Raw genomic sequence first — 51,952 nt, 5'->3', positions numbered from 1 at the left:
GTGGCCTTCCTGGTAGGTGTTGCCGACCGAATCCTCGGTGAAGGCGCCGGCGGTGATCAGGCCCTGCTTGGTGCCGGTGATGGACATATAGGCGGGGGTTGCCATGGATGCATTCCTTGTCAGTGGTAGCCGGGACGACATGTCCTGGTGCGGCAGCTACCCAACAAGCTTCGTGCCAATAAAATATTTATCTTTTAAATCAAATTCTTGAAGAATCTCCCGGCCCGCACGAACACTTTCCCCTGGGTTTACCCCGAAAAAGTGAGCAAGTTGTTGCACAGTGCTATGCAAGAACTTGCTCACTTCATCGAAGACCCCGTCAGGCCTTGGCCCCAGCGTGGTATCCACAGCTTTTCCCGAAGTTATCCAGCAAAAAGTTGCACACCTGCCGAGTGCCTCAGAGCCAGTTCTTGAACTTGAACCAGAGGTACGGAAGGATCGCCGATACCACCATCATCCCCAGCGCCATCGGATAGCCGATGGACCAGTCCAGCTCGGGCATGTCCTTGAAGTTCATGCCGTAGACGGTGCCCACCAGGGTCGGCGGCAGGAACAGTACGGCGGCGATGGAGAACACCTTGATAATGCTGTTCTGCTCGATGTTGATCAGGCCAAGGGTCGCGTCGAGGAGGAAGTTGATCTCGGTGGACATCTTCGCCAGGTACTCGTCCAGCGAGCGCACATCGCGCTCCACGGTCTTCGCCAGCACCTTGGCCGGCTCGGAAAGCCAGCCGTTGCAACCCTGGCGGAAATAGCTGTTCATCCGATTGATGCTGAGCAGGCTGTCGTTGAGCTTGGACAGCAGCGAGCTGCTGCGCCCGAGGTGCTTGATGATCTGCTGCAGGTCGGTCTTCGGCTTGCGGGTCTGGGCGGTGGACTCGGCGAAGATCTCCCGCGACATGCTGCTCAGTTGCCCCTGTACGGCCTCCAACACGTCGGCGATGCGGTCCACCAGGCTGTCCATCATCAGGGCGAACAACTGGGTGCTGCTGCGGTTGGCGTCGAGCTGGCGGATGCAGCGGTTCTCGAACTCGCGGAACGAACGCAGGTCGGCGTAGCGCACGGTAATCAGCCATTTCTCGCTGAGGACGAAGGTCACTTCCTCTGTGCTCGGCCGGTGCTCGGTGATCCCGCCGACCACCGAAGTGGTCATGTAGAGGACGTTGCCGTCCTCGTAGAAGCGCGACGAATCCTCGATCTCGGCCATCTCCTCGCGGGTCGGGATGTTCACCTGCAGGTGGGATTCGAGCAGGCGCTCCTCTTCGGGGGTCGGGTGATGCAGGTCGATCCACAGGGTGCCCGGCGGCAACCCCCGCTGGGCATCGTCGTGCTGGCGTCGCTCCAGGCGGTCGCCGGAAAGGATGTAATAGGTGATCATGTCGGGTATCGCTACCTTCGCGGCCATCCGTTGGCCAAGCAGGGTGGACAACTTCCCGCCGCCGCACAAGCGGTACTTTGCGCCAGAACGAGGAACGCCCGATGAGCGAACAGGACGACAACCAGGAAGACGGCTTCGCCGAGGAAAAACTGATCCAGGCCATCGAGAACCAGATCGAAAGCGAGAATCCGCCGGCGGCGCGCGCCGTGTTCAACAAGCTGACCCTGGTCGGCTACGAGCGCGACGAGGCGCTGGGCATGATGGCCTACGTGCTGGCCCACGAGATCAACGCCATGCTCGCCGCCGACCGCGCTTTCGACAGCGCCGGCTACGAGCATGCGCTGCGTGCCCTGCCGACGTTGCCGGACGACGAATGAGCGGAGCCGGGCCGACTGGTGCCGGCGAATGCCCCTCGTATCCATGCGGTTTTGTTTCGCCAAACGCCTGCCGCTCTGGTAGAAAGGTGGCGCCCACTCTCCGTGCCACCTGCTTTCGCGGAGCGATACCGGATGCGATCCTGGTTCCACTTCCTGCCCATCTGCCTGCTGCTGGCCCTTTCCGGCCCGGCAGCGGCCGTCCCGACAGAACCCCTGGTGCTCGGCGCCGAAGACGACTGGTATCCCTATACTGCCTACAAGGACGGCCGCATCCAGGGCATGAGCGCGGACATCGTGCGGGCCGCCTTCAGGGCTGCGGACACGCCGGTCCAGCTCAATCCCTACCCCTACTCCCGCTGCATGAAGCTGGCCCTGAAAGGCTTGATCGCCGGCTGCTTCAATACCTCGCCGAACCCGCACATCCTCGCCGACTACCGTCTGCCCCGGCATCCGTTGTTCCGCGCGGAGATCCAGCTCTGGGCGCGACGCGACGAAGCGCGGCCGGTGAATGCGGAGCAGGCGCTGAGCGGACGGAAAGTCGCGGTGACCCTCGGCTATGAATACGGCGACGGCTTCGATCGCCGCCACGACCTGGTGCGCATCCCGGTGCGCAAGGACTACTACGGTTTCCTCATGCTCCAGCGCGGCCGCGTCGACTACGCCCTGGCCTACCGCAATACGGCTCGCCAGTTGTTCAGCGAACATCCCGAACTGGAAGGCCAGTTCCAGCCGGTGGCCACGGTCCACCGCCCGGAGCTGTACCTGTCGTTCTCGCGCCGCCACCCGCAGGCCGAGCATCTGCTCGAACGCTTCGACCTCGGCATGCAGCGCATCCTCGCCAGCGGCGAGTACCAGAAGATCCTCGACGGCTGGAGCCAGGCCGCCGACGCTACGCCCTAGTCCAACTACACTCACCGGTGCTCAACACCGCAAGGAGCCGACATGGCCTTCACTCCCGAGCTGATCGACGAACTGGAACTGCTGGCGCTCTTCAACCTGAACAACACCCAGGAAGGACTCAAGGTCCATCACACCGCCGACGGCAAGGCCGTCGCCGCCGCCCGACGCCTGCACGACAAGGGGCTGATCGACCAGCCCGACGGCGGCTACCTGACCAGTCTGGGGCTGGACGCCGCGGAGCAGGCACAGGGCCTGCTGACCATCCTCAAGGGTTGACGGAAGCGGCCATCGCGACCTGCTCCCGACAGGCCGCGACGGTTGCCCCGGTTCGCGGTGCGGTGCTCAAGCCGCCGCGCTTCCGGGCGATACAATGGCATGACCGGAGCCAGGCACGGCGCCTGGCCTTGCCTGTGCCCGGACGCCCATGAACCGACACCCCGCACTCAGCCTCGATCTCGACGATGGCATCGACCGCAAGGTCCTCGGCCAGTTGCGCCAACGCTTCCTGGCGGTCAATGCCGGTCGCCTGCAACGCGCCCGGCAGGCGTTGTCCAGCCGCCAGGAGCGGGTCCTGCGCCTGCTACCGCTGCTGTTCCACATCAACCATCCGCTGCTGCCGGGCTACCTGTCGGCCAGCACGCCAGCGGGCCTGAGCGGTTTCGAAGCGGACGACGAAGTACTCGCCGAAGCCCAGCGCCTGGCCCGTTCGTTTGTCTACAAGCCACGCAGGCAGGAACCCGCACAGCAGCCGATCCACGGCCTGTTCCTGATGGGCAGCCTGGGGAGCCTGGCCCAGGAGGAACAGAGCGATCTCGACCTCTGGGTCTGCCATGCCCCAGAACTGGAGCCCGGCGCGCGCCAGGAGCTGCGCCGCAAGTGCGCGTTGATCGAGGACTGGGCGCGCAGCCAGGGCAGCGAGGTGCACTGTTTCCTGATCGACGTCGCCCGTTTCGGCCAGGACGAACGCAAAGACTGGAAAGAGTCCGGCGGCGACGGCAATACCCAGCACTTCCTGCTGCTCGACGAGTTCTACCGTAGCGCGATCTGGCTCGGCGGACGCACCCCTCTATGGTGGCTGGTGCCGCCGGCCCATGAACGGCGCTACGACGAATACTGCCGGACCCTGCTCGGCAAACGCTTCATCCGCGCCGAAGAGGTGCTCGACCTCGGCCACCTGGCGCACATCCCCGCCCGGGAGTTCATCGGCGCCGGCCTCTGGCAGTTGTCCAAGGCCATCGATTCGCCCTACAAGTCGCTGCTCAAGCTGCTGCTCACCGAAGCCTACGCCAGCGAGCACCCGCGGGTCCGCTGCGTCGCCCTGCGCTTCAAGGAGCAGGTATTCGCCGGCCAACTCGATCTCGACGAACTGGACCCCTACGTCCTGGTCTATCGCCATCTCGAACGCTACCTGCGGGAACAGCAGGCGCCGGAACGCCTGGAACTCGTGCGGCGCTGCCTGTACCTCAAGGTCGGGCGCAAGCTCGGCGGTCGCCAGCGCCAGGCGCAGAAGGGCTGGCAGCACCTGTCGATGGAGCGGCTCGTCGCGGAATGGCAATGGGAGCCTCGCCGCTTGGCCCTGCTCGACAGCCGCAGCCAGTGGAAGATGCGCCAGGTGATGGAAGAGCGTCGCACGGTGGTCAACGAACTGACCTACAGCTACCGCCTGCTGTTCCAGATCGCCCGCCAGCAAGGCGCTGACAGCGGCATCGACAGCCGCGACCTGGGCCTGCTCGGCCGCCGCCTGTATGCCGCCTTCGAGCGCAAGGCAGGCAAGGTGGAGAACATCAACCCAGGGATCGCCCCGGATCTCGGCGAAGACGTCCTGACCCTGGTCCAGCTGCCCGCCGACGACGACCGCGAGCAGGCGCAGTGGGCGATCTTCCCCGGTGCCCTGGGCGCTCACCAGTGGCCTGACTACGCGCCGCTGAAACGCAGCCTCAGGCTGGTCGAGCTGCTCGCCTGGTGCCATCGCAACGGCGTCATCGACAGCGCCACCCGGCTGTCCCTGCATCCCGGCCAGAGCGACCTCGGCGATGCCGAACTGGACAATCTCCTGGGCAGCCTGCGGCAGTTCCTGCCGGTCCCCCTGGCGACCGTGGACGACGCCGACCTGCTGCAACCGCGTCGGCTCAAGAGCGTCCTGCTGCTGGTCAACGTCGGTGTCGACCCGCTGCGCCACCACAGCCAGATGAACCTGCACATGGCTACCGGGCGTACCGACGTGCTTGGTTATGCCGGGGTGCGCGACAACCTGGTGCTGACCCTCGACCAGCTCAGCCTCAACAGCTGGAACGAACTGACGGTGCGCCATTACGCAGGCCCCCAGGCGCTGCCCGAGTGCCTTGCCGAGTTCCTCGACGCCGTCCGCGAAAAGCCCGGAAGCCCGCCGCAGCCGCCTGAACTGATGGTGCGCTGCTTCTGTCGCAACCGGGCCGCCGCCATCGCCGTGCGGGTCGAAGAGCTGTTCCGCGAGACCTACGGGCAACTGCTTGGCGGCCAGCCAAGCCGCTACCTGCTGCAGATCCGCCAGCAGTACCACCTGCTGGAAATGTCGCCGGAAGCGGTCAGCCACGAGAGCCTGCCCGACCTGCCGAGCCTGCTCCAGCACCTGGGCCGCGAGCGAGATGGCTACAGCGCCCTGAAGCTGGATCGCCACGCCCTGGAGGGCGAGGACCTCGGGCTGATCCTGTCCATGGGGCGGCCGGACTGCATCCAGGTGTTCTACCGGCGCGACTTCGACAGCGCCGAGATCAGCCTGCTCGACGAACGCAACGCCCTCTGGCGCCAGCGCCAGGCATTGCGTGACGAACGCAGCCTGCTCGCACCGCTGCAGCGCTTCCTGCAATCGCTGCTGTACCGGCGCAACGCCCTGTCGCTGGCGGAACAGGTGCCGGCCGCGCTGGATATCCGCTACTACGAGTTGCTCTCCAACGACGGCAGAGTGCATGTCGAGCCTCGCGAGGCGCCGGAGGCCCTGGCCGGGCCCGCGCTGTACGAGCTACAGGCGCTACTCGAGCGCGGCGAACGCAAGCGCGTGCAGGTCACCCTGTACTGCGACCACCAGGAGTTTTCCGAACTGGAGTACGGCGTCGGCCTGTTCAAGGCGGTCGCCCGGCATATCCTGGCGCATCGCGCAGAAAGCGAACCCTACCCCTGCTACCTGACCGACCTCGACCTGTCGCGGCTGTTCGCCGACGAACAGCCGCAAACGCTGCACTATCTGCGTTATAAAAGCGTCCTGGAAACGGCGCTGAACCAGGCGCTGCTGGAACAATGACCCAGCGCCGCACCGCGCGGGGCTCGACAAGGACGTACGGATGGCACTCCTCGGTATTACCCTGCTCGCTGGCGCCGCATTCGTGGGCGGCTATCTCTACCGCCGCGGCCTGGATCGCCGGCGCTACCGCTTCATCCAGCAATTCCGCCTGCCGCCGCGGGTCACCCAGGCGGTCCGCGAGCGCTATCCGCAGCTCAGCGAGGAACAGGTCCAACGGGTGCTCGGCGGCCTACGCGAATACCTGCTGCTATGCCGCGCCGCCGGCAAGCGGATGGTCGCGATGCCGTCCCAGGTGGTGGATGTCGCCTGGCACGAACTGATCCTGCATACCCGGCTCTACCAGCACGTCTGCCGCAAGGGACTCGGGCGCTTCCTCCACCATACGCCGGCCCAGGCGATGCGCAGCCCCCGACAGGCCCAGGAGGGCATCCAGCGCGCCTGGAAGCTGGCCTGCCGCCGCGAGGGCATCGACCCACTGAATCCCACGCGCCTACCGCTGCTGTTCGCCCTCGACACGGAACTGGCGATCGCCGACGGCTTCCGCTACGCCCTGAACTGCGCGCAGCGGCAAGACGGCGGCGCAGCGGTGTATTGCGCCAGCCATATCGGTTGCAGCAGCGGCTGCGCCAGCGATAGCGGCAGTACCTTCGGTTCGGACGGACAGGATTCGCGCCACGGCTGCGGCGGCGATAGCGGCGGAGACGGCGGCAGCGGTTGCGGGGGTGGAGGATGCGGGGGCGGTGGGGGCGACTGAGGGTCGCGAAGCCCGTCGCCGAATGGCGACGGGCGAAAACCGATCAGCACGCGTAGTCGCCGGCGGCTTCCGGCTGGTATTCGATTTCCAGCAGGGTCAGCTTCAGCGTCTTCCCGCTCGGCGCCGGCCAGTCGATGGTCTGGCCGATGGTCAGGCCCAGCAGCGCGGTGCCCACCGGCGCGAGGATCGAGACCTTGCCTTCGCCGGCGACGTCTTCGGGATAGACCAGGGTCAGGGTGTACTCCTTGCCGCTGCTTTCCTCGCGGCAGCGCACGGTGGAGTTCATGGTCACGACGCCCGGCGGAATCTCGTCATGCCCCACCACCTGGGCGCGCGACAGTTCGGCCTCCAGCGCCTCGGCGGCGGGTCCGAATTCGTCCAGGCCATCCAGCAGGCGCTCCAGGCGCTGCAGGTCCAGACGAGTGATGGTGATCGGCGGCGTGCTCATGATCGCAGGCGTGCTCCTTGGTCCGGTTCGGTTGATCGATGAAAAGCAGGAATCGCAAAAAAGCAAAAACCCCGCCCGAAGGCGGGGTTTTCCCGGACACTAACACAGTCGCAGGAATTAGCAACATCCCCCCTATCAGGAGAGACGGCCCGCCAGCGACTGGCGTCGAGCGGCCTGTGACCTGATCTGCAAGCGGCGGGAATCGTCGGCCTTGCCCCACTCGCGGATTTCCGCCAGGGAACGTCCGCAGCCGACGCAAACGTCCGCATCGTCGAGGCAGCACAGGCGCCGGCAGGGCGAGGCCACCGCCGGCGGCGAAGCCTCAGAGGCCGGGGAACTCGACATCCTCGCCCCCCTGCTCCAGGGTCGCCCGGTTGAGCAGCGCGCCCAGCGGTTCCTGGCTGCCATCGTGGCGCCAGAGGCCGCTGGCCTCGTCGTAATCGAAGTGGAAGCCGCCCGACTTCGCCGCCACCCACAGCTGGCGCAACGGCGCCTGGCGGCTGAGGATCAGCTGCGAGCCGTTCTCGAAGCGTACGGTGAGCACGCCGCCGGCGTTCTCCAGGTCGAGGTCCAGGTCGCTGTCATCGAAGGCGTCTTCCACCTGCTGCTGGAGCGCATCGACCAGGTCGTGGAAACGCGCTTCATTCATCGTACTCATGCATTGCCTCGGCATTCGCTAACGGGAAAAAAGGCGGACGACTACCTTCGTCTTGCCCTATTCCGACAATTCTACGCTGGTATTGCCGTAGTCCGCGCTGTTTTGCCGCGACGCTCGCGGAAAACGCCGGCATCCCCTCTGCCGCAGGCCATTCCCCTGCAAGCCCCGGCACACCTGATCCGGCTCGCATAGGCAAGGCGCCGGGGGGTCGGTATACTCCGGAACAATTCACGTTTTCTACAAGGATTCCGTCATGAAGCGGCTGTTCCTGTCCTTCGTCGCGCTCGCCCTCCTCGCCGGCTCCATCGCCGCCTGCGGCCAGAAAGGCCCGCTGTACCTGCCGGACGACGAAAAAGCCAAGAAAGAACACAGCAAAGACCGCTACGGTTTCTGAGAGAGCGCCCATGGACACATTCAGTTACCGCGACGGTGAGCTGTTCGCGGAAGGGGTGGCGCTTTCCCGCATCGCCGAGCGTTTCGGCACGCCCACCTACGTCTATTCCCGCGCACACATCGAGGCCCAGTACCGCGCCTATGCCGATGCCCTCGCCGGCATGCCGCATCTGGTCTGCTTCGCGGTCAAGGCCAACTCCAACCTCGGGGTGCTGAATGTGCTGGCGCGCCTCGGCGCCGGTTTCGACATCGTTTCCCGCGGTGAGCTGGAGCGTGTCCTGGCCGCCGGCGGCGATCCGGCCAAGGTGGTGTTCTCCGGCGTCGGCAAGACCCGCGACGACATGCGCCGCGCCCTGGAAGTCGGCGTGCACTGCTTCAACGTCGAGTCCGGCGAAGAGCTGGAGCGCCTGCAACGGGTAGCTGCGGAACTCGGCGTGAAAGCGCCGGTATCGCTGCGGGTCAACCCGGACGTGGACGCCCAGACCCACCCCTATATCTCCACCGGCCTGAAAGAGAACAAGTTCGGCATCGCCATCGACGAGGCCGAGGCGGTCTACGCCCGCGCCGCCGAGCTTGACCACCTGGAGGTGATCGGCGTCGACTGCCACATCGGCTCGCAGTTGACCCAGCTGGAGCCCTTCCTCGACGCCCTCGAGCGCCTGCTCGGGCTGGTCGACCGCCTGGCCGGCAAAGGCATCGGCATTCGCCACCTGGACCTCGGTGGTGGCCTCGGGGTGCGCTACCGCGACGAACAGCCGCCGCTGGCCGGCGACTACATCCGCGCCATCCGCGAGCGCCTGCACGGCCGCGACCTGACCCTGGTGTTCGAGCCGGGCCGGTCCATCGTCGCCAACGCCGGCGTGCTGCTGACCCGTGTCGAGTACCTCAAGCACACCGAGCACAAGGATTTCGCCATCGTCGACGCGGCGATGAACGACCTGATCCGCCCGGCTCTCTACCAGGCCTGGATGGACGTGCAGGCGGTACGCCCGCGCGACGCCGCGCCGCGCCGCTACGACCTGGTCGGGCCGATCTGCGAGACCGGTGACTTCCTCGCCAAGGATCGCGACCTGGCGCTCGCCGAAGGCGACCTCCTGGCGGTGCGCTCGGCCGGCGCCTACGGCTTCGTCATGAGCTCGAACTACAACACCCGCGGCCGCGCCGCCGAGGTGCTGGTGGATGGCGAGCAGACCCACGAGGTCCGTCGCCGCGAGACCGTCCAAGAGCTCTACGCCGGCGAAAGCCTGCTGCCGCAGTGAGGCCCAGACCATGCTTTTGCGCTTCACCAAGATGCATGGCCTGGGCAACGACTTCATGGTCCTCGACCTGGTCAGCCAGCACGCCCATGTGCAGCCCAAGCACGTCAAGCTCTGGGGCGACCGCAACACCGGAATCGGCTTCGACCAGTTGCTGATCGTCGAAGCCCCGAGCAGCCCCGACGTCGACTTCCGCTACCGGATCTTCAACGCCGACGGCTCCGAGGTCGAGCAGTGCGGCAACGGCGCTCGCTGCTTCGCCCGCTTCGTTCAGGACAAGCGCCTGACGGTGAAGAAGAGCATCCGCGTAGAAACCAAGGGCGGCATCATCGAGCTGAATATCCGCCCGGACGGCCAGGTCACGGTGGACATGGGTCCGCCGCGCCTGGCCCCGGCCGAGATACCGTTCCAGGCCGAGCGCGAAGCCTTGTCCTATGAGATAGAGGTGAATGGCCAGCGCGTCGAACTGGCCGCGGTATCCATGGGCAATCCCCATGGCGTGCTGCGCGTCGAGAACGTCGACAGCGCACCGGTACACAGCCTCGGTCCGCAACTGGAAGTCCATCCGCGCTTCCCGAAGAAGGCCAACATCGGCTTCCTCCAGGTGCTCGATCCGCACCATGCGCGCCTGCGCGTCTGGGAGCGCGGCGTCGGCGAGACCCAAGCCTGCGGCACCGGCGCCTGCGCCGCGGCGGTTGCCGGGATTCGCCAGGGCTGGCTGCAATCGCCGGTGCAGATCGACCTCCCCGGCGGCCGCCTGCACATCGAGTGGGCAGGTCCCGGCCAGCCCGTTATGATGACCGGGCCTGCCGTCCGCGTGTATGAAGGCCAGGTCCGCCTGTAAGGGCCGTCGCCCGCGAGAACCGAGACGCTTATGACCGAGAAAAGCCAGGAACCGACAGCAGCGCTGGACGCCGAGCAGGTGGCCGCCTATCTGAGCCAGCACCCGGAGTTCTTCGTCGAGCATGACGAGCTGATCCCCGAGTTGCGCATCCCACACCAGCCCGGCGACGCAGTGTCGCTGGTGGAGCGCCAGGTACGCCTGCTGCGCGAGCGCAACATCGAGATGCGCCACCGGCTCTCGCAACTGATGGACGTGGCCCGCGAGAACGACCGCCTGTTCGACAAGACCCGCCGCCTGGTCCTCGACCTGCTCGACGCCACCAGCCTGGAAGACGTGGTCAGTACCGTCGAGGACAGCCTGCGCCACGAGTTCCAGGTGCCCTACGTGAGCCTGATCCTGTTCAGCGACAGTAGCGTCTCGGTGGGCCGCTCGGTGAGCAGCGCGGAGGCGCACCAGGCCATCGGCGGCCTGCTCTCCGGCGGCAAGACCGTCTGCGGCGTGCTGCGTCCGCACGAACTGGCGTTCCTCTTCGGCGAGAGCGACCGCGACGAGATCGGCTCCGCAGCGGTGGTCTCCCTGAGTTTCCAGGGCCTGCACGGCGTGCTCGCCATCGGCAGTCCCGATCCGCAGCATTACAAGAGTTCCCTCGGCACCCTGTTCCTCGGCTACGTCGCCGAGGTCCTGGCCCGCGTGCTGCCGCGTTTCTCCTCGCCGCTGCGCTCGGTCCGCTGAGCGCGGCGGGCGGTCCGAGATGCGCGCCGACCTGGATGCCTTCCTCGAACATCTGCGCAGCGAGCGCCAGGTCTCCGCGCACACCCTCGACGGCTACCGCCGCGACCTGCTGAAGATCCTCGCCCTCGCCGAAAAGGCCGGGCTCTCCGACTGGAACGCCCTCGACACCCGCAGCCTGCGCACCTTCGTCGCCCGCCTGCACCAGCAGGGCCAGTCCAGCCGCAGCCTGGCACGGCTGCTCTCGGCGACGCGCGGCCTCTACCAGTACCTGCTACGCGAAGGGCGCTGCCGGCACGACCCTGCCAACGGCCTGAGCGCGCCGAAGAGTCCGCGCAAGCTGCCCAGGACCCTCGACGCCGACCGCGCCCTGCAATTGCTCGACGGTGCCGTGGAGGATGACTTCATCGCCCGCCGCGACCAGGCCCTGCTGGAGCTGTTCTATTCCTCCGGGCTGCGCCTCTCGGAACTGGTCGGCCTCGATCTCGAATGGCTGGACCTCAAGGAAGGCCTGGTGCGAGTGCGCGGCAAGGGCAACAAGGTCCGCGAGCTGCCGGTCGGCAAGGCCGCGCGCCAGGCGCTCGAAGCCTGGCTGCCGCTGCGCGCCCAGGCCGCTCCGGAAGACGGTGCGGTGTTCATCGGTCGCGGCGGCAAGCGCCTGACGCCGCGGGCGATCCAGCTGCGGGTGCGCCAGGCCGGCGTCCGCGAGCTGGGCCAGCACCTGCACCCGCACATGCTGCGGCACTCCTTCGCCAGCCATCTGCTGGAGTCGTCCGGCGACCTGCGCGCCGTGCAGGAACTGCTCGGCCACGCCGACATCGCCACGACCCAGATCTATACCCACCTGGACTTCCAGCACCTGGCCTCGGTCTACGACCGCGCCCATCCCCGCGCCAAGCGCAAGGGCAACGCCGATGGAGGCAACGACCCATGAGCAGCCTGCGACTGATCACCTTCGACCTCGACGACACCCTGTGGGACGTCGCCCCGGTGATGAACAACGCCGAGGCCCTGCTCCGCGAATGGCTGGCGAGCAACGCGGCGCGCCTGGGTCCGGTACCCATCGAGCACTTGTGGGCGATCCGCACCCGCCTGCTGGATCGCGAGCCGATGCTGCGCCACCGTCTCAGCGAGCTGCGCCGGCGCATCCTGTTCCATGCCCTGCTCGACGCCGGTTATCCACAGGCGGAGGCGGAAAGCCTGGCCGAGGCCGGTTTCCAGGTATTCCTCGAAGCGCGCCACCGGGTCACCCTGTTTCCCGAGGTCCACCCGACCCTGGAGATCCTCGCCGACCGCTTCACCCTCGGCGTGCTCACCAACGGCAACGCCGACGTGCGCCGCCTGGGCCTGGCCGACTACTTCCGGTTCGCCCTCTGCGCCGAGGAACTGGGCGTCGGCAAGCCCGACCCGACGCCATTCCGCGAAGCCCTGAAGCGCGCCGGCGTCGAGGCCTCGGCAGCGGTACACATCGGCGACCACCCCAGCGACGACATCGCCGGAGCGCGCCGCGCCGGCATGCGTGCCATCTGGTTCAACCCAAGCGGCAAGCCCTGGGCCGGGGAGGAAGAGCCGAGCGCGGAGATCCGCAGCCTCGCCGAGCTGCCGGCCCTGCTCGCCCGCCTGCAATGACGGACCGGGCCCCCGGTCGCGGGTAGCGCCTAGGCACGCGAAGCGCTGGCCTTTAAGCGCCCGACCCCGCGCAAGATGGAAAACGCCACCGCAACGGCAGCCAACGTCAGCGACACGCCGAAAAGCAGCAACGCCGTCGACGCACCGAAGCGATCCGCGATCAACCCGGTGAAGATCACCGGCAGGCTGAAGCCGAGGTAGGCCAACAGGAAGTAGCCCGCGCTGGCCCGCGGCTTTTCCGCACCGGCCAGGACATTCACCGCCGACAGCCCGCCCAGGTAGGTGAAGCCGTAGCAGGAACTGCTCGCGCCCAGCGCACCGAACAGCACCGCAGCCAGTGAGCCGTGGATCGCGCCCCAGGCCAGCAGGGCATAGCTCGGCGGCAGGATCACCAGCCCCAGGCAGGTCGCCGAGGCCGGCGCCATCCGCCGCGCCAGCGGCTGGAACAGCAGGCCGCAGCTGATCACGGTGAAGGTCGAGAAGCCCGACCAGCGCGCCAGCCCGTGGGCCGCCAGCAGCGAAGGCAGGACCGCGATGACCAGACCCACAGTGGCCCATGCCAGCAGGATCGAGAGGCCGTACGGCAGGCTGCCGGCGGGAAAGAACGGCAGCCGCAGCATCGGCGTATCGCGCCCGCGCGGCGCCTCGTCCGGCAGGCCCGCCACCGCCGCCAGGGCCACGCAGGCCAGTCCCAGCTGGACCCAGAAGCTGCCGGGCACCAGGCTCTCCCGGAACAGCAGGAACAGACTGGTCAGTGCCGCGCCGAGGCCGAAGCCGAGCGAGGTGCTGGCGGTCACCCAGTTGGCCGAGGTGCGAGAATCCCCGCCCGCGATCAGTTCGCTCATGTAGGCCGTCCCGGTGGCCGATGCCAGGGCCGTGCCGACGCCGAGCAACAGGCGCGCCACGCCGAGCGCCTCCAGGCGCGGCCAGAGCGCCATCACCAGGGTGGCCACCATCGACAGCAGCAGCGCGACGACGATCGGCGGCTTGCGCCCGATCCGATCGGACAACCCGCCGAGTACCAGCAGCACCGGCAGTACGCCGAGCACATAGCCGGAGAAAGCGCTGGCGGTAGCTGCCGCGCCGTAGCCGGAAAGCTCCGCGTAGGCGGTGTACAGCGGCGCCTGGAGGTTCACCGCCAAGGTGATCAGGCACAGGCCGAAGGCCAGGCATGCGGCGTGGCGACGGGTATTGCTCATGCGTTTCTCCGTTCAAGGGCCTGCCGCGGCAGAGCGGTGGGCATTGGCTAGCCCGCGAGAAGAGGCGTCGACTATCCGGCGCGGCGGCGCTACGGAACAAGTAACAGCTGTTCGGATTTGTGCTTAACTGTTCGCCCCAAAAGACCAAACAGTGAGTCAGGCATGCACCTCCGGATCGACCGCAATGCCAGCGAGCCGCTGGTGCAGCAGATCGTCGCAGGGGTCAGCGGCTGGATCCGCGGCAATCGCGTCCGCGCCGGCACGCGGATTCCGTCGATACGCCAGTTGGCCAGGGAAAACCAGCTCAGCCAGTCCAGCGTGATCGAGGCCTACGACCGCCTGGTCGCCCTGGGGATGCTGGAATCGCGGCACGGCTCGGGGTTCTTCGTCGCCGAGGCGCCCGCCGCCACTACCGACCTCGACAGCGAATGGCACGAAGGCGCGGAAAACGCATGGGGCCAGTTCAGCGGCAGCTCGACGAAACTCAAGCTCGGCTGCGGCTGGATTCCGGACAGTTGGCGGGAAGTCGAGGAACTCAGCTACGCGATCCGCCAGGTCGCCCGCAGCGAACTCGCCGGGCTGTTCGACTACAGCACTCCGCTGGGCCTGCCGGCGCTGCGCCAGCACATCCAGAAACGCCTGCGGCTGATCGATATCCATGTCGACCCGGAGCAGATCCTCACCACCACCGGCGCCAGCCATGCCCTCGACCTGTTGGTACGCACGCTGCTCAAGCCGGGCGACGTGGTGGTGGTGGAGAACCCCGGCTACTACAACCTGTTCAACCTGCTGAAGTTCCACGGGGTGAAGATGCTCGGCGTGCCGCGCACCCGCCACGGCCCGGACACCGCCGCGCTGGAGACGATCCTCCGCGCGCACAAGCCGAAGTTCCTTTTCACCAACAGCATGTACCACAACCCCACCGGCACCAGCCTCAGCCCCTCAGTGGCCCACCGCGTGCTGCAACTGGCCGAGCAGCATGATTTCCACATCGTCGAGGATGACATCTACGCCGACTTCCAGAACGGCCCCAGCACCCGCCTGGCAACCCTCGATTCGCTGCGCCGGGTGATCTACCTGGCGAGCTTTTCGAAGACCCTCAGTTGCTCGCTACGGGTCGGCTACCTGATCGCCGGCCCCGAGCTGATCCGGCGCCTGGCGGATGTGAAGATGTACACCAGCATCGGCAGCCAGCGCTTCGCCGAATGCGTGGTCTCGACCATGCTCGCCAACGGCAGTTACCGCAAGCTGGTGCAACGCCTGCGCCAGCGCCTGACCCGGCAGATGGCGGCGACCCTGCGGGTGCTTGGGGACAACGGCTGGGAGGTGTTCGCCGAACCGGTCGGCGGGATGTTCGTCTGGGCCCGTATCGGCGACTACCCGTTCGCCGAATTGCAGGCCGTGGCGACACGCCTGGACGTGCTGCTGTCGCCGGGCAGCGGCTTCAGCCCGGAAGGCGAGGAGAGCGACTGGCTGCGTATCAACATCGCCTATGCCAGCGACCCGCGGGCCCTGGCGTTCTTCGAAGCGTTCGGGTGAGGCGCGCTCTTGCCCTCCCCTGCCTCACTGGTAGTCGAGCAGGATCACCATCGCGGCCAGGACCGAGCCGGGCGTGATTTTCTCGGCGGTCTGCACATAGGACGCTTTCATCGGGATCCAGTAAGCCCCGCCGGTGTTCTTGTCGTACGCGGTCACCGGCAACGAGAGTCCCATCCGTAGCGGCACGCCGGCCTCGTCGGTGACCCGGATCGATACGCCGGTCGCGGTGCTGCCCGCCAGGCGCGGCAATACACCCGAGCCTTCGGCCACCGCGCCCCCCACCGCTTGAAGGCTGTAGCCGACGCGGTTGTACCCGCGAGGACAGCCGGCCACTACCAGATTGAACGGGGTAACGGCCGCGTAGGTGCCGACGCCGTTCAGCCGGGCGGCAGCGATCGACTGCAGCTTCACGGTCTGGTCGGCGACCTGGCAGGTCGCATTGATCGTGGTGACGCTCCCGGTCAACCTGATGGAGGAGGTGCCAGACGCGATAAGCCCGTCCTTGTAGGTAATGAGGAAGTACGAGTTGAAGGCTCCGCTCGCGAACTGGCCGTCGGAGAGCGGCGTCGAGTTGCGGAACAACTGGATCTCCGCGATTTGCGAGAAAGTGCCCTTGAAACGGCTGCTCGCCGGTATGCCATCCAGCAGCAGGCGCACCGAGAGGCCCGGCACGTTGGTATTCAGGTCCGGACCATCGACCGGGTCCCAGACACTTCCCTTGTTGTACAGAGAGACGCCGATGAGATCGCAGCTGGGCTTGCCGCACAGTTGCATGGGAGTGAACGTGTAGCGCGACATGACACTTCCCTCGGGAAGGATCGAGGGCACGGCGATATCGCGGCCGCCGAAAGCGTACAGATTGGCAGCCATGCTGGTGCCGGCGGGAACGAACAGGACTGCCGCGAGCAGCAGGGTTCGACGGAACGTCTTGAACTCCATGGGATGACAACCGATGTGTCCGGCATGTCCGGGAAAATCCGCCGGAACCGGAGTGAACTTGATGGGTGGCTAATCTTTTCAGAACACCTGGAAAGGAGCCATAAGACAGGACCTACACGGCTCCGCGAATCCGCCTAAGAATCGCTAGGAAAATTCTTAAGCAAGCTCTACAGCTCGCTCTCCGGCAACCCCGGACGCCGCTTGGAGCGCCTGGATGGCAAGCAGCTTCGGTTGACGATGTGGAACGGTAGCGCTGCCACCGGAAAGGAAAAGGCCTTGGCCCGTCGCCAGCCGTGCCTGAACAGGCGAAAGATCGGCTCGCCAACCGGGATGCGGCGGGGCGAGATGCCCGTCAAAGTGACCGGCGCCATAGCACAAGGCCCGCCATCCCTTGCGGGAGGCGGGCCTTGGGATGGCGCGAAATCAGATGGGGCGGCTGCCGTACTTGCTGTCCGGCTTCTTCGGCGGATCGGCCACCACGTTGGGTTCGATCTCCTGCACCTTTCCACCGCGGGAAAGGAACTCCTCCATCGCCTTGGCGAGGGCGTCACGCTCTTTCTGCTTGGCTTCGACCGAGGGCAGCTCCTCTTCCACCACGGCGGCTTTCGCCTTCTTCCCGGGGGCGGGGGCCTCGTCGCCGTCGCCGCTGTCCGCTTCGCCGTCGTCGGCCGCGGCCAGCTCTTCGCCGTCGTCCTCGTCAGCGCCGTCCAGCTCGTCCTGTTCCAGTTCTTCTTCGCTCATGGTCAACCTCTCGGTGCTGCAAAAGCAGGTTAGTTATAGCCCAGCCGCGCGTTTTGATGAGCGCCGCCGGAAAAAATTCATACTGACTCGCCCTGCCAGGTGGCGAGCACGCGCCGTGCCCCGCCCCTGTCCCGGTGTTCACCGAGATAGATCCCCTGCCAGGTGCCCAGTGCCAACCCTCCCGACTGTATCGGCAGGGTCAGTTGGCAGCCCAGCAGGCTGGCCTTGAAATGCGCCGGAAGGTCGTCCGGACCTTCGTCGTTGTGTTCATAGCCGACTTCGCCGCGTGGCGCCAGCCGCTCGAAAAAACGCTCGAAATCCCGGCGTACGGCAGGATCGGCATTTTCATTCAGGGTCAGTGAAGCCGACGTATGTTGCAAAAGCAGGTGCAGCAGGCCGACCCGGCACCGCCGAAGCTCCGGCAAGGCGTCGAGTATCTCCTCGGTGACGAGGTGAAAGCCCCGCGGACGCGGGCGCAAGGTGATCAGGGTCTGCTGCCACATGCTGCTGTTCCAAATCGGCTCCGATCCGTCGCGCCGCGCATTCTAGCGCGGCATTTGAAAAAGCAAAGAGCGTAAGAGGCAGACCTGTGAAAGCTGATGGTGGCGCAGTCCGCTGGCAGTCACTGAAAGACCGGTTGCGGAAAGGTGGTGGCAGTCGCGGGAAGCGCCCAGGACTTTCGACGCACAAGGGCATGGCGTTCGGCGAAGGCGAGCGCGGGAGGCAAACCGACGCCCGGCGGAAAGCCGGGCGCCGGCAGGTATTACAGGTTGTAGCCGCGCTCGTTGTGCAGCGCCAGGTCGAGGCCGACCGCTTCCTCTTCCTCGGTGACCCGCAGGCCCATGACCAGGTCCAGCACCTTGAGGATCACGAAGGTCACCACGGCGGTGTAGACCACGGTGAAGGCCACGCCCTTGAACTGCACGAAGAACTGCGCGCCGATGTCCTCCACGCTGCCGAAGCCGCCCAGCGACGGCGCCGCGAAGATCCCGGTGAGCAGCGCGCCGACGATACCGCCGACCGCATGTACGCCGAAGGCGTCGAGGGAATCGTCGTATTTCAGCGCGCGCTTGAGACTGGTGGCGGCGAAGAAACAGATCACCCCGGAGGCCAGGCCGATCACCAGCGCGCCCATCGGACCGGCGGTGCCGGCGGCCGGGGTGATGGCCACCAGACCGGCGACCACGCCGGACGCGATGCCCAGGGCGCTCGGCTTGCCGTGGGTGATCCACTCGGCGAACATCCAGGCCAGGGCCGCGGCGGCGGTGGCGATCTGGGTCACCAGCATGGCCATCCCGGCGGTGCCGTTGGCGGCGGCGGCGGAACCGGCGTTGAAACCGAACCAGCCGATCCACAGCATGGCCGCCCCGACCAAGGTGTAGCCGAGGTTGTGCGGCGCCATCGGCGTGGTCGGGTAGCCCTTGCGCTTGCCCAGCACCAGGCAGGCGACCAGACCGGCGATACCGGCGTTGATGTGCACCACGGTGCCGCCGGCGAAGTCCAGCACGCCCCAGTCCCACATCAGGGCGCCGTCACCGCTCCAGACCATGTGCGCGATCGGCGCGTAGACCACGGTGAACCAGACCGCCATGAAGATCAGCATCGCCGAGAACTTCATGCGCTCGGCGAAGGCGCCGACGATCAGCGCCGGAGTGATGATCGCGAAGGTCATCTGGAAGGTGATGAACACGCTTTCCGGGAACAGCGCGGTGGCGGAAGTCAGGCCGTCGGCGGTGAGACCGCTGAGGAAGGCCTTGTCCAGTCCGCCGACGAAGGAATTGAAGTTGAGGACGCCCTTCTCCATCCCGGCGGTATCGAACGCCAGGCTGTAGCCATAGACCACCCAGAGAATGGTGATCAGGCCGGTGATGGCGAAGCACTGCATCATGATCGACAGCACGTTCTTCGCTCGCACCATGCCGCCGTAGAACAGCGCCAGGCCGGGGATGGTCATGAGCAGGACGAGCGCAGTGGAGATCAGCATCCAGGCGGTGTCGCCGCTGTTCAGGACGGGCTCCTCGGCGGCCAGGGCGACGCCCGGCAAAGCGAGGGACAATAGGGCTCCTAGCCCTGCGATCTTACGCAGAGTCATGTTGGTATTCTCCTGGGGCTTTTGGGGGTTCGGTTGGGCTTAGATCGCGTCGGTATCGGTTTCGCCGGTACGGATGCGGATGGCCTGTTCCAGGTTCACCACGAAGATCTTGCCGTCACCGATCTTGCCGGTATTGGCCGCCTTGGTGATCGCCTCGATGACGCGGTCCAGCTGGTCGTCGGCGATCGCCACGTCGATCTTCACCTTGGGCAGGAAGTCGACGACGTACTCGGCGCCGCGATACAGCTCGGTGTGGCCCTTTTGCCGGCCGAAACCCTTGACCTCGGTCACCGTGATGCCCTGCACACCGATCTCGGACAACGACTCGCGGACGTCGTCCAACTTGAACGGCTTGATGATGGCAGTGACTAGCTTCATGAAACTCTCTCCCGTGTTTGGTGGACTCGCCCCAGGAAAACGAACCCGAGGACAGTCTAAGCGCAGTGTCTGGCTTTGTAACGCGCCGGTCCCTCTGGGAAGCATGATCGGGACCCTCCGCCCCGACCTGGCCCTGCTGCGGCCGTTCGATGCCGCAACCTGCCGGCCTCCCGCAACCGCCTCATCTGCCGCACCGGTACTGCTTCAGTGCACGCCTCACACCGGCCAAAGCAGAAAGCTTGCCAGCTCCGGCAAATCCGCCGGATTTCAAGCCCTTAGCCGCCAACCCGGGGATAGTGCGGAACGCCGGCCTCCGGGCGGCGCACCAAATAGGCGCAGACGCGCTCCGACAGTTGCGCAAAAAGTGTGCAATGGCCCTCCCGCGAGCGCCGCCGACATCGTGCTAGACTGCCGCCCACTCGTTACCGGAACCCTCGCCATGCTGCCGCCCAAAGCCGTCTTCGAAGCCCTCAGCCAACAAGCCAGCCGCCTGTTCGCCGGCGAATCGCCGTTGCCCAAGGCCGAGCTGGAGTCGCAGTTCCGCGCCCTGATGCAGAGCGCTTTCAGCAAGCTCGACCTGGTCAGCCGCGAGGAATTCGACAGCCAGATGCTGGTCCTCGCCCGCACCCGCGCACGGCTGGAAGCCCTGGAGGCCAAGGTGGCGGAACTCGAAAGCAAGCTGACGCCGCCCGCCGACTGATCCTCCCCCCTGCGAGCGGCGTGAGATCAAGGAGCGATCCATGTCCCTGGCGATTGTCCACAGCCGAGCCCAGGTCGGCGTCGAAGCCCCCTGCGTCAGCGTCGAGGCGCACCTGGCCAACGGCCTGCCTTCGCTGACCCTGGTCGGCCTGCCGGAAACCGCGGTGCGCGAGAGCAAGGACCGCGTGCGCAGCGCCCTGCTCAATGCCGGTTTCGACTTCCCCGCGCGGCGCATCACCCTCAACCTCGCCCCCGCCGACCTACCCAAGGACGGCGGTCGCTTCGACCTGGCCATCGCACTCGGCATCCTCGCCGCCAGCGGCCAGTTGCCCGGCACCGCCCTCGACGGCCTGGAGTGCCTCGGCGAACTGGCCCTGTCCGGGGCGATCCGGCCAGTGCGAGGCGTATTGCCGGCCGCGCTGGCGGCGCGCGACGCAAGGCGCGTTCTGGTGGTACCGAAGGAAAATGCCGAAGAGGCCAGCCTGGCCAGCGGGCTGACGGTGTTCGCCGTGGACCACCTGCTGGAGATCGCCGGACACCTCTCCGGCCAGGCCCCGCTGCCGCCCTACCAGGCCCGCGGCCTGCTCCGCGCGCCCTTCCCTTATCCAGACCTGGCCGAGGTCCAGGGCCAGGCCGCCGCCAAGCGCGCCCTGCTGGTGGCCGCCGCCGGCGCGCACAACCTGTTGCTCAGCGGCCCGCCGGGCACCGGCAAGACCCTCCTGGCCAGCCGCCTGCCCGGCCTGCTGCCGGCGCTCGACGAGGACGAAGCCCTGGAGGTCGCGGCGATCCATTCGGTGGCCAGCCACGTCCCCCTCAGGCACTGGCCGCAGCGACCGTTCCGCCAGCCGCACCACTCCGCCTCCGCGCCGGCCCTGGTCGGCGGCGGCAGCCGCCCGCAGCCGGGCGAGATCACCCTGGCGCACCAGGGCGTGCTGTTCCTCGACGAACTGCCGGAGTTCGAGCGCAAGGTCCTGGAGGTCCTGCGCGAGCCGCTGGAAAGCGGCGAGATCGTCATTGCCCGGGCCAACGGCCGGGTACGTTTCCCGGCGCGCTTCCAACTGGTGGCGGCGATGAATCCCTGTCCCTGTGGCTACCTCGGCGATCCCAGTGGCCGCTGCCGCTGCACCCCGGAACAGGTCCAGCGCTACCGGGGCAAGCTGTCCGGACCGCTGCTCGATCGCATCGACCTGCACGTCAGCGTGCTCCGCGAAAGCACCAGCCTGCAGCCAGGACACGGCGAAACCGCTACCGCCGAGGTCAGCGAACGGGTGGGCGCCGCACGGCAACGGCAACTGGCCCGCCAGGGCTGCGCCAATGCCCATCTCGATCTCCAGGCGATGCACCGCAATTGTGCACTCGCCGAAGCGGACCGCCGCTGGCTGGAGGCTGCCGGAGAGCGCCTGGAACTTTCCTTGCGCGCCTTGCATCGCATACTCAAGGTGGCCCGGACGCTGGCCGACCTGGAGCGCATCGATGCCATCGAACGCCGGCACCTGGCGGAAGCCCTGCAGTATCGGGCAATGACCTCCACGTGAAGCGTAATAATTCAGCAAAGCTATCGATTAAGGCTTTTCGAATCAAATTAGCTATCACGATGTGTTAGGCTGTTTCGTCTTCCGCCTTCGGCGGGCAATCCGATCACAAGGAGAGCTAGCTTACATGGAGACACCCACTACCCCCCGGAGCACCCTGAATCCTCCGGTCTTCTATACCTCCGCCGCCCTGATCCTGGCCCTGGTGCTGTTTACCGTCCTCCTCCAGGAAGAAGCGCAATCGCTGTTCAACCACGTCCAGCAATGGATCATCACCAACGCCAGCTGGTTCTACGTACTGGCCGTGGCGCTGATCCTGATCAGCGTGGTGTTCCTCGCCGTCAGCCGCTACGGCGACATCAAGCTCGGCCCCGACCACAGTCGTCCCGACTACCGCAACACCACCTGGTTCGCCATGCTGTTCTCCGCCGGCATGGGCATCGGCCTGATGTTCTTCGGCGTTGCCGAACCGGTGATGCACTTCACCACCCCGCCGGTGGGCGAGCCGAACACCGTGCAGGCGGCGAAGGAAGCGATGAAGCTGACCTTCTTCCACTGGGGCCTGCATGCCTGGGCGATCTACGCCATCGTCGCGCTGATCCTGGCCTTCTTCAGCTATCGCCACGGCCTGCCGCTGACCCTGCGCTCGGCGCTGTATCCGCTGATCGGCGAACGTATCTACGGCCCCATCGGCCACGCGGTGGATATCTTCGCGATCATCGGCACCGTGTTCGGCGTGGCGACTTCGCTCGGCTACGGCGTGCTGCAGATCAACAGCGGCCTGCACCACCTGTTCGGCTGGCCGGTAAACCAGACCGTGCAGATCGCCCTGATCGCCGCCACCTGCGGCCTCGCCACGCTCTCGGTGGCCAGCGGACTGGACCGCGGCATCCGCATCCTGTCCGAACTGAACCTGAGCCTGGCGGTGATCCTGCTGCTCTTCGTGCTGGTCCTCGGGCCGACCGTGTTTCTCCTGCAGACCTACGTGCAGAACACCGGGGCCTACCTGTCCGACATCGTCAACAAGACCTTCAACCTGTACGCCTACGAGCCCACCGACTGGATCGGCGGCTGGACCCTGCTGTACTGGGGCTGGTGGCTGTCCTGGTCGCCCTTCGTCGGCCTGTTCATCGCCCGTATCTCGCGCGGCCGCACCATCCGCGAGTTCGTCTGCGGCGTGCTGTTCGTCCCGGCCGGCTTCACCCTGCTGTGGATGACGGTGTTCGGCGATACCGCCATCCACATGGTCCTGCAGGAGGGCTTCACCCAGTTGGCCGAAGTGGTCAACCAGGACAGTTCGGTGGCGCTGTTCGCCTTCCTCGAGCACTTCCCGCTGGGCAGCGTGATCTCGCTGGTGGCGGTGCTGATGGTGGTGGTGTTCTTCGTCACCTCGGCCGACTCCGGCGCGCTGGTGGTGGACATGCTAGCCTCCAGCGGCAAGGACCACTCGCCGCTCTGGCAGCGGATATTCTGGTCGGTGCTGATGGGCGTGGTGGCCATCGCCCTGCTCCTCGCCGATGGCCTCAAGGCGCTGCAAACCGCGACCATCGCCAGCGCGCTGCCATTCTCCATCGTGCTCCTGGCGTCGATCTGGGGCCTGTTCAAGGCGCTGCACCTGGATGCCACCAAGCGCGGCATCCGCTACCAGGCGCTGACCTTCTCCCGCCCCACCACGCGCAGCGGCGCAAGCGAGGGCGACGGTTGGCAGCGCCGCCTGCGCAACATCGCCATGTTCCCAAGGCGCAGCCACGTCAACCGCTTCATCACCGATGTGGCGCGACCGGCCTGCGAGGACGTCGCCGCCGAACTGCGCAAGCAGGGCTACGAAGTCCAGGTGCAGGACGGCGAGGACGGCCGGGTTCGGCTGGAAGTCAGCCACGGCGGCGAGGTCGATTTCATCTACGAGGTGCGTCCGCGCGCCTTCACCACGCCGAGCTTCGTGATGCGCGACACCGAGGACAGCAGCGAGTCGCGCAAGTATTTCCGCGCCGAGGTCCATCTCCAGGAAGGCGGCCAGGACTACGACATCATGGGCTGGAGCCGCGACGGCGTGATCGGCGACATCCTCGACCAGTACGAGCGGCACATGCACTTCCTGCACGTGGTGCGCTGAGGGATGCGGGGGCCGGCCAATGCCGGCCCCTCGCCGTTTCGCCTACTGGATCTGCTCCGGAGTGACGATCACCCAGTTCCTGTCCGCCGTCACCGGCAGGCCGGCCTTGGCCTGTGCGGCGGAATGCTGCTTGATCATGCCGTTGATCTGCTCCATGTACTTGGCCTTGCGGTTGACCCACAGGTGCACGCCGTTTTCCGCGGTGCCGTTGAACAGCATGTAACCGTCGCTGTCCGGGGTATCGCCGGCGACCAGGATCGGCCGCTTCCAACGGTCGATGTAGGTGAGGATCGCAGCCTGCTTGCCGGCCATCCAGGTCGCCGGGGTCCACAGGTAGGGGGTCACCTCCAGGTCGAGGTTGGCCTTGGGATCGTACTTGCCCTCGGCGATCTGCTTGCGCGCAGTGGTCAGCTCGCCGGTCTTGCGGTTCTTCAGCAGGGTGGTGACGCCGATGACGTTCTCCGGCTTGGCGTTGTAGCCATACCTGGGGTCCGCCGCGACCATCCGCACCAGTTCCTCATGGGCCGCGCTGATCACGTAGACCTCGATGCCGTTTTCCATCAGCTTGTTGTACAGCTCGCGCTGGCCGCTGAACACGCGCGGCGGCTCGACGTCGAGCGTGGCGAGCTTGTCGCCGTCGTAATAGGTGGCGGGGATCGGCTTGCCGTAGGCCATCAGTTCGTCGACATAGCCCTTCAGTTCCCTGAGGGTGAAGCCTGAGAACACCTGGGCGACCCAGGGATAGCAGACCATGTCGTCGATCTCGCAAAGCCGGTAGTAGTAGCTGAACAGGCTCTCCTTGTGCCCGGCCTGGTCCTTGAACGGGATCAGTTTCAGCGAAGGGTCGAGCCTGTCGCGGGTCAGCACGCCCTTCATTTCCAGATAGGGCAGCAGCGATTCTTCCAGGTCGTAGCGATAGCTGGTGTTGTCCATGTCGAACACGGCATAGGCGCCCTTGTTCGCGTTGGCCTCGATCAGTGCATTCAGTTGCCTGGCGGCGGGGGCCGGCCAGTGCTCGAGTTCGGTGGCGCTGGCCTGGCCGACTGCGGCGGCGAGCGCCAGCGCGGCGAGTATTCCTTTGGCGAAGGTCATGGCGGGTTCCTTTGGGCGGTTGGAAGGAAGCTCCGTCCCCTGCCGCTCCCGACAGGCAACGACCAACGACCCTAGCGCAAACCCTGCGCCCGGCCCAGCGACGGCAGCGACCTGTAACGTCGCGTCAGCGCCAGGAGTTGTCCGGCGGCGTCACGCCAGCCGCTCGACGACGGGCAGACGCATCGCCGCCACCTCCGCGAGGAGGAAGTCGCGCAATCGCTGGAAGCGTTCCTGTCCCCTGCGGGCACGAGGCCAGACCAGGTGATAGCTTTCGCCGCTGGCCACCGCCACCGGCCAGGGCAGGCCGATGCGGCCCTGGGCGACATCCTCGGCGACCATCACCAGGTCGCCGATGGACACGCCATAGCCTCGCGCGGCGGCGACGATGCCCAGTTCCAGCGTGTCGAACACCTGGCCGCCCTTGAGCGACACCTCCTCCCCCAGCCCGGTCCGTTGCAGCCAGCGTCGCCAGTCGCGACGATCCGGCGTGGGGTGCAGCAACTCGCTGTCACGCAGGCGTTGGAGGGTCCAGGGCTCCACGGCCTCGTCGGGATCGCAGACCGGCACCAGCCATTCGGCGAACAGCGCTGCCGTTTCCCATTCCGGGCTGAACTGGCCGCTGCCCAGCAACACCGCGCAGTCGAAAGGCTCGCGCTGGAAGTCCACCGAGTCCACATCCATCCAGGCACTGGTGAGCTGCACCTCGATATCCGGGTTCAGGTGGCGGAAGCGGCTCAGGCGCGGTAGCAGCCAGCGCAGGGTAAGGGTGGAAGGCGCCTTCAGGCGCAGGGTGGCGTCGTCCACACGCAGGGCGGTGCAGGCCCGTTCCAGCGCATCGAAGCCGTCGCGCAGCCCGGGCAGCAGCAGGCGTGCCGGCTCGGTCAGCTGCAACTGGCGGCCATGGCGCTCGAACAGACGACAACCGAAGTGCTCCTCCAGGGTACGGATGTGCCGGCTCACCGCGCTCTGGGTTATCGCCAGTTCCTCGCCGGCGCGGGTGAAAGAGGCGTGCCGGGCGGCAGCCTCGAAGGCGCGCAGGGCATACAGCGGGGGCAGGCGACGGGTCATTGGGGAATTACCTCTTTCATGACTTTTACTCATGCCTGGCATCTTGTTTTTCCTTTTGTGGAGCCATGCCAGTCGCACCGAGAATAGCCGCATTCTCAACGCCGACAGGCCATCGCGGCAACCATCTCCTCCTGAGCCTTACTCATCCATGTCCTCGCCATCCCTCGTCGAACTCAAAGCCATCCTGCGCCTGGCGGGCCCGTTGATCGCCGCCCAGCTGGCCTATGTCGCCATGGTCTTCACCGACACCGTGATGATGGGCAAGCTCGGCCCCGACGCGCTGGCCGCCGGCGGCCTGGGCGCGGTCAGCTACGCCTTCGTCTCGACGTTCTGTGTCGGCGTGGTGGCAGCGGTCGGCAACCTGGTGGCGATCCGTCACGGCTGCGACGACGCCGCTGGCGCCGCCGCGGCCGCTCGCTCCGGACTCTGGGTCGGCGCCGCGCTGGCCCTGGCCGCCGGCCTGCTGCTATGGAACCTGCGGCCGCTGCTCCTGGTCTTCGGCCAGGCGCCGCAGACGGTGGACGGCGCCATGCAGTTCCTCCACAGCCTGACATTCGCCCTGCCCGGCTACATGGCCTTCATGGTCCTGCGCGGCTTCACCAGCGCCATCGACCGCGCCGGCCCGGTGATGGCGATCAGCGTGCTCGGCGCGCTGGCCAACCTGGCTCTCAACTATTCCTTCATAGAAGGCCTGTTCGGCCTGCCGCGCCTGGGCCTGGCCGGTATCGGCCTGGTCACCGCCCTCGTCATGAACTGCATGCCGCTGCTGCTGGCCCTGTATATCCGCCTGCAGCCGGCCTATACCGAGTACTCGCTGCTGCGCGGACTGGGACGGCCGCAGCGGGCGATGGTCGAGGAGATACTGCGCCTGGGGCTGCCCATCGGTGGCACCTACGCGGTGGAGTCGGGGATGTTCACGGTCGCCACCCTGTGCATGGGCATCATCGGCGATCACGCCCTGGCCGCGCACCAGATCGCCATCCAGGCGGTATACGTGGCGTTCATGGTGCCGGTGGGGTTGTCGTACGCCACCACCTACCGCATCGGCCAGCATTTCGGCGCCGGCCGCCTGCTCGAAGCACGCCGCGCCGGGCGTGTCGGCATCGGCTTCGGCGCGCTGTGCATGCTGCTCTTCGCCGGGCTCTTCTGGTGGATGCCGGAGGCCATCATCGGCCTGTTCCTCGACCGCGACGCCCCGGCCAACCGGGAGGTGGCCGCGATGGCCGTCTCGCTGCTGGCGATCGCCGCCTGGTTCGAGCTGTTCGACGGCACCCAGAACGTCGCCATGGGCGCGATCCGCGGTCTCAAGGACGCCCGCACCACCTTCCTGGTCGGCCTGGCCTGCTACTGGCTGGTCGGCGTGCCGCTGGCCTGCCTGCTGGCGTTCGCGGCCGGCTGGGGCGCCGCGGGCGTCTGGTGGGGGCTGGCCGGCGGCCTGGCCTGCGCGGCCATCGGCCTGACCCTGGCCTTCGAGTGGAAGACCGCGCGGTTGCTGCCGAAAGCCACGGCCAGCGAGGCGTCGGCGCTCAATTGCCGAGCGGCTGGCCGCGGTGCGCCGAGCGCTCGCCGATGCCCAGGAAACGCGCCAGTTCCGCCAACGGCAGCGGCGGACTGATCCAGTAGCCTTGCACCTGGTCGCAACCGAAATCGCGCAACTGCTCCTGCTGGCGCAGGGTCTCCACGCCTTCGGCAACCACTTCCAGGTTGAGGTTGTGCGCCAGGTTGATCATCGCCCGCACCAGTTGGAAGTTTTCCGCCCGCTGGTCCATGCCGCCGACGAAGCTGCGGTCGATCTTCAACAGGGTGATCGGCAGGCTATTGAGGTGGACGAAGGACGAGAAACCGGTGCCGAAGTCGTCCAGCGAAAAGCGCACGCCCAGTTGGCCGAGCGCCTGCATGGTCTGCAGCACCTGGTCGCTGCGCCGCATCACGGCGGTCTCGGTCAGTTCGAACTCGAGCCAGCGCGCGTCGACGCCGTGCTCTTCGATCAACCGTTGCAGGGTCGGCAGCAACTGGCTGTCCTGGAACTGGCGGAACGACAGGTTCACCGCCATGTGCAACGGCTCCAGGCCGCGCCCGTTGAGCCACTGCATGTCGCGCAGGGCGCGGGCGATGACCCAGTAGCCGAGCGGCACGATCAGCCCGCTCTCCTCGGCCAGCGGGACGAACTCGCTGGGCGTGAGCAGGCCCCGCTCGCCGTGGCGCCAGCGCACCAGCGCCTCCAGGCCGACGATGCGCCCGCTGTCCAGGCACAGTCGCGGCTGGTAGTGCAGCTCCAGCTCGTCGCGACGCAGCGCCCGGCGCAGTTCGGCTTCGAGGTCGGCGAGGCTGCGCACGCCACGGTTGATGCGTTCGTCGAAGACATGGAAGGTGCAACCCTGGCGGCTCTTGGCCTGCTGCATGGCGATGTGCGCATGCCACATCAGCGGGTCGGCGCCTTCGTCGGCACGGGCGTGGGCGAGTCCCAGGCTGCAACCCAGCAACAGGCTCTCGCCATCGATCCAGTAGGGCTCGCCGAGGCATTCGACGATGCGTTCGGCGACCCGCTCGGCGCGTTGCGGATCGCGACGGGTGTCCAGCAGCAGGGCGAACTCGTCGCTGCCCAGGCGCGCCAGGCTGTCGCCGTTCTCCATGAAGCCGCGCAGGCGGTTGACCACCTGCAGGATCAGGCGGTCGCCGCCCTGGTGGCCGAGGGAATCGTTGACGTGACGGAAGTTGTCCAGGTCGAGGTGGCCGAGCACCAGGCCACGCCCGTCGAATTCGCTGAGGCGCGCCGCGAGCAGGGTCTGGAAGCCCTGGCGGTTGGCGATGCCGGTCAGCGGATCCTGCTCGGCGAGCAGTTGCAGGGTCGCCTGCAAACCCAGGCGCTCGCGCGCGTAGCGCAGGCAGCGGCGCAGGCTGTCCTCGGAGAGCTGTTCGGCGGCCAGCCAGTCGACCACCCCAACCGGCGTCTGCGCCGGCTCCTGCTGCAACAGCAGGATCACCGGCCAGGGACAGGGAGTCCCCAGCGGCAGGCAGGCCGGCGTGGCCAGGAGCAGCCCCCGGGGCTCGGCGGCGAACAGGGTGGCCGCGCCCTCCCAGGTGGTGACGATGCTCAGCGAAAAGGCAGGCCCCAGCGCTCTCAGGCGTTCACCTAGCAGTGGCGCCCAGTCCGGCGTATCCGCCAGAAGGAGCAGGCGCAAGGGTTCTGCGGGCGCTGACAAGCAACCTCCAAAGTTTTAAGAATCTTCGTAAAGAACGAACGGCATCATCCTAATGCGGTAGGGAATCTACAGCAAAATGGCGTGAACGATCTCGGGATCGGTCACAGCTTGCACGCTAATTCTCGCGGATGCCAGCCAGCCTGTTAGAATACGTCCCCGCTTCAACCCTCTCTTCCGGCCTGTTCCTATGTCCCGACTCAATCCCCGGCAGCAAGAAGCCGTGAACTACGTCGGCGGTCCCCTGCTGGTCCTGGCTGGCGCCGGCTCCGGCAAGACCAGCGTGATCACCCGCAAGATCGCCTATCTCGTCCAGCAGTGCGGTATCCGCGCCCAGTACATCGTCGCCGTGACCTTCACCAACAAGGCCGCGCGGGAGATGAAGGAGCGCGTCGGCACCCTGCTGCGCGGCGGCGAGGGCAAGGGCCTGACCGTCTCGACCTTCCACAACCTCGGCCTGAACATCATCCGCAAGGAACACGAACGGCTCGGCTACAAGCCCGGTTTCTCGATCTTCGACGAGTCGGACATCAAGGCGCTGCTGACCGACATCATGCAGAAGGAGTATTCCGGGGACGACGGCGTCGACGAGATCAAGAACTACATCGGCGCCTGGAAGAACGACCTGATCCTTCCGGAGGAGGCGCTGGAAAAGGCCCGCAACCCCAAGGAGCAGACCGCCGCGATCGTCTACCTGCATTACCAGCGCACCCTGCGCGCCTACAACGCGGTGGACTTCGACGACCTGATCCTGCAACCGGTGAAGCTGTTCCAGGAACATCCGGACGTCCTCCAGAAGTGGCAGAACAAGGTGCGCTACATGCTGGTGGACGAGTACCAGGACACCAACGCCAGCCAGTACCTGCTGGTCAAGCTGCTGGTGAAGGACCGCGCCCAGTTCACCGTGGTCGGCGACGACGATCAGTCGATCTACGCCTGGCGCGGCGCGCGTCCGGAAAACCTGATGCAGCTGAAGGAAGACTTCCCTTCGCTGAAGGTGGTGATGCTGGAGCAGAACTACCGCTCCACCAGCCGCATCCTCAAGTGCGCGAACGTCCTCATCGCCAACAACCCGCACGTATTCGAGAAGCAGTTGTGGAGCGAGATGGGCCACGGCGATCCGATCCGGGTGATCCGCTGCCGCAACGAGGACGCCGAGGCCGAGCGCATCGCCATGGAAATCCTCACCCTGCACCTGCGCACCGAGCGGCCGTACAGCGAGTTCGCCATCCTCTACCGTGGCAACCACCAGGCCAAGCTGATGGAGCTGAAGCTCCAGCACCACCAGATTCCCTATCGGCTCTCTGGCGGCACCAGCTTCTTCGGGCGCCAGGAAGTGAAGGACCTGATGTCCTACTTCCGCCTGCTGGTGAACCCCGACGACGACAACGCCTTCCTCAGGGTGATCAACGTGCCGCGCCGGGAAATCGGTTCGGCGACCCTGGAGAAGCTCGGCAACTACGCCACCCAGCGCAAGATCTCGATGTACGCCGCCTGCGACGAGATGGGCCTGGCCGAGCACCTCGACAGCCGTTTCCACGAACGCCTGCAACGCTTCAAGCGCTGGATGGACGGTATCCGCCGACAGTGCGCGGAGAACGAGCCGATCGCCGTGCTGCGCAGCATGGTGATGGACATCGACTACGAGAACTGGCTGCGGCAGAACGCCTCCAGCGACAAGGTCGCCGAATTCCGCATGAGCAACGTCTGGTTCCTCATCGAGGCACTGAAGAACACCCTCGAGCGCGACGAGGAAGGCGACATGACCATCGAGCAGGCCATCGCCAAGCTGGTCCTGCGCGACATGCTGGAGCGCCAGCAGGAAGAAGAGGAAGGCGCCGAAGGCGTGCAGATGATGACCCTGCACGCGTCGAAGGGGCTGGAGTTCCCCTACGTGTTCATCATGGGCATGGAGGAAGAGATCCTGCCCCACCGTTCCAGCATCGAGGCCGACACGGTGGAAGAGGAGCGCCGCCTGGCCTACGTCGGCATCACCCGCGCGCGGCAGAACCTGGCGATGACCTTCGCCGCCAAGCGCAAGCAATACGGCGAGATCATCGACTGCTCGCCGAGCCGCTTCCTCGACGAACTGCCCCCCGAAGACCTCGAATGGGAAGGCATGGAAGACGCCCCGCAAGAGGTCAAGGCGGCCAAGGGCAACGCCGCCCTCGCCGACATCCGCGCCATGCTCAAGCGCTGAGCCCGCCGCGCCTCGACTGTCTCGATTTTCACAAAAGTGTCTTGCCCGATGCCTAGCCTCGGGCGAGGAACTTTTGCCGCTCCACGCGCGACCAAAATTAGCTAGCTAACGAATTCCATTCGAGGACAGCTTCATGTCGAGCAAGAAAGTCGCCGAGATCGTCGTGGAAACCCTGGAAGCCGCCGGCGTCCGCCATTGCTATGGCATCGTCGGCGACACCCTCAACCATGTCACCGACGCCATCCATCGCAGCCAGATCCAGTGGGTCCACGTGCGCCACGAAGAAGCGGCGGCCTTCGCCGCGGGCGCCGAGTCCTACATCAGCGGACGCCTGACCGCCTGCGCCGGCTCCTGCGGACCGGGCAGCCTGCACTTCATCAACGGCGTCTACGAGGCCCAGCGCAACCGCGCGCCGATGGTCCTGATCGCCAGCCAGATCGTTACCCCGCAACTGGGCATGGAGTTTCCCCAGGAGGTCGACTTCAAGGCGGTCTACGCCAGCTGCTCGGTGTTCTGCGAGCAGGTGCACAGCCCGGAACAGGCGCGCCGGGTGGTGGCCCTGGCCTGCCAGGCGGCGCTCAACCGGCGCGGCGTGGCGGTGGTGATCCTGCCGGCCGACATCAGCCAGGCCACGGTGAAGGACGACCTGCCGTTCTCGGTGCATTTCCCGCAACCGGTGCTGCGCCCCAGCGACGCCGAACTGCAGGACGTCGCCCGCCTGCTGGCCCACGGCAAGAAGATCGGCATCTACGCCGGCTCCGGCTGCCAGGGCGCCCACGACCTGCTGGTGGCCCTCGCCGACCGCCTCAAGGCGCCCATCGCGCACACGTCGCGGGCCAAGGACTTCGTCGAGTACGACAACCCCTTCAACATGGGCATGACCGGTATGCTCGGGATCGAGTCCGGCTTCCACATGATGACCGAGTGCGACACCCTCCTGCTGCTCGGCGCCGACTTCGCCTGGGCGCAGTTCTATCCGCAGAAGGCCACCCTGATCCAGGTCGACCGCGATGGCAGTCACCTGGGCCGCCGCCACCCCATCGATCTCGGCGTGGTCGGCGACGTGATCCCCACCCTCGAGGCGCTCTTGCCGTTGCTCGAAGCCCGCGAGGAGCGCAGCTTCCTCGACGAATGCCTGGAGCACCGCGAGCGCTCGCTGCGGACGCTGGAAAAAGAGGAGCAAGCCGGCAAGGGCGAGCTGATCCATCCGCAGCACCTGGTCAGCCTGCTCGACCAGCACGCCAGCGAGGACGCCCTGTTCACCGCCGACGGCGGCTCGGCGATGGTCTGGCTGTTGCGTCACATCCACAGCAACGGCAAGCGCCGCACCCTCACCAGCCTGGTCCACGGCACCATGGCCAACGCCATGCCCCAGGCGCTGGGGCTGAAGAAGGCCTACCCCGAGCGCCAGGTGATCTCGATCTCCGGCGACGGCGGCCTGGCCATGCTGCTCGGCGACCTGCTGACGGCCATCCAGGAAAAACTGCCGATCAAGGTAGTGGTGCTGAACAATGCCTCGCTGAACTTCGTCGAGCTGGAACAGAAGGTCGAGGGCCTGCTGGACAACTACACCGACCTGCTCAACCCGGACTTCGCCCGTCTCGCCGAAGTGATCGGCTTCCACGGACGCAAGGTGACGCGCTCCGAGGAGCTCGAGGCGGCGGTGCAGGAGTTCCTCGCCCAGCCCGGTCCGGCGCTGCTGGACGTGCATACCAACCCTGCGGAGCTGGTGATGCCGCCGAAGATCGAGTTCGGCCAGGTCGCCGACACCGCGCTCTACGCCGCCAAGGCCGTGCTCAGCGGGCGCTTCAAGGACGTCGAGACGCTACTGGTGAACAACCTGCTGAAATGAGCCGGCAGCGGCGCGGCCCGCCTGCCACGGGGCCGCGCCGGGCAGGCGCGGATTCCTGACCGCTCGATCATGTTCGCTCGTCCGAGAGAACGTCGCGCGCGGCGCCGGCTGGCGGTACAATGCCGCGCTTCATCAGCGACAGCCGCTTCGCAGGAAGCCACCCGTGGACATTCTCAAAGACAAAATCCGCTCGGAAGGCATCGTCCTTTCCGAGCACGTACTCAAGGTCGACGCCTTTCTCAACCACCAGATCGACCCGCAGCTGATGCAGCAGGTCGGTCACGCGTTCGCCATGCGCTTCCGCGACCAGGGCATCACCAAGATCGTCACCATCGAGGCTTCCGGCATCGCCCCGGCGGTCATGGCCGGCCTGGAGCTGGGCGTCCCGGTGATCTTCGCCCGCAAGTACCAGTCGCTGACCCTGAAGGACAACCTGTACATCTCCAAGGTGTTCTCCTTCACCAAGCAGACCGAGAGCACCATCGCCATCTCGGCCAAGCACCTGAACGCCCACGACCACGTGCTGGTGATCGACGACTTCCTCGCCAACGGCCATGCCGCCAAGGCGCTGATCGACCTGATCGGCCAGGCCGGCGCGAGCATCGCCGGGCTCGGCATCGTCATCGAGAAATCCTTCCAGGATGGCCGCGCCCTGCTGGAAAGCGAAGGCTACCGGGTCGAGTCCCTGGCCCGGGTGAAATCGCTGGCCGGCGGTCAGGTCGAGTTCCTCGACTGAGCGCCACTCAGCCCCGCTCTTCCTGGCTGGCTCGCAGGCCGGCCAGCAGCAAGCGCTGGTAGAGTTCCTCGCGAAGCCCCTGCGGATCGTCCAGGTCCATGCGCCGCAGATGCGCCGGGTAGGCTTCTGGCTCCGGCGCATCCAGGGTCGCCTTGCCCAGTTCGAGGATCTCGCTCAGCTTCAGCTTGCGCTTGAGCCAACCCAGCGCCCGCAGCAGGTCCTGCTCGACCTCGTCGAAATCGCTGCCCAGGGGAAACTCCGGCAGCGCCGCTGCGTGGGCCTGGTGCAAGGCCTGCAGGCGCTCCGGGATATTGTTGCGATAGCGTTCGGGCAGGACGAAATCCTTCGGCAGCTTGCCGGCCGACTGGGCCTGCTCGGCCAGCGCCTGCTGGAAGCGTGAGTCGGCGATGGCCAGCAGCGCGGCGATCACTTCCGCGTCATTCTTGCCGCGCAGGTCGGCGATCCCGTACTCGGTCACCACCATGTCACGCAAGTGCCGGGGAATGGTGGTGTGGGCGTACTGCCAGACGATGTTCGAACTGACCTCCCCGCCGGATTCGCGCCAGCTACGCAGCATCAGGATCGAACGTGCGCCCTCCAGCTCGTGAGCCTGGGCGACGAAGTTGTACTGCCCGCCGACGCCACTGAGCACCCGGCCGTCCTCCAACTGGTCGGCGACCCCGGCGCCGAGCAGGGTCACGGTGAAGGCGCTGTTGATGAAGCGCGCGTCGCGCCGCTGCAGACGCTTCAGCTCTTCCTGGCGGTACAGGTTGTTGACGAAGCCGATGCCGGTCATGCCGATCCCGGCGCGCTCTTCCAGCGACATCTCGCGCAGGCGCCGGTAGAACGCCAACGGACCGAGGAAAAAGCCGCCGTGCAGCCACACCCCGCCCTCCACCGGCGCCTCACCGCGCTCGGCGGCACGCTGCCGCGCTTCGTCGGGGTAGACCCGGCGGCTCAGCACGCCGGCCTCGGCCAGCGCCAGCAGACCCGGCACGAACATCTCGCTGCAACCGTAAAGCCCCCGGCGGAACGGCTCCAGGCCACCGTCGCGCTCGATCGTCTCGGCCCAGCGCGCACGCACACCCAGCTCGTCGATCAACGCTCGGTAGGTGGCGTTGTCGCGCTGGCGCAGCAGCAGGGCGGCGGTCAGCGCGTCGCCCATCGAGCCGATGCCGATCTGCAGGGTGCCGCCGTCGCGCACCAGCGCGCTGGCGTGGAGACCGATACAGTGATCCTGCAGGTTGACCGGCATGTTCGGCGTGGAGAACAGCCGGCTGCTTTCCGCCGGCGCGTCGATCAGCAGGTCGAATACCGACTCCTCGACCTCGGCGTCGCCCGGCAGGTAGGGCAGGTCATCGTGGACCACGCCGATGGCGACGATGGTCTCGCCAGCGGCGCGACGCTTCTCCAGCATCGGCAGGAGGTCCAGGGTGATATCCGGGTTGCAGGCCAGGCTCAGCTTGCCCGGCCGCTCGGGATGCCGCGCCACCAGCTGGGCCACCGCGTTGACGCCCTTGGCATTGATGTCGCGGGCGACGTGGCTGTAGTTGCAACTGATGTAGTGCTGCTGCGCCGGCGCGCTGTCCAGCAGGCTGCCGGGCTGCAGGTAGAACTCCTCGACACGGATGTTCGCTGGCAGTTCGTCGCGGCGCAGGGCGTGCAGGTAATCCAGCTCCGGGTAGTCGGCGAAGACCCGTTCGGCGAAAGGCTCGAGGAAACGCCGTTGCAGGTCGCCGCCAGCGGCGGGACGCCCCAGGGAAAGCGCGGTATACAGCGTCAGCTGGCGCTCCGGCAGGGTCCGCAGGCGCTGGTACAACGCATTGACCAGTCGGTTGGGCTTGCCCAGCCCGAGGGGCAGGCCCATGCGAATCGGGCCCTCGATGGTCTGCAGCAAGTGATCGACTGCGGCGTCAATGGAACAGGTTCGGCTCAAGACGATGCCCTCCGGCGAATGGGTAGCCGGAAGTTTGGACCCTGTTTGCCGGCGGGACGATCCGCCAGCGGGAAAAACCCGCACCGCGGATACGAAAAAGCCGCCAGGAGGCGGCTTTTCGCGACACTGTCCCGGCGTTGTTACAGACCGGACATATGCTTGATCGCGGCTTTCAGCTCGTCGTCCGAGCAATCGGCGCAGGTGCCTTTCGGCGGCATGGCGTTGATACCGGAAATCGCCTTGGCCAGCAGGCCATCGAGGCCGCCTTGCTCCTTGGCGCGCTTGCCCCACTCGGCCTTGTCGCCAACCTTCGGCGCGCCCAGCAGGCCGGTGCCGTGGCAGGTGTTGCAGGTCTTGCCGACGATGTCTTCGCCGGAACGCGCACCGCCGCCACCGGCGGCTGCCGCGACGGCGCCGACGCCTTCGCATTCCTTGCCTTGTACGCAGACCTTGCCTACCGGCTCGAGGCGCTTGGCGATCGCATCGTCAGTGGTCGTAGCCTGAGCGCTTACAGCCCACAGGGCCAACACGGCAGCTTGGGCCGCCAGCATTTTTTTAATCAGGTTCACCCTTACACCCTCATCGTGGCTTATCACACCCGGGCACGATACCGATCACTGCGGGCCGCGCGGGCGGGCGCAAGTATAACGGCAAAGAAAGCCCGGCAGAAACAATTGCACACCCTCGCAAAGCCTTGCGGCATTAGGTCGCAGCCCCGCATGCCCCTTGTCGGCCGGCGCCCTTCGGGCCCGGCGGGGTCTTGTGCTTCAGGTCAGAAATTTGCGGGCGTGGTGGCGCTGATCAAGCGTGCCGGCACATCGTAGGGATTGCGAAAACGGTGCGGCTTGTTGCTCTCGAAATAGTAGCTGTCGCCGCGCTCGAGCACATAGGTCTCGCTGCCGACGGTCAGTTCCAGGCGCCCGTCGACCAGCACGCCGGCCTCCTCGCCTTCGTGGTTGAGCATTTCCTCGCCGGTGTCGGAGCCCGGCGGGTAGGTTTCGTCGAGGAAGGCGATCGCCCGGCTCGGGTGCGCCTTGCCCACCAGGCGCATGGACACCGCGCCGCTGGAAATGTCGATCAGTTCGTCTGCCTTGTAGACAACCTGGGTATGGCTGTCCTGCTCCAGGTCCAGGGAGAAGAACTCCACCAGGGACATGGGGATACCGCCCAGCACCTTCTTCAGCGAACTGATGGAAGGGCTCACGCTGTTTTTCTCGATCATCGAGATAGTGCTGTTGGTGACACCCGCCCGTTTGGCGAGTTCGCGCTGGGAAAGACCTTTGAGCTTTCGGATGGTTTGCAGACGAGCACCGACGTCCAAGGGTGGAGTCCTCCTTATTCTTCTGGCAGGCAAGGCAAAACGAGGCCGCACACGGCTGGCGACCCCAAGTCGGCCGTATCATGGCAACACTGTTCAGTATTTACAACAGATCGGTCGACATGCCTGCGCAAAGAATTCGGAAAGTTTTTCTCAAGCCCCGGAATAGACGCGCGGCACCCTTTTCAGGTTGCACAGCAGCTGGTAGGGAATGCTGCCGAACTGCGCCGCCAGGGCGCCGACCGGCACGTTCGGGCCCCATAGTTCGACCCGGCTGCCCAGCCCGGCCTGGGGATGGTCGGTAAGGTCGACGGTGAGCATGTCCATCGATACCCGGCCAACCAGGCGCCCCGGCTTGCCGTCGATGAACACAAGGGTGCCGTCGGCGGCGTGGCGCGGATAGCCATCGGCGTAGCCCATGGCGACCACGCCGATGCGCTGGCTACGCTCGGTGCTGTAGCGCGCGCCGTAGCCGACCGGTTCGCCGGCCGGCAGGTCGCGGACGCTGATCACCTTCGATTCCAGGGTCATCACCGGGCGCAAGCGGTCGGCCAGCGGATGTGCGCGCTCGAACGGCGTGGCTCCGTAGAGCAGGATGCCCGGACGTACCCAATCGCTGGGCACCTTCGGCCAGCCGAGCACGGCTGGCGAATTGCGCAGGCTGATCTCGCCTTCCAGGCCCTGGCTAGCGGCCGCGAAGGCGGCGAGCTGTTCCTCGGTGCGCGGGCAATCCAGTTCGTCGGCGCGGGAGAAGTGACTCATCATCACGATCTTCGCCACCTTGCCGCTGGCCCGCAGGCGCTCGTGGGCGGCGCGGAAGTCCTCGGGGAAGAAGCCGACGCGGTGCATGCCCGAATCCATCTTCAGCCAGACGTTCAGCGGGCGGGCCAGGCTGGCGCGTTCGATCGCCTCCAATTGCCAGGCGCAATGCACCACGCACCAGAAGTCGTGGGCGACGATCAGCTCCAGCTCGGACGCCTCGAAGAAGCCCTCCAGCAGCAGGATCGGCTGGCGGATACCGGCCTCGCGCAGCTCCAGGCCCTCCTCGATGCAGGCCACGGCGAAGCCATCGGCCTCGGCCGCCAGCGCTTCGGCACAGCGCACCGCGCCGTGGCCGTATGCGTCCGCCTTGATCACCGCGAGCGCACGGGCGCCGGTGGCCTCGCGGGCCAGCCGATAGTTGTGACGAAGGGCTTGCAGGTCGATCAGGGCACGGGCGGGGCGCATGGCGACGGGTCTCTCTTCAGCGAGGTGCGGCATCGCGCACCTTTCATCAGGCGAAAAAAAGCCCGGCTCTCCGGCCGGGCCAGACAAAACTCAGGGCAGCGCAGCGACCACCGACATCTCTACCAGGATCTCCGGCTCGCAGAGCTTGGCTTCGACGGTGGCGCGCGCCGGCGCGACGCCGCGCGGCAGCCACTGGTCCCAGACGCGGTTCATGCCTTCGAAGTCGGCGTCGATGTCCTTCAGGTAGATGGTCACCGAGAGGATCCGAGTCTTGTCGGTGCCGGCCTCTTCCAGCAGACGCTCGATGGCCGCCAGGGTCTCGCGGGTCTGCTGCTCGACGCCCGCGGACATGTCCTCGCCCACCTGGCCCGCCAGGTAGACGGTGCCGTTGTGGACGACGATCTGGCTCATACGCTCGTTAGTGTGCTGGCGCTGGATGGGCATTCTTGGCGTTCTCCGGGGAATTGCTGTAGCGGGAAATATCCAGGCCTTCGGTACTGATCTGCGGGCGCTTCTTCGCCATCAGGTCGGCCAGGTAGCGACCCGACCCGCAGGCCATGGTCCAACCCAGGGTGCCGTGGCCGGTATTGAGGAACAGGTTGCGGTAGCGGGTGGCGCCGACGATCGGGGTGCCATCCGGGGTCGCCGGGCGCAGGCCGGTCCAGAAGGTCGCCTGGCTGATATCGCCGCCCTCGGGATAGAGGTCGGTGGTGATCATTTCCAGGGTCTCGCGGCGGCGCGGGTTCAGCGACAGGTCGAAGCCGGCGATTTCCGCCATGCCGCCGACGCGGATGCGCTGGTCGAAGCGGGTGATCGCCACCTTGTAGGTCTCGTCGAGGATGGTCGAGGTCGGCGCCATCTCCGGGTTGGTGATCGGCACGGTCAGCGAATAACCCTTCAGCGGATAGACCGGAGCCTTGATACCCAGCGGCTTGAGCAGTTGCGGCGAGTAGCTGCCCAGGGCCAGCACGTAGTGGTCGGCGGTGAGCAATTCGCCGTTGACCAGCACGCCGTTGATGCGGTCGCCGGCGAAGTCCAGGCGCTCGATGTTCTGGCCGAAGCGGAACTCCACGCCCAGGCCCTTGGCCATTTCCGCCAGGCGGGTGGTGAACAGCTGGCAGTCGCCGGTCTGGTCGTTGGGCAGGCGCAAGGCGCCGACCAGCTTGTCGGCGACCTTGGCCAAGGCCGGCTCTACGCGGGCGATGCCATCGCGGTCGAGAACCTCGTAGGGCACGCCGGAGCGCTCGAGCACGGCGATGTCCTTGCCGGCGGCGTCCAGCTGCGCCTGGGTGCGGAACAGTTGGGTGGTGCCGAGGGTGCGGCCCTCGTAGGCGATGCCGGTCTCGGCGCGCAGTTCGTCGAGGCAATCGCGGCTGTACTCGGACAGGCGGACCATGCGCTCCTTGTTCACGGCGTAGCGCTCGGCGGTGCAGTTGCGCAGCATCTGCAGCATCCAGGCGTACTGGCTGGGATCGGAGGTGAGCTTGATGGCCAGCGGCGCGTGCTTTTCCAGCAGCCACTTCATGGCCTTCAGGGGAATGCCCGGGGCTGCCCAGGGCGAAGCGTAGCCGGGAGACACCTGGCCGGCGTTGGCGAAGCTGGTTTCCAGCGCGGGACCGTCCTGACGATCGACCACCACCACCTCGAACCCGGCACGGGCCAGGTAATACGCACTGGCGGTACCGATGACACCGCTGCCAAGGACCAGAACTCGCATTGTCGCCTCCCACGTCGCGGAGGAACCGCGGACGTTTGTTATTTTGAGCGTGTAGATGCGCGCAGTATAGGAAGAGGCAGGCAGAAATAATCACCAATTTTAGGCGGTTACTCAGGTAAAAAACCGGACAATTAGGGGTTTTACCGAGGCGCATCCACCATAAAACTGGAAAAATACCGCATATTTAAATGATCGAACTCAGGCCGGGAGTCGCTTTTTCGGGAAAGCCTGTCGCAGAAGCCATGGAAAACGGCAGGAGTCCCTGAAGGAACCGCTCGCGACAGGAAAAATTCCGCGGACACTGCCCGGCCCTTGCGACCGGAGCAGCGTCCCAGAGCGCTCGCGGAGCCTTCGCGCTATTTCTTCACCCACTTGCCGCCGACCTGGACGTACTGCCCGGCAGGGGTTCTCTCCATCGCCTTCTTGCCGGCCATGGCCTCCACGTCGGCCAGCGAAGCGCCGCTGCTGTTGGCCACCTTCTGGTATTCGGCACGCCGCGCGGCATTGATCTGCGCGGCGATGTCCGCCGCCTGGCCGCTGTTGCTGACCACGCCAAGGTAGCCGTCCGCCTGCTCGCCGACCAGGCCCTGGGCCTTGGCGCCGCCAAGGGCCGACATGGCCTGGCCGAGGTCCATCGCCATGGCGGAAAGGCTGATGCCGAGGGCCAGCAGGGCGATACCGAGTTTGCTACGGGTTGTCATGGATCCGCTCCTTTAGAACAGGCCGCTGTTCTCGTTGATGATGCCGTCCAGAGCCTTGTCGACCTTGATGTAGATCTCGTGCTCGATTTTCACGTTGAGATTGATGTTGATCGGCTCGCTGGGAGCCGCCAGCTGCACGGTGGGCGTGCAGGCCATCGTCAGGCTGCCCAGCAGCAGGACAGCGAATAGAGCGCAGAGGCGCATCGGGGGTTCTCCTGTATGGCTCATGGCGCCGAAGCCTTGCGTTTCTGCATGCGCTCCTGCACACGTTGGCGAATGGTTTCGCTGACCCGGTCGCTCAGTTGCAGGCTGGTCAGCAGTGCCGGGATATCCTCCTCCAGATTGACGTTGAGGTTGACCGGGCGCCCCTTCTCCAGGTCCGGGTTGCTGCCCTGCAAGCGCAGGCCGAGCAACAGCTTGCCGTTCTCATGATAATCGACGCTGCTTTGCAGGACGTCGTAGTGGAAATCGTCGAGGGCATCGGCGACCAGCTTCATCCCCGGGTTGCTGCGCCCCAGCGCCTCGATCTTCGCCGAGCGGAAGCGCAGGTAGCCGGGCTCGCGGGCCTTGACCTGGCCGCCGGAGACGCTGGGCTTCCAGCGGTTCAGCATCAGCGGCAGCTCGCCGTCCAGGGCGCCTTCGCCGGCCAGGCCCTCCGCCGGATAGACCCGGAAAATCTCGCCGAGTTGTATGCCCTGGATACGCAAGGCGAACTTCTGCTCAGCCTGACCCAGGCGGATGCTCCCCGCGGGGACCGAGGCCTGCCCGCCGAACAGGCCGCTCTGCAACGTCTGCCAGCTCAAACGGCCGCTGCCCGGCGCGGAAAGCGGGGCCTCATAGCGCCCGCGGAAACTCACCGGCCCCAGCGGCAGGCCGGGATTGGCCTCGGCCAGGCTCAGGCCGGGGCTGTCCAGGCTCAACTGACCGCCACGCAGGCGCAAGGCCAGGCTGCCGCCCAGCCCCTTCAGCTCGCTGCGGTCGTAGATACCGTCGAGGCCTTTCAGGGTCAGGTCCAGGTCGAGGGACGAGGCGCCCGCCGCATCGAGCTTCCAGCCGGCCGCGGCGGTCGCTCGCCCATTGCCCAGTTCGAGCAGCCCCGGCCAGTCGGCGAGGGTCGCGGCCAGCGGATTGCCGGTACGGAAGAACACCTCGGCCAGCCTGGCGGAGAGCGCCAGGGGCGTCTTCGCGTCGCGCTGCAGCTGGATGTCCGCCGCCAACCCCGCGCCGTTGCTCAGCCGTCCCTTCAGGCTGGTGCGCTCGAGGGTGGTGTCGAGCGGCCCCTCGAAGGTCCAGGCCAACGGTTTGAGGTTGGCCTGGCGGAGTTGTCCGACCTGCGCCTGCAGCGGCCCGGCGAAATGCAGCGCCAGCGGCTGGTAGGCCAGTTCGAGAGCGGCCCCGGCGAGGTCGAGGCGGGGCTGGCCAAGGTGCAGCGTCGACGGCTCGGCCAGGGACGCCGCCTGCAACCGCGCGCCCCTGCCGAAGGAGAGGTTGGCGCGCTGCCCGTCCAGCCGGCCCTCCAGGGGAATCTCCGCGACCAGTCGCTCGGCTTTCCAGCCCAGGTATTGCAGGCGCGGCGCGTCCACCTGCAAGCGACCCTCCACCAGCCTGGCGGCCCACGGCGAGATGCCCAGCAGGTCGAGCCGCGTCTCCAGCTTCAGCGTACTCGCGCCCTCGCTGGTGAACGCCAGGCGCAACGCGGTGACGCTATCGGCATCGCGCTCCAGCGGCTCGCTGCGCAAGCCCAGCGCGCTCGGCCGCAACTCGGCCGGCAGCGCCTGCAACCACTCGCCGTGCAACTGGCTCAGGCGCAAGTCGCTGCGCAGCTGGCGTGGCAACCAGGCGCCCTCGTCTCCATCCAGTTGGACTTGCAGTTCGCCCTGTACATTACCCAGACCGGGCAGCGGCCAGGCTTGCGGAGCCTGCACCAGCAGCGCCGCCGAGCCACCGCCGTCGAGCACCCGGCGCGGCTCCAGCCAGTCGCTGCCAGGCGCCAGGCGGATCGTCCAGTCCGCTTGCAGACGCAGGGCTTGCGGTGCGTCGGGCAGGCGCTGGGCTTCCGGCAACCAGCGATTGAGCCAGACCACCAGGCCACGGGTGTCCGGCAGGCCGGGCGCCTCCAGGCGCCCCTGCCAGAGGCCGTCGCCATCGGACGGCGCGAGCTGGCTGTCCAGCGTCAGCAGCGCCTGCCGGTCGAGTTGCGCGCGCGTCCGCAGGCGCCAACCGGTAGGCTCCTCGAAGAGCTGGGCGTCGAGCTGGGCCTGCTGCGCCTCCTGTTGCAGGCGCAGTTGCGCAGCCAGCGGAAACAGCGCTCCCGACGGGCGGCCGATGTCCAGCCCGCCGTCCTGCTCGCAGCGGCCGGCGGGACAAGGCAGGTCGAGATGGAAGCGTTCGAGGTGGATCTGTTCCGGCAGCCAGGCGAGGGTCTCGCGCAGGGACGTCCAGTCCAGCGCAGCGGAGTCGTCGTCGGAACTCGCGGCAGCCGGTTGCCAGGCGAGCGCCACTTGCTCCACGCGCAAGCCGGGTAGACGCGGACGCCAACCCGACAGCCCGGGCCAGCGCAGCAGCGCGTGTTCCACGTCCAGTCGCAAGCTGGCGCCATCCGCGCCGCGCCGCTCCAGCGCCAGCCGTCGCAGCCCGATGCCTTCGGCGGACAGGCCCAGGCCTTGCCACTCCAGGCGCTCGACACCCTGCTCGCGCAACAGGCTGCGCCAGGCATGCCAGCCGTAGCCGAACGCCAGCAGCAACAGCACTGCAAATACCAGCAGCAACGTCGTCCTTCTGCGCAAACGCATGTCCTACCTCTGTCCGTTGCCGACCCGGCCAAGGGTGGCGGGGCCCTCGTGCAAGATCAAGGCGTTTTCCCTGGCCAGTGTTTTTCCCTGCTTTCGACGTTATATTGGCGGAAAATTTCCGGATTTTCCGAGCCAGACGGGGAGCCTCCATCCATGCGTACCCAGCATCAGAGCAAGCGCGAGCTGGACAAGATCGACCGCAACATCCTCCGCATCCTGCAGGAGGAAGGTCGCATTTCCTTCACCGAGCTGGGCGAACGCGTCGGCCTCTCGACCACACCCTGCACCGAACGCGTGCGCCGCCTGGAGCGCGAAGGCCTGATCATGGGCTATCACGCCCGGCTCAATCCGCAGCATCTGAAGGCCAGCCTGCTGGTGTTCGTCGAGATCAGCCTGGACTACAAGTCCGGCGATACCTTCGAAGAGTTTCGCCGGGCGGTGCTCAAGCTGCCCCATGTGCTGGAATGCCACCTGGTGTCCGGCCACTTCGACTACCTGGTGAAGGCTCGCATCTCGGAAATGGCGTCCTACCGCAAGCTGCTCGGCGACATCCTGCTGAAACTGCCGCACGTACGCGAGTCGAAGAGCTATATCGTCATGGAAGAGGTCAAGGAATCGCTCGACCTACCGGTTCCGGATTGACCCATGACGCGCTCCGGGAGTCCGCCAGGACTCCCGGCATAGACGGGAAACACCGTCTTTTCTGTACACGATCCCCGCAACACCTCGCAGTTTTTTCCTTTTTCGCCCTTGGCGAGCGCCTCGACTGACGTTTATGCTCCGTCAAATTTTCCACACATAATAATCAGGATTTCACACATGAACGCCCGCGTTCACCAGCCGGTGCATACCGCCCAACACGCCCCCTCCTACTACGCCGCCACGCTCAACCGACGCATCGAGTGCCCTCCCCTGGCCGGCGAAGAACAGGCCGACGTGTGCGTCGTCGGCGGCGGCTTCTCGGGAGTGAACACGGCGTTGGAACTGGCCCAGCGCGGCTTCTCCGTGGTCCTGCTGGAAGCGCACCGGATCGGCTGGGGCGCCAGTGGACGCAATGGCGGCCAGTTGATCCGCGGCGTCGGCCATGACGTCGAGCAGTTCCTCCCGGTGATCGGCGCCGACGGCGTGAAGGCACTCAAGCTGATGGGCCTGGAGGCGGTGGAGATCGTCCGTCGCCGGGTCGAGCAGTACGCCATCGACTGCGATCTGCGCTGGGGCTACTGCGACCTGGCGAACAAGCCCGGCGACTACCAGGGCTTCCGCGAGGACATGGAGGAACTCCAGGCCCTCGGCTATCGCCACGAGATGCGCCTGGTGCCGGCCGCGGAGATGCGCAGCGTGGTCGGCTCCGATCGCTACGTCGGCGGCCTGGTGGACATGGGCTCCGGCCACCTGCACCCGCTCAACCTGGTCCTCGGCGAAGCCGCCGCTGCCCAGTCGCTGGGCGTCCGCCTGTTCGAGCGCTCGCCGGTGACGCGGATCGACTACGGCACGGAAGTCCAGGTGCATACCGCCGCCGGCAAGGTGCGGGCGAAGACCCTGGTGCTGGGCTGCAACGCCTACATGAACGACCTCAACCCGCTGCTCGGCGGCAAGGTACTGCCGGCCGGCAGCTACGTGATCGCCACCGAACCGCTGGACGAGAAACTGGCCCGCCAACTGCTGCCGCAGAACATGGCGGTGTGCGACCAGCGCGTGGCCCTCGACTACTACCGGCTCTCCGCCGACAACCGCCTGCTGTTCGGTGGCGCCTGCCATTATTCCGGCCGCGACCCCAGCGACATCGCCGCCTACATGCGGCCGAAGATGCTGGAGGTATTCCCGCAACTGGCGAACGTCCGCATCGACTACCAATGGGGCGGCATGATCGGCATCGGCGCCAATCGCCTGCCACAGATCGGCCGCCTGCCGGGGCAGCCCAACGTGTACTTCGCCCAGGCCTATTCCGGACACGGGGTGAACGCCACGCACCTCGCCGGGCAGTTGCTCGCCGAAGCCATCGGCGGCCAGCAGAGCGACGGCTTCGACCTGTTCGCCAAGGTGCCGCACATCACCTTCCCCGGCGGCAAGCTGCTGCGCTCGCCACTGCTGGCGCTGGGCATGGCCTGGTACCGGCTGAAGGAAAAACTCGGTAGCTGAGCCCATCCGAGGCTCGGTGGATTCTGAAAAAATCAGGCGGGGCATCGCTCTTCCGAGGAAAACTCCTAGAATTCGCACGACCGGGATGAGCCGGTCGTTCGAGTTTCCACGGGAGATATCCTTGCTTCGCCGATTCCTCCTGCTGGCCCTCCTGGCCCTCTCCGGCTGCGCCAGCACTCCTCCGCCGCAACCGTCGTCGGCACTGCCCGCCGAGGGTACCTGGCTGGCCAGGCAGGCCGAAATCCAGGGACGCGACCACCCCGGCCAGTCCGGCTTCCACCTCCTGGGCGCCAGCGAGGATGCCTTCGTCGCCCGCGCGGCGCTGATTCGCGCAGCCCAGCGCAGCCTCGACATCCAGTACTACATCGTCCACGACGGACTGACCACGCGCGCCCTCGCCTACGAGTTGCTCAAGGCAGCCGACCGTGGCGTGCGGGTACGCATCCTCATCGACGACACCGCCAGCGATGGCTGGGACTACGAGATCGGTGTGCTCTCCGCCCATCCGAACATCCAGGTGCGCCTGTTCAACCCGTTGCACCTGGGCCGCGCCACCGGCATCACGCGAGGCGTCGGCCGCCTGTTCAACCTGTCCCAGCAACACCGGCGCATGCACAACAAGCTGTGGCTGGCCGACGGCACGGCGGCCATCGTCGGCGGACGCAACCTCGGCGACGAGTATTTCAACGCCAAGCCGGAGATGAACTTCACCGACCTCGACCTGCTCGGCGTCGGCCCCATCGCCAACCAGCTCTCGCACAGCTTCGACCAGTACTGGAACAGCGCCATCAGCCGGCCGATCGAGGATTTCCTCTGGCGCGCGCCCTATCCCGGCGAACTGGAGTCGGCCCGACGCAAGTTGCAGCGCTACCTGCGCAAGGAGTCGGTGAAGGAGTCCGGCTACATCCGCCACCTGTTCGACCGCGGCGACCAGCCACGCCTGGGCAACTGGCTGGAGAATCTCACCTGGGCCCGCGCCGAGGCGATCTGGGATGCGCCGCTGAAGGTATTGAGCCGCGGCGAGCCCGACCCGCACCTATTGCTCAGTCCGCACCTGGCGGGCCTGTTCAAGGGCGTGCAGAAGGAACTGATCCTGGTCTCGGCGTATTTCGTTCCGGCCAAGGACGGTCTCAACTACCTCACCGGCAAGGCCGACAGCGGCGTCCGCGTGCGCCTGCTGACCAACTCCCTGGAAGCCACCGACGTGCCCGCCGTGCATGCCGGCTACGCGCCCTATCGGATGGCGCTGCTTGAGCATGGCGTTAAGCTCTACGAGCTGCGCGCCAATCCCGACCAGCCGCTGAGCGGCGCGCCCTGGCGCCTGCACGGATCGAGCAGCGCCAGCCTGCACAGCAAGGCGATGGTCTTCGACCGGCGCAAGGTATTCATCGGTTCGTTCAACTTCGATCCGCGCTCGATCCTGTGGAACACCGAAGTCGGGGTCATCGTCGACAGTCCGCTGCTGGCCGAGCAGGTCCGCCAACTGGCGCTGGAGGGCATGGCGCCGAGCGTCAGCTACCAGGTGCGCATCGACCGCAGCGGTAGCCGGCCGAAGCTGGTCTGGATCGATGAGCGCGACGGCCGGCCCCAGGTCCTGCGCCACGAGCCGGGTAGCCTGTGGCGACGCCTGAACGCCTGGGTCGCGGGAATGATCGGACTGGAAAAGATGCTCTGAGGGTCACTCGGAGGCTTCCAGGCCGGTCGCCTCCTCGTCCGCCGGAATCGCCCCGCGCAGCCGCACCAGCACCACGAAGCCCGCCGCGCCGAGCGCCATCATCAACGGCAGGGCGTGACCGCTGATCCACTGGCTGGCGGCGCCGGTGGCCAGCGGGCCGAGCAGGCAGCCGATGCCCCATAGCTGCGCGACATGGGCATTGGCCCGGACCAGGGCATCGTCTCGGTAGCGCTCGCCGATCAGGATCAGCGCCAGGGTGAACAACCCGCCGGCGCTGGCCCCGAACAGCACCAGCAGCGGCCAGATCAACGGCGTCTGCAGCAGCAGGGGAATCGCCAGGCTGCTCAGCAGCAGCACCAGGCCGCAGCCGCCGAACAGGCCGCTGCGCGAGACCCGGTCGGCGAGCCAGCCGATCGGCAGCTGCAACAATGCATCGCCCACCACCACGGTACTGACCATGGCCAGCGCCACCGCTTGCGGAAAGCCCTGGCGCAACCCGTATACCGGCAGCAGGGTGAGGATCATCGCCTCGAAGGCAGCGAACAACACCACCGCCCAGGCGATCGCCGGCAGGCCCCGGCAGAAGGCCCACAAACCGCGCCCGGAGGCACTGTGCGGATCGACCCTGGGCGCACCGCCGCGGCCCAGCAGCAGCAACGAGCCAGCAATCAGCAGGCAGACGCCGAACCAGAAGCCACGGTCGTCGGCGGTACCGATGAAGGTCAGCAGTACCGGCCCGGACAGTTGGCTGAGGGCGTAGCCGGTGCCGTACAGCGCGACCAGCCGGCCACGCCACTTCTCCACCGCCAACTGGTTGATCCAGCTTTCCCCGAGGATGAACACCACGGTGAGCTGCACGCCGATCAGCAGGCGCAGCAACAGCCATACCGGGTAGCTCTGCAGCAGCGCCAGCAGGCCGACGGAGGCTGCCCCGGTGAGCAGGCACAACTGCATCAGCCGCGGCGTGCCGACGCGCGCGGCGAGGCGCCCGGCGATCATCGCGCCGAGCAGCACGCCCACTGCCGGCGTGCTGGCCATCACGCCGATGGCGAAACTGCCGTAGCCCCAGCTCTCCAGGCGCAACGAGACCAGCGGCATGGTCAGGCCAAGGGCGAGGCCGATGCTGATGACTGCGGAACAGACGGCGAAATAGCTTCCCCAACGCATTGCGATTCTCCCGTTGGCACCCCGGAAGCCTTGCCGGGGCGAGCGGATATATCCGGCGCACGAAGCACAGCGGCCGGGCTTCCAGAAGGAAACCCGGCCGCGGGTGTGGCTCGAGAGAGCCGGCCCGGAAGGGCCGACCTAGGCGATCAGAGCTTGATCCAGGTCGCCTTCAGCTCGGTGTACTTGTCGAAGGCGTGCAGCGACTTGTCGCGACCGTTGCCCGACTGCTTGAAGCCGCCGAACGGAGCGGTCATGTCGCCGCCGTCGTACTGGTTGACCCAGACGCTGCCGGCGCGCAGGGCCTTGGCAGTCAGGTGCGCCTTGGACAGGTTGCTGGTCCAGACCGCCGCCGCCAGCCCATAGGGCGTGTCGTTGGCGATGCGCACGGCTTCCTCGGCATCCTCGAACTCGATCACCGAGAGCACCGGGCCGAAGATTTCCTCGCGGGCGATCTTCATCGCATTGGTCACGCCGTCGAAGATGGTCGGCTCGACGTAGGTGCCACCGGTTTCTTCCAGGGTCCGCTTGCCGCCGGCGACCAGCTTGGCGCCGTCGTTGTGACCGGCCTCGATGTAGGACAGCACGGTGTTCATCTGCTGGGTGTCCACCAGCGCGCCGACGTTGGTTTCCGGATCCAGCGGGTTGCCCGGCTTCCAGCCCTTGAGGGCCTCGATCACCAGGGGCAGGAACTTGTCCTTGATGGAGCGCTCCACCAGCAGGCGCGAACCGGCGGTGCAGACTTCGCCCTGGTTGAAGGCGATGGCGCCGGCGGCGGCTTCGGCGGCGGCCTTCAGGTCCGGGGCGTCGGCGAAGACGATGTTCGGGCTCTTGCCGCCGGCCTCCAGCCAGACGCGCTTCATGTTCGACTCGCCGGCATAGACCATCAGTTGCTTGGCGATCTTGGTCGAACCGGTGAACACCAGGGTGTCGACATCCATGTGCAATGCCAGCGCCTTGCCTACCGTGTGGCCATAGCCCGGCAGCACGTTGAACACGCCTTTCGGAATGCCGGCCTCGACGGCCAGCTGGGCGATGCGGATGGCGGTCAGCGGCGACTTCTCGGAGGGCTTGAGGATCACCGAGTTGCCGGTGGCCAGGGCCGGACCGAGTTTCCAGCAGGACATCAGCAGCGGGAAGTTCCACGGCACGATGGCGGCGACCACGCCGACCGGCTCACGGGTCACCAGGCCCAGCTCGGCATGGGGAGTGGCGGCGACTTCGTCATAGATCTTGTCGATCGCCTCGGCGCTCCAGCGCAGGCTGTTGGCGGCGCTGGCGACGTCGATGTGCAGCGAGTCGCTGATCGGCTTGCCCATGTCCAGGGTTTCCAGCAGGGCCAGCTCCTCGGCGTTCTCCAGCAGCAGATCGGCGAAGCGGATCATCGTCTGCTTGCGCTTGGCCGGCGCCAGGCGCGACCAGGCGCCGGAATCGAAGGCATTGCGGGCGACCTTGACCGCCTGCTCGGCATCGGCCAGGTCGCAACTGGCGACCTTGGCCAGGAAGCGGCCATCCACCGGGCTCAGGCAATCGAAGGTCTCGCCGGAGGCGGCGTTGCTGTATTCGCCGTTGACGAAGGCACGGCCTTCGATCTTCAGGTCTTTGGCGCGGGCTTCCCAGTCGGCGCGGGTCAGGGTGGTCATGACAACGTGTCCTCTTATTGGTGTTCTGGGCGCCTGGGAGACAGGCGCGCTGTCAGATTCTGCAAGGCGGGCGCGCGGCCCGTGGTGTCCGCCACCCTAAACCAGAGCAGCGCCTGTTTTCAATATATTTGACAGGAACCCCTCTAACTCCCTTGTCACGTTCATTATTTTAAACATAGACTCGCCCGGACTAGCGTCTTCATCCCTCGCGTGCAACCTGGGTGGCCCTATGACAATGAATAACGAGCCGCAGTCGAGCAGCCTCGACAACTTCTGGATGCCCTTCACCGCCAACCGCCAGTTCAAGGCGCGGCCGCGCCTGCTGGAAAGCGCCGAAGGCATCCACTATATCGCCCAGGGCGGGCGCCGCATCCTCGACGGCACCGCCGGCCTCTGGTGCTGCAATGCCGGCCACGGCCGGCGCGAGATCAGCGAAGCGGTGGCCCGGCAGATCGCCACCCTCGACTACGCCCCGCCGTTCCAGATGGGTCACCCGCTGCCGTTCGAACTCGCCGCGCGGCTGGCGGAAATCGCCCCGCCGGGCCTGAACAAAGTGTTCTTCACCAACTCCGGCTCGGAATCGGCGGACACCGCGCTGAAGATCGCCCTTGCCTACCAGCGCGCCATCGGCCAGGGCACCCGCACCCGCCTGATCGGCCGCGAACTGGGCTACCACGGGGTCGGCTTCGGCGGCCTGTCGGTAGGCGGTATGGTCAACAACCGCAAGGCCTTCTCCGCCAACCTGCTGCCGGGGGTCGACCACCTGCCGCACACCCTGGACGTCGCCCGCAACGCCTTCACCGTCGGCCTGCCCGAGCATGGCGTGGAAAAGGCCGAGGAGCTGGAACGCCTGGTGACCCTGCACGGCGCCGAGAATATCGCCGCGGTGATCGTCGAGCCGATGTCCGGCTCGGCCGGCGTGGTGCTGCCGCCCAAGGGCTACCTTCAGCGGCTGCGCGAGATAACCCGCAAGCATGGCATCCTGCTGATCTTCGACGAAGTGATCACCGGTTTCGGCCGCGTCGGCGAAGCCTTCGCCGCGCAGCGCTGGGGCGTCGTCCCGGACCTGCTGACCTGCGCCAAGGGGCTGACCAACGGCAGCATCCCGATGGGCGCCGTATTCGTCGACGAGAAGATCCATGCTGCCTTCATGCAAGGCCCGCAGGGCGCCATCGAGTTCTTCCACGGCTATACCTATTCCGGCCATCCGGTAGCCTGCGCCGCCGCCCTGGCGACCCTGGACATCTACCGTCGCGACGACCTGTTCCAGCGGGCCGTCGAACTGGAAGGCTACTGGCAGGACGCGCTGTTCAGCCTGCGCGACCTGCCCAACGTGGTCGACATCCGCGCCATCGGCCTGGTCGGCGGCGTGCAACTGGCGCCGCACGCGGACGGCCCCGGCAAGCGCGGCTACGACGTCTTCGAGCGCTGCTTCTGGGAGCACGACCTGATGGTCCGGGTGACCGGCGACATCATCGCCATGTCGCCGCCGCTGATCATCGACAAGCCCCACATCGACCAGATCGTCGAGCGCCTGGCCCAGGCCATCCGCGCCAGCGTCTGATCCAGGCGGGCGGCTGGCGCCGCCCTGCCCCCAACTGGCCAGAACCACAAGAA

48 protein-coding genes and 1 pseudogene are annotated in these 51,952 nt (G+C 66.6%); 23 read left to right on the top strand and 26 right to left on the bottom strand.

The genetic code is table 11. The features are described from left to right. The 3 genes and pseudogenes from JHD77_RS22785 to JHD77_RS22775 all read right to left on the bottom strand — a co-directional run. Window positions 1–105, bottom strand: a pseudogene (locus JHD77_RS22785) (Hcp family type VI secretion system effector); the annotation flags it as partial. A 51-nt stretch (window positions 106–156) separates the two neighbouring features. After that, a complete protein-coding gene (locus JHD77_RS22780) occupies window positions 157–348 on the bottom strand; it encodes a hypothetical protein (RefSeq protein ID WP_126624814.1) in 192 nt (63 codons plus the stop codon). A 49-nt stretch (window positions 349–397) separates the two neighbouring features. Next, a complete protein-coding gene (locus tag JHD77_RS22775; RefSeq protein WP_003096411.1) occupies window positions 398–1,378 on the bottom strand; it encodes a magnesium transporter CorA family protein in 981 nt (326 codons plus the stop codon). 101 nt (window positions 1,379–1,479) lie between these two features. On the opposite strand from JHD77_RS22775, the gene JHD77_RS22770 reads away from it, so the two are divergent. The 5 genes from JHD77_RS22770 to JHD77_RS22750 all read left to right on the top strand — a co-directional run bounded on the left by JHD77_RS22770 (window position 1,480) and on the right by JHD77_RS22750 (window position 6,686). Next, the gene (locus JHD77_RS22770; protein WP_003114340.1) at window positions 1,480–1,755 is read left to right on the top strand and encodes a hypothetical protein; all 276 of its coding nucleotides are present in this window, start codon (window positions 1,480–1,482) and stop codon (window positions 1,753–1,755) included. Window positions 1,756–1,887: 132 nt separating this feature from the next. Then, entirely contained in the window at window positions 1,888–2,655 is a 768-nt protein-coding gene (locus tag JHD77_RS22765) for a substrate-binding periplasmic protein (RefSeq protein WP_003096415.1), read from the top strand. A 42-nt stretch (window positions 2,656–2,697) separates the two neighbouring features. Further along, window positions 2,698–2,931: a TIGR02647 family protein gene (locus JHD77_RS22760; RefSeq protein ID WP_003096418.1), complete on the top strand. Its 234-nt coding sequence runs from the start codon at window positions 2,698–2,700 to the stop codon at window positions 2,929–2,931. A gap of 148 nt (window positions 2,932–3,079) precedes the next feature. Beyond that, a complete protein-coding gene (locus JHD77_RS22755) occupies window positions 3,080–5,932 on the top strand; it encodes a class I adenylate cyclase (protein WP_031756743.1) in 2,853 nt (950 codons plus the stop codon). A gap of 40 nt (window positions 5,933–5,972) precedes the next feature. Next, on the top strand, window positions 5,973–6,686 hold the full coding sequence (locus JHD77_RS22750; protein ID WP_003114342.1) for a glycine-rich domain-containing protein: 714 nt from the start codon (window positions 5,973–5,975) through the stop codon (window positions 6,684–6,686). Between the two features lie 43 nt (window positions 6,687–6,729). On the opposite strand, the gene rnk is transcribed toward JHD77_RS22750, so the two are convergent. The 3 genes from rnk to cyaY all read right to left on the bottom strand — a co-directional run bounded on the left by rnk (window position 6,730) and on the right by cyaY (window position 7,792). Next, window positions 6,730–7,134, bottom strand: a complete 405-nt coding sequence (rnk, locus tag JHD77_RS22745) for a nucleoside diphosphate kinase regulator (protein ID WP_031756744.1) — start codon at window positions 7,132–7,134, stop codon at window positions 6,730–6,732. 135 nt (window positions 7,135–7,269) lie between these two features. Beyond that, window positions 7,270–7,479 carry a DUF1289 domain-containing protein gene (locus JHD77_RS22740; protein ID WP_003161172.1) on the bottom strand — a complete coding sequence of 70 codons (210 nt, stop codon included), beginning with the start codon at window positions 7,477–7,479 and terminating at the stop codon, window positions 7,270–7,272. Then, window positions 7,457–7,792 (bottom strand): iron donor protein CyaY, encoded by a 336-nt coding sequence (gene cyaY, locus JHD77_RS22735; RefSeq protein WP_003121284.1) that lies wholly within the window; start codon window positions 7,790–7,792, stop codon window positions 7,457–7,459. Before cyaY ends, JHD77_RS22740 begins: the two co-directional genes overlap by 23 nt. 253 nt (window positions 7,793–8,045) lie before the next feature. Here cyaY and lptM point away from each other — a divergent pair, with 253 nt between their 5' ends. The 6 genes from lptM to JHD77_RS22705 are packed head-to-tail and all read left to right on the top strand — an operon-like array spanning window position 8,046 to window position 12,643. After that, on the top strand, window positions 8,046–8,186 hold the full coding sequence (gene lptM, locus JHD77_RS22730; RefSeq protein WP_003096430.1) for an LPS translocon maturation chaperone LptM: 141 nt from the start codon (window positions 8,046–8,048) through the stop codon (window positions 8,184–8,186). A gap of 10 nt (window positions 8,187–8,196) precedes the next feature. Beyond that, window positions 8,197–9,444 carry a diaminopimelate decarboxylase gene (gene lysA / locus JHD77_RS22725; protein ID WP_003118055.1) on the top strand — a complete coding sequence of 416 codons (1,248 nt, stop codon included), beginning with the start codon at window positions 8,197–8,199 and terminating at the stop codon, window positions 9,442–9,444. A 10-nt stretch (window positions 9,445–9,454) separates the two neighbouring features. Further along, window positions 9,455–10,285 carry a diaminopimelate epimerase gene (gene dapF / locus JHD77_RS22720; RefSeq protein WP_003114344.1) on the top strand — a complete coding sequence of 277 codons (831 nt, stop codon included), beginning with the start codon at window positions 9,455–9,457 and terminating at the stop codon, window positions 10,283–10,285. Between the two features lie 30 nt (window positions 10,286–10,315). After that, window positions 10,316–11,017: a DUF484 family protein gene (locus tag JHD77_RS22715; protein WP_003096433.1), complete on the top strand. Its 702-nt coding sequence runs from the start codon at window positions 10,316–10,318 to the stop codon at window positions 11,015–11,017. A 19-nt stretch (window positions 11,018–11,036) separates the two neighbouring features. Next, the gene (gene xerC / locus JHD77_RS22710; protein ID WP_003096434.1) at window positions 11,037–11,948 is read left to right on the top strand and encodes a tyrosine recombinase XerC; all 912 of its coding nucleotides are present in this window, start codon (window positions 11,037–11,039) and stop codon (window positions 11,946–11,948) included. After that, the gene (locus JHD77_RS22705; protein ID WP_003121285.1) at window positions 11,945–12,643 is read left to right on the top strand and encodes an HAD family hydrolase; all 699 of its coding nucleotides are present in this window, start codon (window positions 11,945–11,947) and stop codon (window positions 12,641–12,643) included. The genes xerC and JHD77_RS22705 overlap by 4 nt, the downstream gene beginning before the upstream one ends. 29 nt (window positions 12,644–12,672) lie before the next feature. Here the strand turns inward: JHD77_RS22705 and JHD77_RS22700 are convergent, their stop codons facing one another. Continuing rightward, entirely contained in the window at window positions 12,673–13,842 is a 1,170-nt protein-coding gene (locus JHD77_RS22700) for an MFS transporter (protein ID WP_003118057.1), read from the bottom strand. A 162-nt stretch (window positions 13,843–14,004) separates the two neighbouring features. Between JHD77_RS22700 and JHD77_RS22695 the strand changes: the two genes are divergently transcribed. Next, the gene (locus tag JHD77_RS22695; protein WP_003098233.1) at window positions 14,005–15,381 is read left to right on the top strand and encodes an aminotransferase-like domain-containing protein; all 1,377 of its coding nucleotides are present in this window, start codon (window positions 14,005–14,007) and stop codon (window positions 15,379–15,381) included. A gap of 24 nt (window positions 15,382–15,405) precedes the next feature. On the opposite strand, the gene JHD77_RS22690 is transcribed toward JHD77_RS22695, so the two are convergent. The 5 genes from JHD77_RS22690 to glnK form a co-directional block, all read right to left on the bottom strand. Continuing rightward, window positions 15,406–16,320, bottom strand: coding sequence for a fimbrial protein (locus JHD77_RS22690; RefSeq protein ID WP_003114348.1), 915 nt, complete (start codon window positions 16,318–16,320; stop codon window positions 15,406–15,408). A 423-nt stretch (window positions 16,321–16,743) separates the two neighbouring features. Beyond that, window positions 16,744–17,061: a transcriptional regulator SutA gene (gene sutA / locus JHD77_RS22685; protein ID WP_003098240.1), complete on the bottom strand. Its 318-nt coding sequence runs from the start codon at window positions 17,059–17,061 to the stop codon at window positions 16,744–16,746. Window positions 17,062–17,138: 77 nt separating this feature from the next. Beyond that, on the bottom strand, window positions 17,139–17,564 hold the full coding sequence (locus JHD77_RS22680) for a secondary thiamine-phosphate synthase enzyme YjbQ (RefSeq protein ID WP_003096441.1): 426 nt from the start codon (window positions 17,562–17,564) through the stop codon (window positions 17,139–17,141). A gap of 260 nt (window positions 17,565–17,824) precedes the next feature. After that, window positions 17,825–19,153, bottom strand: a complete 1,329-nt coding sequence (locus JHD77_RS22675; protein WP_003109815.1) for an ammonium transporter — start codon at window positions 19,151–19,153, stop codon at window positions 17,825–17,827. A 39-nt stretch (window positions 19,154–19,192) separates the two neighbouring features. Continuing rightward, complete coding sequence (gene glnK / locus JHD77_RS22670; RefSeq protein WP_003096476.1) at window positions 19,193–19,531, bottom strand: P-II family nitrogen regulator; 339 nt, start codon at window positions 19,529–19,531, stop codon at window positions 19,193–19,195. 439 nt (window positions 19,532–19,970) lie between these two features. Here glnK and JHD77_RS22665 point away from each other — a divergent pair, with 439 nt between their 5' ends. The 3 genes from JHD77_RS22665 (at window position 19,971) to betT (ending at window position 23,875) form a co-directional block, all read left to right on the top strand. Further along, the gene (locus tag JHD77_RS22665; protein ID WP_003096478.1) at window positions 19,971–20,231 is read left to right on the top strand and encodes an accessory factor UbiK family protein; all 261 of its coding nucleotides are present in this window, start codon (window positions 19,971–19,973) and stop codon (window positions 20,229–20,231) included. A gap of 40 nt (window positions 20,232–20,271) precedes the next feature. After that, window positions 20,272–21,765, top strand: a complete 1,494-nt coding sequence (locus JHD77_RS22660; RefSeq protein ID WP_003098248.1) for a YifB family Mg chelatase-like AAA ATPase — start codon at window positions 20,272–20,274, stop codon at window positions 21,763–21,765. A gap of 124 nt (window positions 21,766–21,889) precedes the next feature. Beyond that, window positions 21,890–23,875: a choline BCCT transporter BetT gene (gene betT, locus JHD77_RS22655; protein WP_003096496.1), complete on the top strand. Its 1,986-nt coding sequence runs from the start codon at window positions 21,890–21,892 to the stop codon at window positions 23,873–23,875. 42 nt (window positions 23,876–23,917) lie between these two features. On the opposite strand, the gene pchP is transcribed toward betT, so the two are convergent. Both pchP and JHD77_RS22645 read right to left on the bottom strand, forming a co-directional pair. Beyond that, window positions 23,918–24,967 (bottom strand): phosphorylcholine phosphatase, encoded by a 1,050-nt coding sequence (gene pchP / locus JHD77_RS22650; RefSeq protein WP_003110458.1) that lies wholly within the window; start codon window positions 24,965–24,967, stop codon window positions 23,918–23,920. Window positions 24,968–25,117: 150 nt separating this feature from the next. Continuing rightward, window positions 25,118–26,035 (bottom strand): LysR substrate-binding domain-containing protein, encoded by a 918-nt coding sequence (locus JHD77_RS22645; protein ID WP_003098255.1) that lies wholly within the window; start codon window positions 26,033–26,035, stop codon window positions 25,118–25,120. Between the two features lie 148 nt (window positions 26,036–26,183). Between JHD77_RS22645 and JHD77_RS22640 the strand changes: the two genes are divergently transcribed. Continuing rightward, window positions 26,184–27,650, top strand: a complete 1,467-nt coding sequence (locus tag JHD77_RS22640; protein ID WP_016254044.1) for a NorM family multidrug efflux MATE transporter — start codon at window positions 26,184–26,186, stop codon at window positions 27,648–27,650. Here JHD77_RS22640 and JHD77_RS22635 read toward each other — a convergent pair. Further along, window positions 27,562–29,238: a putative bifunctional diguanylate cyclase/phosphodiesterase gene (locus JHD77_RS22635; protein WP_031756745.1), complete on the bottom strand. Its 1,677-nt coding sequence runs from the start codon at window positions 29,236–29,238 to the stop codon at window positions 27,562–27,564. The genes JHD77_RS22640 and JHD77_RS22635 overlap by 89 nt on opposite strands. A gap of 187 nt (window positions 29,239–29,425) precedes the next feature. Between JHD77_RS22635 and rep the strand changes: the two genes are divergently transcribed. The 3 genes from rep (at window position 29,426) to JHD77_RS22620 (ending at window position 34,023) form a co-directional block, all read left to right on the top strand. Further along, window positions 29,426–31,435: a DNA helicase Rep gene (rep, locus tag JHD77_RS22630; protein WP_003110454.1), complete on the top strand. Its 2,010-nt coding sequence runs from the start codon at window positions 29,426–29,428 to the stop codon at window positions 31,433–31,435. A 133-nt stretch (window positions 31,436–31,568) separates the two neighbouring features. Continuing rightward, window positions 31,569–33,287: a thiamine pyrophosphate-dependent enzyme gene (locus JHD77_RS22625; RefSeq protein ID WP_003098265.1), complete on the top strand. Its 1,719-nt coding sequence runs from the start codon at window positions 31,569–31,571 to the stop codon at window positions 33,285–33,287. Between the two features lie 163 nt (window positions 33,288–33,450). Further along, the gene (locus tag JHD77_RS22620; RefSeq protein ID WP_003096508.1) at window positions 33,451–34,023 is read left to right on the top strand and encodes a xanthine phosphoribosyltransferase; all 573 of its coding nucleotides are present in this window, start codon (window positions 33,451–33,453) and stop codon (window positions 34,021–34,023) included. Between the two features lie 7 nt (window positions 34,024–34,030). Here the strand turns inward: JHD77_RS22620 and JHD77_RS22615 are convergent, their stop codons facing one another. The 9 genes from JHD77_RS22615 to JHD77_RS22575 form a co-directional block, all read right to left on the bottom strand. Beyond that, the gene (locus JHD77_RS22615; protein ID WP_074231240.1) at window positions 34,031–35,890 is read right to left on the bottom strand and encodes an acetyl-CoA hydrolase/transferase C-terminal domain-containing protein; all 1,860 of its coding nucleotides are present in this window, start codon (window positions 35,888–35,890) and stop codon (window positions 34,031–34,033) included. 209 nt (window positions 35,891–36,099) lie between these two features. Then, window positions 36,100–36,528: a c-type cytochrome gene (locus JHD77_RS22610; protein WP_003096511.1), complete on the bottom strand. Its 429-nt coding sequence runs from the start codon at window positions 36,526–36,528 to the stop codon at window positions 36,100–36,102. Between the two features lie 203 nt (window positions 36,529–36,731). Further along, window positions 36,732–37,280 (bottom strand): cupin domain-containing protein, encoded by a 549-nt coding sequence (locus JHD77_RS22605; protein ID WP_003096513.1) that lies wholly within the window; start codon window positions 37,278–37,280, stop codon window positions 36,732–36,734. A gap of 150 nt (window positions 37,281–37,430) precedes the next feature. Further along, window positions 37,431–38,504 carry an alanine racemase gene (gene alr / locus JHD77_RS22600; protein ID WP_003096515.1) on the bottom strand — a complete coding sequence of 358 codons (1,074 nt, stop codon included), beginning with the start codon at window positions 38,502–38,504 and terminating at the stop codon, window positions 37,431–37,433. Window positions 38,505–38,594: 90 nt separating this feature from the next. After that, on the bottom strand, window positions 38,595–38,948 hold the full coding sequence (locus JHD77_RS22595) for a RidA family protein (protein WP_003098273.1): 354 nt from the start codon (window positions 38,946–38,948) through the stop codon (window positions 38,595–38,597). Continuing rightward, window positions 38,923–40,221 (bottom strand): D-amino acid dehydrogenase, encoded by a 1,299-nt coding sequence (gene dadA / locus JHD77_RS22590; RefSeq protein ID WP_003098274.1) that lies wholly within the window; start codon window positions 40,219–40,221, stop codon window positions 38,923–38,925. The genes JHD77_RS22595 and dadA overlap by 26 nt, the downstream gene beginning before the upstream one ends. A 356-nt stretch (window positions 40,222–40,577) precedes the next feature. Further along, window positions 40,578–40,922: a YdbL family protein gene (locus JHD77_RS22585; protein ID WP_003098276.1), complete on the bottom strand. Its 345-nt coding sequence runs from the start codon at window positions 40,920–40,922 to the stop codon at window positions 40,578–40,580. A gap of 12 nt (window positions 40,923–40,934) precedes the next feature. Further along, on the bottom strand, window positions 40,935–41,126 hold the full coding sequence (locus JHD77_RS22580) for a YnbE family lipoprotein (RefSeq protein WP_003096523.1): 192 nt from the start codon (window positions 41,124–41,126) through the stop codon (window positions 40,935–40,937). Between the two features lie 20 nt (window positions 41,127–41,146). Continuing rightward, window positions 41,147–43,714: a YdbH domain-containing protein gene (locus JHD77_RS22575; protein WP_023085871.1), complete on the bottom strand. Its 2,568-nt coding sequence runs from the start codon at window positions 43,712–43,714 to the stop codon at window positions 41,147–41,149. A gap of 153 nt (window positions 43,715–43,867) precedes the next feature. Between JHD77_RS22575 and dadR the strand changes: the two genes are divergently transcribed. The 3 genes from dadR (at window position 43,868) to JHD77_RS22560 (ending at window position 47,528) form a co-directional block, all read left to right on the top strand. Further along, window positions 43,868–44,356, top strand: coding sequence for a transcriptional regulator DadR (gene dadR / locus JHD77_RS22570; RefSeq protein WP_003096535.1), 489 nt, complete (start codon window positions 43,868–43,870; stop codon window positions 44,354–44,356). Window positions 44,357–44,533: 177 nt separating this feature from the next. After that, window positions 44,534–45,853, top strand: a complete 1,320-nt coding sequence (locus tag JHD77_RS22565; RefSeq protein WP_004364667.1) for an NAD(P)/FAD-dependent oxidoreductase — start codon at window positions 44,534–44,536, stop codon at window positions 45,851–45,853. 85 nt (window positions 45,854–45,938) lie between these two features. Further along, window positions 45,939–47,528, top strand: a complete 1,590-nt coding sequence (locus JHD77_RS22560) for a phospholipase D family protein (RefSeq protein ID WP_004347289.1) — start codon at window positions 45,939–45,941, stop codon at window positions 47,526–47,528. Window positions 47,529–47,531: 3 nt separating this feature from the next. Here the strand turns inward: JHD77_RS22560 and JHD77_RS22555 are convergent, their stop codons facing one another. Both JHD77_RS22555 and JHD77_RS22550 read right to left on the bottom strand, forming a co-directional pair. Next, a complete protein-coding gene (locus JHD77_RS22555; protein WP_016562487.1) occupies window positions 47,532–48,695 on the bottom strand; it encodes an MFS transporter in 1,164 nt (387 codons plus the stop codon). A gap of 146 nt (window positions 48,696–48,841) precedes the next feature. Continuing rightward, window positions 48,842–50,335, bottom strand: a complete 1,494-nt coding sequence (locus tag JHD77_RS22550; protein WP_003098285.1) for an aldehyde dehydrogenase — start codon at window positions 50,333–50,335, stop codon at window positions 48,842–48,844. Window positions 50,336–50,564: 229 nt separating this feature from the next. Between JHD77_RS22550 and JHD77_RS22545 the strand changes: the two genes are divergently transcribed. Further along, window positions 50,565–51,899, top strand: a complete 1,335-nt coding sequence (locus JHD77_RS22545) for an aspartate aminotransferase family protein (RefSeq protein ID WP_023090969.1) — start codon at window positions 50,565–50,567, stop codon at window positions 51,897–51,899. Window positions 51,900–51,952: the final 53 nt, after the last annotated feature.

Source organism: Pseudomonas sp. P20 (assembly GCF_016463925.1).
Taxonomy (GTDB): Bacteria; Pseudomonadota; Gammaproteobacteria; order Pseudomonadales; family Pseudomonadaceae; genus Pseudomonas; species Pseudomonas aeruginosa.
This window is presented reverse-complemented; position numbering and strand designations above follow the sequence as displayed.

Coding starts and splice junctions, on each gene's coding strand:
- JHD77_RS22775 (WP_003096411.1), bottom strand. CDS start 1,378: ATGATCACCTATTACATCCTTTCCGGCGACCGCCTGGAGCGACGCCAG.
- JHD77_RS22770 (WP_003114340.1), top strand. CDS start 1,480: ATGAGCGAACAGGACGACAACCAGGAAGACGGCTTCGCCGAGGAAAAA.
- JHD77_RS22765 (WP_003096415.1), top strand. CDS start 1,888: ATGCGATCCTGGTTCCACTTCCTGCCCATCTGCCTGCTGCTGGCCCTT.
- JHD77_RS22760 (WP_003096418.1), top strand. CDS start 2,698: ATGGCCTTCACTCCCGAGCTGATCGACGAACTGGAACTGCTGGCGCTC.
- JHD77_RS22755 (WP_031756743.1), top strand. CDS start 3,080: ATGAACCGACACCCCGCACTCAGCCTCGATCTCGACGATGGCATCGAC.
- JHD77_RS22750 (WP_003114342.1), top strand. CDS start 5,973: ATGGCACTCCTCGGTATTACCCTGCTCGCTGGCGCCGCATTCGTGGGC.
- rnk (WP_031756744.1), bottom strand. CDS start 7,134: ATGAGCACGCCGCCGATCACCATCACTCGTCTGGACCTGCAGCGCCTG.
- JHD77_RS22740 (WP_003161172.1), bottom strand. CDS start 7,479: ATGTCGAGTTCCCCGGCCTCTGAGGCTTCGCCGCCGGCGGTGGCCTCG.
- cyaY (WP_003121284.1), bottom strand. CDS start 7,792: ATGAGTACGATGAATGAAGCGCGTTTCCACGACCTGGTCGATGCGCTC.
- lptM (WP_003096430.1), top strand. CDS start 8,046: ATGAAGCGGCTGTTCCTGTCCTTCGTCGCGCTCGCCCTCCTCGCCGGC.
- lysA (WP_003118055.1), top strand. CDS start 8,197: ATGGACACATTCAGTTACCGCGACGGTGAGCTGTTCGCGGAAGGGGTG.
- dapF (WP_003114344.1), top strand. CDS start 9,455: ATGCTTTTGCGCTTCACCAAGATGCATGGCCTGGGCAACGACTTCATG.
- JHD77_RS22715 (WP_003096433.1), top strand. CDS start 10,316: ATGACCGAGAAAAGCCAGGAACCGACAGCAGCGCTGGACGCCGAGCAG.
- xerC (WP_003096434.1), top strand. CDS start 11,037: ATGCGCGCCGACCTGGATGCCTTCCTCGAACATCTGCGCAGCGAGCGC.
- JHD77_RS22705 (WP_003121285.1), top strand. CDS start 11,945: ATGAGCAGCCTGCGACTGATCACCTTCGACCTCGACGACACCCTGTGG.
- JHD77_RS22700 (WP_003118057.1), bottom strand. CDS start 13,842: ATGAGCAATACCCGTCGCCACGCCGCATGCCTGGCCTTCGGCCTGTGC.
- JHD77_RS22695 (WP_003098233.1), top strand. CDS start 14,005: ATGCACCTCCGGATCGACCGCAATGCCAGCGAGCCGCTGGTGCAGCAG.
- JHD77_RS22690 (WP_003114348.1), bottom strand. CDS start 16,320: ATGGAGTTCAAGACGTTCCGTCGAACCCTGCTGCTCGCGGCAGTCCTG.
- sutA (WP_003098240.1), bottom strand. CDS start 17,061: ATGAGCGAAGAAGAACTGGAACAGGACGAGCTGGACGGCGCTGACGAG.
- JHD77_RS22680 (WP_003096441.1), bottom strand. CDS start 17,564: ATGTGGCAGCAGACCCTGATCACCTTGCGCCCGCGTCCGCGGGGCTTT.
- JHD77_RS22675 (WP_003109815.1), bottom strand. CDS start 19,153: ATGACTCTGCGTAAGATCGCAGGGCTAGGAGCCCTATTGTCCCTCGCT.
- glnK (WP_003096476.1), bottom strand. CDS start 19,531: ATGAAGCTAGTCACTGCCATCATCAAGCCGTTCAAGTTGGACGACGTC.
- JHD77_RS22665 (WP_003096478.1), top strand. CDS start 19,971: ATGCTGCCGCCCAAAGCCGTCTTCGAAGCCCTCAGCCAACAAGCCAGC.
- JHD77_RS22660 (WP_003098248.1), top strand. CDS start 20,272: ATGTCCCTGGCGATTGTCCACAGCCGAGCCCAGGTCGGCGTCGAAGCC.
- betT (WP_003096496.1), top strand. CDS start 21,890: ATGGAGACACCCACTACCCCCCGGAGCACCCTGAATCCTCCGGTCTTC.
- pchP (WP_003110458.1), bottom strand. CDS start 24,967: ATGACCTTCGCCAAAGGAATACTCGCCGCGCTGGCGCTCGCCGCCGCA.
- JHD77_RS22645 (WP_003098255.1), bottom strand. CDS start 26,035: ATGACCCGTCGCCTGCCCCCGCTGTATGCCCTGCGCGCCTTCGAGGCT.
- JHD77_RS22640 (WP_016254044.1), top strand. CDS start 26,184: ATGTCCTCGCCATCCCTCGTCGAACTCAAAGCCATCCTGCGCCTGGCG.
- rep (WP_003110454.1), top strand. CDS start 29,426: ATGTCCCGACTCAATCCCCGGCAGCAAGAAGCCGTGAACTACGTCGGC.
- JHD77_RS22625 (WP_003098265.1), top strand. CDS start 31,569: ATGTCGAGCAAGAAAGTCGCCGAGATCGTCGTGGAAACCCTGGAAGCC.
- JHD77_RS22615 (WP_074231240.1), bottom strand. CDS start 35,890: ATGGGCCTGCCCCTCGGGCTGGGCAAGCCCAACCGACTGGTCAATGCG.
- alr (WP_003096515.1), bottom strand. CDS start 38,504: ATGCGCCCCGCCCGTGCCCTGATCGACCTGCAAGCCCTTCGTCACAAC.
- JHD77_RS22595 (WP_003098273.1), bottom strand. CDS start 38,948: ATGCCCATCCAGCGCCAGCACACTAACGAGCGTATGAGCCAGATCGTC.
- dadA (WP_003098274.1), bottom strand. CDS start 40,221: ATGCGAGTTCTGGTCCTTGGCAGCGGTGTCATCGGTACCGCCAGTGCG.
- JHD77_RS22585 (WP_003098276.1), bottom strand. CDS start 40,922: ATGACAACCCGTAGCAAACTCGGTATCGCCCTGCTGGCCCTCGGCATC.
- JHD77_RS22580 (WP_003096523.1), bottom strand. CDS start 41,126: ATGCGCCTCTGCGCTCTATTCGCTGTCCTGCTGCTGGGCAGCCTGACG.
- JHD77_RS22575 (WP_023085871.1), bottom strand. CDS start 43,714: ATGCGTTTGCGCAGAAGGACGACGTTGCTGCTGGTATTTGCAGTGCTG.
- dadR (WP_003096535.1), top strand. CDS start 43,868: ATGCGTACCCAGCATCAGAGCAAGCGCGAGCTGGACAAGATCGACCGC.
- JHD77_RS22565 (WP_004364667.1), top strand. CDS start 44,534: ATGAACGCCCGCGTTCACCAGCCGGTGCATACCGCCCAACACGCCCCC.
- JHD77_RS22560 (WP_004347289.1), top strand. CDS start 45,939: ATGAGCCGGTCGTTCGAGTTTCCACGGGAGATATCCTTGCTTCGCCGA.
- JHD77_RS22555 (WP_016562487.1), bottom strand. CDS start 48,695: ATGCGTTGGGGAAGCTATTTCGCCGTCTGTTCCGCAGTCATCAGCATC.
- JHD77_RS22550 (WP_003098285.1), bottom strand. CDS start 50,335: ATGACCACCCTGACCCGCGCCGACTGGGAAGCCCGCGCCAAAGACCTG.
- JHD77_RS22545 (WP_023090969.1), top strand. CDS start 50,565: ATGACAATGAATAACGAGCCGCAGTCGAGCAGCCTCGACAACTTCTGG.